This is a genomic window from Williamsia sp. 1138, from assembly GCF_002095435.2.
In the GTDB taxonomy this organism is placed as follows: domain Bacteria; phylum Actinomycetota; class Actinomycetes; order Mycobacteriales; family Mycobacteriaceae; genus Williamsia.
This window is the reverse complement of record NZ_MJEJ02000051.1, coordinates 1-56384: the sequence shown is the minus strand read 5'-3', so window position 1 is coordinate 56384 and position 56384 is coordinate 1. Positions and strand designations below refer to the sequence as shown.

Below are 56384 nucleotides of genomic sequence, written 5' to 3'. Positions count from 1 at the left end.
CCGATCCGGCGAACGCGCAATCAGCTGCGGTGATCTGGAGCGATGATTTCCTCGGCTATCGATGGGCGCCGACGCACCCGATGAACCCTATCCGGCTGGCACTGACGATGTCACTGTCGAAGTCGCTCGGGGTCCTCGACGGGGTGGCGTCGATTCCTCCGCTGGCAGTCGACGACAGGTTGCTGCAAACCGTGCACACCGCGGCGTACCTGGATGCGGTGCGCAGCGCGTCATCGGTCGATGACTATGTAGGCGGCTCCTCCCACGTCCTGGAACGGTTGTTCGGTCTGGGAAGTGTCGACAACCCGGTGTTCGAGGGGATGCACAGTGCTGCGGGCGTGCTCGTGGGAGGCACGATGGCCGCCGCCGCCGCCATCGCTTCCGGATCCGTGCGCCGCGCGGTCAACATCGGGGGCGGGATGCACCACGCGATGCCGGGCCATGCCGCCGGCTTCTGCATCTACAACGACTGTGCGGTCGCGATTCGCTGGCTGCTCGAGCAGGGGTACGACCGGATCGCCTACATCGACATCGACGCACATCACGGTGACGGCGTGCAGAAGGTGTTTGCGGGAGACCCACGTGTGCTGACGATCTCACTGCACCAGCATCCGGCGACGCTGTGGCCGGGCAGCGGCTGGCCCGAAGAAGTCGGTGAACAGGACGGGAGGGGGAGTGCGGTCAACATCGCGCTCATGCCCGAGACCTCGGACAAGTTGTGGCTGCGAGCATTCAACGCAATCGTGCCCGGTGTCGTCGAGAACTTCGGGCCCCAGATCATCGTCAGCCAATGCGGTGTCGACAGCCACTTCCAAGACCCGTTGACCGACCTGTCGCTGACGGTCGACGGGCAGCGGGCCGCCATCTATGCGATGCGCGACCTGGCCGACAAACATTCGGAGGGCAGGTGGCTCGCGGTAGGCGGCGGCGGGTACGGGATCATCAACGTCGTACCGCGCAGCTGGACCCACCTGATCTCCGCTGTCACCGGAGCCGATCTCGATCCTGACACCGTGATCGACGAGAGCTGGTGCGCCGCAGCGAAAGCCGAGGCCAGAATGCTCGACGAGACGCTACGTGCGGATCCGGTGGCAGTCATGACCGACGGCGGCCAGACCGATTACCTGCCCTGGGATGGTGATGGCGGTGGTCCACTGATGGACGGCACCACCGACGCCGCGCAGACCCGTACGGACGCCACGATCATGGCAACCCGGCGTGCTGTTTACCCATTGTGTGGTCTCGACCCGGAGGATCCCCGTGACTGACTTGCCAGAGCCGGACCGCAGCGACGCGGCAGAGTTGACGGTCGCCCCCGACAAGCGCGGACCGCACGATTTCCCGAGACATTGGATCGCGGATGTCCTCGCCAGTGACGGCGGCGTGGTGCACCTGCGGCCGATCGTGCCCGAGGACGCAGACGGACTGGTCCGATTCCACTCAGCGCTGTCCGAACGCACCAGATACCTGAGGTATTTCGGCCCATTCCCGCACATCCCGCCACGCGAGCTGGCCCGGATGACCACTGTCGACCACTACAGTCGTGTCGCGTTCGTCGGATTACTCGGCGGGGAGATCATCGCCATCGGTATCTACGAAGGCCTGGCCGCCGATGGCAAGGACGGCACGGCAGAGGTCGCGTTCGTGGTGGCGGACGAGCACCAGGGTCGCGGCCTCGGGCCGATTCTGCTCGAGCATCTCGCAGGTGCCGCCGCCGAATGCGGATTCGAGCGCTTCGAAGCAGAGGTACTGGCCGAGAACCCCAACATGGTGGCGGTCTTCCGCGATGCCGGATACCAGGTCCGCCGCAGCTTCGACGGCAGCACCATCCACGTGGAGTTCACGATCGATCCCTCCGAGGCGCTGCTCTCGGTACGCAACGCCCGCGAGCGCGGCTCGGAGGCCCGCAGTGTCGCGAACCTGCTCCGGCCGACCTCCGTCGCGGTCATCGGAGCCTCCGTCGACCGTTTGAAGGTCGGCAATGCCGTACTGGCGAACGTGATCGCCGGCGGCTTCACCGGCCCGGTGTTCCCGGTGAACTCCGAACACCGGGCAGTCCGCGGGATCCGCGCCTACTCGACGGTGCGCGACATTCCCGACCCCGTCGACCTCGCAATCGTCGCCGTCCCGGCCGATGCCGTCGAAGAAGTCCTCGACGACTGTCTGCACAAAGGCGTCAAGACCATGGTGGTGCTGTCCTCCGGGTTCGGGGACACGAGCGACTCGGGTCTCGAGTCGGAGCACCGACTGGTGGAATCGATCCGTGAACACGGCATGCGGCTGGTCGGGCCGAATGCCTTGGGAGTGGCCAACACAGATCCGGCGGTGTCCCTCAACGCCACCCTGGCGCCGCTGGTCCCGGGTCGCGGCACGGTCGGGTTCTTCTGCCAGTCCGGTGCGTTGGGTATCGCCATCCTCGACGCTGCAGCGCGTCGGCAGCTCGGGTTGTCGACATTCGTCTCCGCAGGCAACCGTGCCGACGTCTCCGGCAACGATCTGCTGCAGTACTGGGACACCGATCCGGACACCGAGGTCGTCTTGCTGTACCTCGAAAGTTTCGGCAATCCCAGGAAGTTCACGCGATTGGCGCGCAGGGTCGCCAGCGGTAAGCCGGTGGTCGCGGTGAAATCCGGGCGAGGCGCGGTGCCGCCCGCGATGGCCGCCGTCGATCACTCGCTCGACGACGAGAGCACCCGGGCGCTGCTCGCACAATCCGGGGTCATCCAGGTCGCGACGATCCCCCAGCTCTTCGACTGCGCGACGGTGTTCGCGTACCAGCCGCTTCCGCGCGGACCGCGTGTGAGCATCGTCGGCAATTCCACGGCGCTCGGCGTGCTCGCTCAGGAGGCAGGGAGCCACTTCGGGCTCGAGGTCGTCCAGCGGGTCGACCTGGGACCGAGCGCGTCGCCCGAGGCGTTCGAAGAGGCCGTGCGAACCGCAGCCGCCGATGAAGGCGTCGACGCCTTGATCGCGGTGTTCGTGCCACCGGTCGCCGTCAGTGTGGATCGGTACGCCCAGGCCTTGATGTCAGGTATGGCCGACTCCGACAAACCTGTCGTCACCACATTCCTGGCCGTCGAAGGTATTCCGCAGAACCTGTCGGTGCTGGGAGCGCGCGGCACCCCCGCACGAGGGTCGATACCGTCGTTCCCCGGGCCGGAGCGGGCCGCAGAAGCTCTCGGACATTCCTGGCAGTATGCCCAGTGGAAGTCCCGGCCGGCGTCGGAGGTGCGCAGGCCCGCCGACGCCGATCCCGACACCGCACGGCGTCTGGTCCGCGAGGCGGTCGCCGCGTCGGCGGGTGCGGTCACCGAACTCGACGACGATCGAACCGTTCAGATCCTGGCCTGCTACGGGATTCACATCGTCCCGTTCAAAGAGGTCAGCAGCGTCGACGAGGGTGTCGCGGCGGCAAACGAACTCGGGTATCCGGTGGCCATCAAGGCCTTCTCGCCGAGCTGGCGAGGCCGGGCGGACCGGGAAGGCGTGCGACTCGACCTACCCGATCAGCATTCGGTGGAGCTGGCCGTCGTCGAGCTGACCGAGGTCACCGGTGAGTCGCGGTTGCATGTGCAGCAGATGGCCCCGAAGGGGATCAGCACCGTGATCCGGGTCCGGGATGATCCTTCCTTCGGGTCCCTGATGTCGTTCGGTCTTGCCGGGGTCACCAGCGATCTCCTCGGTGATCGCGCCTATCGCGCGCTCCCGCTGACGGAAAATGATGCCGCGGACCTGATCGCAGCGCCGCGGTCGGCGCCCCTGCTCTCGGGTTACGGCGGGCAGGAACCGGTCGACAAAGACGCATTGATCGATCTGGTGACCCGTATCTCGGCACTGGTCGACGACATCCCGGAGGCACGCGACGTGGTCTGCGACCCCATTCACGCGACCCCGGGGGGCGTAGCGGTGCTCGCAGCGCGGATGCGTGTGGGCGCCGTGCCGACCAAACACGATTCGGGGCCTCGCCGTTTGGCTTGACGGTGCCCCCCCGGGTCGCGGGCCGGTCTCGCACGGTGCACACAACGCACCAGCCGCCACTGATGATTCAGTGGCGGCTGGGCCGGTGAGAGAGAAGTGCTGGGGAGATCAGCTGGCGTACGCGCGCAACCGCTCGGCGCGGTCGCCCTGACGCAGCTTGGACATGACCTCACGCTCGATCTGGCGTACTCGTTCGCGGGACAGACCGAACATGCGGCCGATCTGGTCCAGGGTGCGCGGCTGACCGTCGTCGAGTCCGAAGCGCAACCGGATCACCTGCTGCTCCCGCTCGTCGAGAGTGGCCAGGACCGTGCGGACGTCGGTGTGCAGAAGTCCTGCGATCACGGCGTTCTCGGCGGAGGTGGCCTCTGCATCTTCGATGAAGTCACCCAGTGGTGCCTCTTCGTCGCTGCCGACCGGCATGTCCAGGCTCACCGGGTCACGACTGTGATCGAGGAGGTCGGCGATCTTCTCGGCCGGGATGCCCGACTCCGAGGACAACTCGTCATCGGTGGCCTCACGCCCGAGCTGCTGGTGGAGCTCACGCTTGATCCGCGCCAGCTTGTTGACCTGCTCCACGAGGTGGACCGGAAGCCGGATCGTGCGGCTCTGATCTGCCATGCCGCGGGTGATCGCCTGACGGATCCACCAGGTGGCGTAGGTGGAGAACTTGAAGCCCTTGGCGTAGTCGAACTTCTCCATGGCCCGGATCAGGCCGAGGTTGCCCTCTTGGATCAGGTCGAGCAACGGCATCCCGCGGCCGGTGTAGCGCTTGGCCAGCGACACGACGAGCCGCAGGTTGGCCTCCAGCAGGTGCGAACGGGCCGACTCACCCTCCCGGATCAGCGTCGCGAGGTCGCGCTTCTTGACGGCCGACAGACGCTTCCGGGTGGCCAGGACGTGTTTGGCGTAGAGCCCGACCTCGATCTGCTTGGCCAGCTCCACTTCCTGCTCGGCGTTGAGAAGTGCGGTGCGGCCGATGCCGTTCAAGTACACGCGAACAAGGTCCGCGGCCGGGCTTTGCGCATCCAGGTCCTGTTCGGTCATCGCCGGACGGATGGTGGTGGGGCTGGACATGTCGGCCTCCTCAAGTGCGGTTGTCTTCACTTGGTTCAACGGAGGAGGCGGCCCAGATAGTTCCACGAAGGTTCCTCGGAGCCGACGCTGTGACCAGCACTTTTTGATTATCGATCTGAGAAGTTACTGAGAGTGCCCTGAGGTTTCCCGGCAGGATGCGGTCCATTCCGCCGGCAGTACGATTCCGTGGCGGATCAAACCCTCCACCAGCTGCCGCACCGCCGCCCTGTCGATCTGATCGTCGCCGGTTGCGACCGCGAGCAGTTCGGTGATCTCGCCGAGGGTCAACCCGTCCGGACGCAGGCCTGCGAGCAGCGCCTGGCCGAGGGTGTCGATCTCGTGACTCCACCGTGGACCGTCCGGACGGTGGATACGCATCACCACGTCCTGCCATCCGGTGTCGGGGTCCAGAGTCGCCACCCGTTCGAGGGCCGCGCCCTCGGTGACCGAGAATCGCTCGTTCGTCAGGTCATGGCTTCGCAACCACGCGGTGCGGCGGAGATAGTCGTCGGCTTCGGGCCCGATCGGATCGTCGAACGAGTGCCCGAGCTCCTCGGCGAGCAGGTCGGTCGGCTCGTCGGTGCGGCGCAGGAAGACGAACCCGAATCCGATGCCCGACACGCCGGACCGGTCGAGATGTCTGAGCCAGCGGTCGGCGAGTTCCGCGGATGCCGGGTCGCGGGGGTCGTGACCGGCGTCGCGCAGCCAGGTGCCCACGTACAAGGCGGGATCGGCAACATCGCGCTGCACGACCCATGCGTCGACCCCGTTGTCGGGGATCCACTGCGATATTCGCGTTCTCCAGTCGTCCCCGGTGACGACCCATGAGGCCAACATCGAGGCAGTGCCGCCTTCGGTGAGGAATTTCGGCGCAGTTCGGCACATGAGCTCGCTCGCGCCATCGAGGTCCAAGCCGGAGTCCCGGTACGTGTGCGTGACCTCCGGTGGACCGACGACAAAGGGTGGATTCGCGACGATCCGGTCGAACTTCTGGCCCCCGACGGGACCGAACCACGCGCCCTTGGACAAGGTGACCCGACCGGGGTCGATGCCGTTGATGGCGAACCCCGCTCGTGTCATCGCCAGGGAGCGATCGGTGATGTCGGTCGCCGTGATGTGGCCGGCGAAGTCTGCGGCGTGGATCGCCTGGACTCCGCAGCCGGTGCCGACGTCGAGTACGGATCCGACGGGATCCGACGCGGTGGCCTTCAGCAGGGACAACGATGCGTGCCCCACACCGAGTACGTGGTCCTCGGTGATCGCCCTGCGGCGCATCGTTCCGTCGAGGTCGGACAGTAGCCAACGGTTACCCGACCCGAGGTCCACCGGACGGACATCGATGGCCGCACAGAGCCCGGCGCCGTCGACCTCCAGGAGTCCGGCGGCGATCGCCCGGTCGATGTCCAGCGGCGACAGCGCGGACGACACCTGTGATCGGCTGCAGGTGTCACCGAGGAGCAGGAGCCGGATCAGGGTTCCGAGTGTGCCGCCGTCGGCGCACGCCCGCCGGACCGGTACCGGTTCGCCGCGGCCCAGCGCCCCGTGGGCCTCGTCGCCGAGCAGGTCGAGTACCCCATCCGCCGTATAGCCGGCCTGCCGAAATGCGGCTCGAAGGTCGTCCGCAAGGGTGTACAGATCGGCAGCTGAACCCGGAGCGCTCACTCCTCGCGTCTATCGAGACCGAAGAAGGCTCGCTTCTGGGTGAGCTGGTTTGCTCGCTCAGTGCCGTATTTGTAGTGAGGCACTTCGCCTTTGGCTCGCGGCGGCCGGTCGTTGGCGATCAACACCGCCACCCAGGGAATCGGGATCGACAGAATGATCACTCCGAGCGCCAGGAAACCGTTCTGTGTTGCCCCGTAGATGACCCCCGCGAGGACCAGTGCGGGGACACGGAACGCCATCAACGTCAGGTACTTGCGTACGCGGGCCCGGTGCTGTTCTTCCAGAGAGGTCTGAGCCTCGGTGATGAGAAAAGTCTCCGGCGCGTGTTCTTTCGGAGCCATGTTTTCCACTGTCCCACTTTCGTTGCCGGACGGCCACCTGCAGTTGGATCGGCCCCGACGTGGTCGGCGAACGGTCCACCGCGACCTACGCGTTGGCCCATCGCGGATTGTCGGGGCAGAATCGTTCCCATGGTGGATACGCAGACCCTCGACAAGCCCGAAGTCACTACCGACGAGACGACAGAGGACGACACCCCGAAGTTCTTCCACTACGTGAAGAAAGACAAGATCGTCGAGAGCGCGGTGATGGGCAACATCGTCGTCGCCCTGTGTGGAGAGACTTTCCCCGTCACCCGTTCGGCCAAACCGGGCTCACCCGTGTGCCCGAAGTGCAAGAAGATCTACTCGCGCATGAAGAAGGGCGAGTGATCGGTCCGGCGCTCAGCCCGGTGCGTTAGGCCCCGTAGCCGGGGTCTCTTTCTCCCGCGGCGCGGGAGTGGGCGTGGCCGGTGACGCTTCACTGCGTTTGATCGGCCCGGACGGCAGCCACGCTGGGACACCTTTGAGTTGATCGGTTATGTCGCTCGTCTGCTGGGAGACCCAATCGCGGACCTGATCGATCTTGGTCGGGTTCGCGGGCCACAGTTGCTGGGCGATCGCGTTGAATTCGGCGCCCACCACGATGGCGAAGCCGAGGAAGAACGTGAAGAGCAAGAAGGCGATCGGGGTGGCGAGTGCGCCGTAGCTGTATCCGGTCTGGGTGATCGTCGAGAGGTACCACCGCAGGATCGCACTCGCACACCAGAACACGAGGCCCGCGAGCAGCGCGCCGGGTACCAGTCGATGCCACGGGAGGGGCTTCGCCAGGGCGACGCGATAGAGGGTCGTCAATCCGGCGAGCAACAGCAACGCAACCGCGGGGAAGTATCCGTATTCGATGGCGACCGAACTGGCCGGGTGCCATGAGTCGGGTATCACCTCGCGGACATAGGCCGGCCCGAGCGCCACGAGGGGCAGCGTGAGGACGGCGAGAACCAGGAAACACACATAGAGCCACAACGCGAACAGCCTCTGCGTCACCGCGTGCCGGACGTTGTGCTGACCGTGGGCCACGACGATGGAGTCGACGAAACTCGACATCGCGGAGGACCCGGCCCACAGCGACAACACGAAGCCCAGCGAGACAACCTCGGCGCGCCCGCTGACGAGCACGTTGTCGACTGTGGGGGTGATGATCTCGTCGACCACATTCTGGCTGAAGGTGCGATCGGCAAAGCTGATGATCCGGTCCTGGATGATCTCCTCAGTGTTCGGCCCGAACCAATTCGCGACGTAACCGACGCAACCGAGAAGACCGAGAAGCAGCGGGGGCAATGACAGCGTCTGCCAGAACGCGGCCTGGGCCGACATCGCGAAGATCGAGTCGTCCCAGGATTTGGTGATGGTGCGCCACAACATCCAGGGCAGGCTTTTGAGTACGCGCGGCCGGTCGCCGGCACCTTCCTGTCGACGGGTGTCATCGACCTGCGACGGATTCTGCGTCGTGGGTTCGGGGGAGGGTTCGGTTGGCTGTGTGATGAGACCAGCATTACGGAAGATCGAGCGCGATGGGAGATGCCGCGCCGCCGACGCTGTGGGCTGATCGCGGTGCGGCGCGGTAACATTTTGCGGTGCCCCGGCGGGACGAGCGCAGTGCGCCGAATCGCCCGACGCAGTGGAGCACACGCCATCCGGGCAGACCGGTTGGCCCGATTGAAGAACCTCATCGCAAGTCAAGGAGTTGTGCCCTGTCGTGACCCGACCCTCTGCCCTCTCCGGATCTCAGGTCACCGAACCGGCCCCTCCGCCGGCCGCCTCGCCGCTGCGTACGTGGCAGCGGCGCGCCCTGACCAAGTACCTGTCCGCGGCACCCAAGGACTTTTTGGCGGTGGCGACGCCGGGCGCCGGCAAGACGACTTTCGGGCTGCGGATCGCGGCGGAGTTGCTCGCTGATCGCACGGTGGACCAGATCACTGTCGTCGCCCCTACCGAACACCTCAAGCACCAGTGGGCCGCCGCCGCTGCGCGCGCCGGCATCGCGCTGGACTCCCGGTTCAGCAATTCCGCGGGACAGACGAGCTCGGACTATCAGGGTGTGGTCGTGACCTATGCCCAGATCGCCACCCATCCGGCCCGGCACCGCGTGCGAACCGAAAATCGTCGAACGCTGGTCATCCTCGATGAGATCCATCACGGTGGCGATGCCAAGAGCTGGGGTGAAGCGATCCGTGAGGCCTTTTCCGACGCGACCCGGCGCCTGGCACTGACCGGAACCCCCTTCCGGTCCGACGACAGCCCCATCCCCTTCATCACCTACGAGCCGGAGGCCGGAGGCGGCAGCCGATCGGTCGCCGACTACGTCTACGGCTACTCCGACGCCCTGGCTGACGGCGTCGTGCGCCCGGTGGTCTTCCTCGCGTACTCCGGTGAGGCCAGTTGGCGGAACAACGCGGGCGAGGAGTTCACCGCCCGGCTCGGCGAACCGCTCTCGGCCGAACACACCGCGCGCGCGTGGCGTACCGCCCTCGACCCCCACGGCGACTGGATCCCCGCCGTGCTGCAGGCCGCCCACACCCGGCTGAGGCAGTTGCGTGGTTCGGGCATGCCCGACGCAGGCGGTCTGGTGATAGCGACGGATCAGACCGTGGCCCGGGATTACGCCGAATTGCTGCAGGCGATCACCGGCAAGATGCCCACGCTGGTGCTCTCGGATGATCCGAAATCGTCGAGCCGCATCGCGGAGTTCAGTGAGTCGCAGGACGAGTGGATGGTGGCAGTTCGGATGGTGTCCGAGGGCGTCGACGTCCCTCGTCTCGCCGTTGGCGTCTATGCCACCAGTGCGTCGACTCCGCTCTACTTCGCGCAGGCGATCGGTCGCTTCGTGCGGTCGCGTCGGCCTGGTGAGAACGCCAGCGTTTTTCTGCCGTCGGTCCCTGTGCTGCTGCAGTTGGCTGCGCAGCTGGAGGCCCAGCGCGACCACGTGCTCGGCAAACCGCACCGGGAGTCCGAAGGACTCGACGACGCGCTACTCAATGACGCGAACAAGCAGAAAGACGAGGACGGTGAAGACGAGCGGGGATTCGAGTCCCTCCATGCCGACGCCGAACTGGACCAGGTGATCTACGACGGGTCGTCCTTCGGCACCGCCACATTCTCCGGCAGCGACGAAGAGGCCGACTATCTGGGATTGCCCGGTCTGCTCGATGCCGACCAGGTCCGCGATCTCCTGCAACAACGCCAAGCGACCCAGATCGAGGCGCGCAGCGCGCAACCGACGCCCGCGCCGGTGGTGAAGAACGAACCGTCGGTGGGTAAGCAGCTCACCGCTCTGCGTCGTGAGTTGAACAGCCTGGTGGCGATGCATCACCATCGCACCGGAAAACCGCACGGCCAGGTGCACAACGACCTGCGGGAGCGGCTCGGCGGTCCTCCCACCGCCATGGCGACGGCGGATCAGTTGCAGGCCAGGATCGAGGCGTTGCGCAAGTGGCGGTGAGCGTGCCGCGCGCACACGTCCGGCCAGCGGGCCCGGATACAGCACCGCCGCGGCTCACGTGATGTGAGCCGCGGCGGCGTGACGGGAGTTCTTAGACCAGCTCTTCTTCGTTGGTGACCACGGTCGCACCCATGTCGATCAGGCGTGCTTCGTGCTCGTTGAAGTGGTGACGGCAAAACAGCAGCTCTCCACCTGTGGAGAGAACCGCGCGTACACGTGCCGCCGCACCGCAACGATCACAGCGGTCGGCAGTGGTCAGTGGCATGTGGATCGGGGGCGTGGTGATGGTGTCTGACATGTTTTCCTCCGTCCAGGGCCTGCGCTTACGCGGTCCCTTCGCGAGCTGATGTACCGGGGTGGTACATCCACTCTCACTCTTTCAGACGATTTGGCAATCGGCTTTGTTCCCGGGGGCCCTCCGGTGTGTCGTCACTCACCCGTAACAGCCGAACCACGATCTGCAACATTCGCCGGTTCACCGGTGTGAGACAGATCCCAGCGTGCGGCCGGGTGGGCGGGTGACGACGTGTGACCCACCTACAGTGTTGCAATGTCGCGCCGAGTCCAAACCCCGGGGGCGGCGCGTGGGCTCTCGACACTCTCCGCGCTCTTCGTGATCGGCGCCGTGTGCCAATACCTCGGGGCCTCGATCGCTGTTCCACTGTTCGGTCGATTCGATCCCGCCACGGTCGCCTGGTTGCGCGCGGCCGGCGCCGGTGTGGTGCTGCTGGCGGTGTGGTGGCCATTGGCGGCGCGCCGCTGGCCGCGGATCGGCGTCCGGTTCCCGCCTCGGCGACTGCTGACCGCTGCCGCGTTCGGACTCGTCACGCTGGGAATGAACATGGCCTTCTACACGGCCATCGATTCGATAGACCTGGGCGTGGCGGTCGCCATCGAGTTCCTGGGGCCGGTCGTCGTGGCGGCGGCGGGCTCACGCACTCTGTCGGACGGCTTCGCGGTGCTCGCCGTACTCGTGGGTGTGGTGTTGCTCAGCGGAGCCAGCGTGGAGGGGTCGCCTGAGGGTGTCTTGTTCGCGTTGCTCGCGGCGGCCCTCTGGGCGGCGTACATCGTGGTCGGCAAGGTGGTCGCGGGCGGATCGGTGCGCAGAGGTACGGAAGAAACCACCTCCGCATCGCCCGCGGCGGGCCGGAATGCGGCGCCCTGGCGTGACGGGATCGATGATCTGGCGATCGGGTTGACGGTGGCGGGCGCGCTCGCCGCACCTCTGGTCATCGGCCTGGGCGGGTCGGCGGGCACGGACTCGTTGTGGAGTTGGCGGATCGTGGCCATCGGGATCGGACTCGGCGTGCTCTCGAGCGCGATCCCATACCTGCTCGATCAGATCGTGTTGTCGAAGGTGGGCCGCTCGCAGTTCGCACTCCTGCTGGCCCTGCTCCCGGTGACGGCCGCAGTGGTCGGTGCGCTCGCTCTCGCCCAGATTCCGACGGTGCCCGAGCTGTGCGGCATGGCTCTGGTGATTGCGGCGATTGTGTTCACCGCGCGCACAACCGATATTGCCTCTGGCGCCGGCACCGGCTGATGCGGCAGGCTGATGGGGTGAGCGGCGACGTACATCTGGTCCATCTGTGCTCGATCTCCGACTGGCTCGAAGCCAGGACGTCCGGGTCGATCGAACCTGCCTCGCTGGGGGAGCAGGGTTTTGTGCATCTCTCGGATCGCAAACAGGTGCACATCCCGGCAAACCTGTTGTACCGCGACCAGGCCGATCTGGTGCTGCTCAGTATCGATCCGCTGCGGGTGGGCGCCGAGATCGTCTGGGAGGACGGCGACCCCCCGGATGCGGCAGGCACCCAGTTCCCGCATCTGTACGGCGCGTTGCCGACCAGTGCCGTCGTGGGGGTACAGCGGTACGACCTGGACGAGTCGGGGCGCTTTCCCCAACTTCATTAGTCCGACTCGCCGGGCCTGAAGGTCAACCCGTTCTCACGGGCCGCAATGGCTGCCTGCAGTCTCGATCGGAGCCCCAACTTGCTCAGCACCCGCGACACGTGGGTCTTGACGGTGGTCTCACCGATGAACAGTGCAGAGGCGATCTCGGCATTCGACAATCCTGCACCGAGGGTCGCCAGAACCTCGCGCTCCCGTTCGGTCAACTCTGAGATGTCTTGACGCTCAACAGGTCCCCGCTGCACATCGGCTGAACCGTCTGGCCGGTGCGCGAATTGGTCGATGACACGGCGGGTCACCTCAGGGGCAAGCGCGGCATCTCCACGCGACACCGCGGTGACCGCAGAGATCAACTCCGCCGCGCTCGCCGTCTTCAACATGAATCCAGAGGCCCCCGCTCGCAGTGCCGAGAAGATGTAGTCGTCGATGTCGAACGTGGTCAGGATCAGCACCCTGGAATCGCCTGCGGTGCAGATGCGGCCGGTCGCGTCGATGCCGTCGGTACCGGGCATCCGGATGTCCATCAGGACGACATCCGGTCTGTGTTCGGCGGTCATCCTGACCGCCTGATCACCGTCGGATGCCTCACCGATCACCTCGATGTCCCCGGACGTCTCGAGGAGCATTCGTAGCCCGGCTCGGATGGCTGCATGATCGTCCGCGATCAGGACCCGCGTAGTCATCGCGGCCCGGTGAGACCGGACGCGCGGTGGGGATCAGATCCTGGCAGGCGGTCGATGACCGGAGTCGGAAGCTCGGCGACGACGTTCCACCGTCGATCGGTGATGTCGACGTCGAGACTGCCGCCGACCGATCCGGCGCGAACCCGCATGTTCTCGATGCCGTGACCCACGATCTCCTCGGGGAGCACGACGTCTTCGTGGACAGCGTTGGCGATCGAGATCACCGCGGACGAAGCCTGCTGGCGCACCACGACTTCGACGTCCGCGCCCGGGCTGTGCGCAGCCGCGTTGGTGAGCGCCTGCTGGATGATCCGATAGGCCACGATCGTGCTCACCGGAGAGAGCCGGGTCGACTCGACGGTGATGTCGACACTCGACCCGCATGCCCGGGCCGCATCGGCGAGTCGTTCGATGTGATCCAGGGTCGCGGTGACCGGGGCGTCGAAGTCGTCAGGTCCTGACAACAGATCGATCATCGTCCGCATCTCACGCAGCGCCTCGACACTGGACGATCGTACGGAGCGCAGCACCGAGTCGCGGATTCCGGCATCGCGCGTCTCGAGTGCCGCGGCCGACTGCAGGGCGATTCCGGAGAGCTGGCCGGCGACCACATCGTGGAGATCTCGCGCGAGCCGCCGCCGTTCGGAAGCGATCGCGACCTCCTGGTCGCGCATCGCGAGGGCCTCGACAGCGCGAGCTCGATCACGTTCACTCTCTGCGGCGAGCTCGTGCTGTCTGATGGCGTGGCCGTACGAGGCCGGAGAGGCGATCAGGGCCGTGACGAGCAGCATGGCCAGCAGCGCCACCCGCCAATCGCCGGAACCGGTGAGAGCCACCGTGAGTACGATCGCAGCAACCAGCCAGTTGACCAGGAGCATGACCCGCCGCAGCCGCGCGGAGCCGTATCTGGCGACGGCATAGACCACATCGGAGTAGACGATCCACACCGCGATTGTCGGACCGCAGAACGCATCGAGCGCGAGAGCCGCGGTGGTGCCGGCGAACGCGACTGCGGGCCGGCTCGAACGCCAAGCCTGGAAGAAGCACGCCAGACCCAGGGTGAGGACCGGAAGCCACTGCGGCAGTGATGTGTTGAGAGCGGTGGGACCGAAGAAGTAGCGCAGATCGCCGATGTACAACACGAGGCCGGCGGCGAAGAATGCGACGGCGACGCCGAGATCTCGCCGCCGACCCGAATCGATCCGTACCAGTGCCATCGCACCTCCCGGTGACCATCACAGCACAACGTCGATCGGCCGTCGTCCTCATAAGTGATGACCCGATCTCACCCGGGTGGCCGATGTGGCGAGCAGCGGTTGCGGCACACACTCGACGACATGAACTCACCCATCTTCGCCCTGATCATCGGCTGCGAGATCGGATTCTGGGTGCTGGTCTTCGCCGGGCTGGCCACCCGCTACCTGCTGCACCGGCGCCGCGCCTCGACGGCCGTGCTCGCGCTCGTTCCCGCCCTGGATGTGCTCTTGCTCGTCGCGGTCGCACTGGACATCCATCGCGGCAGCGAGGTCGAAACGGTTCATCGGCTCGCCGGTATCTACCTCGGCGTCACCGTCGCATTCGGGCATTCCACGATCAAGTGGGCCGATCTCCGATGTGCACATTGGTTCGCCGACGGTCCACCGCCGCCTCGTCGTCCCAAGAATGGGCCGGCTGCATTTCGTCGCGAGTTGATGCTGTTCGGGCAATGGCTGTGCGCAGCGGCTGTTTCCGCTGTCGCGGTGATCGGACTGTCTCTCACCGTCGCGGACGGTGCGCAGGCCTCAGCGCTTCACGGTGTGTTCCCGACACTCGGCGTCATCACCGTCGTCTGGCTGCTCACAGGACCGGTGTGGGCCCTCTTCGACCTCGGGGAGAAGGAGCATCGGAAGATCACCCACCCGACATGACGTCCGGTGCGTCGCGGGCTCCGTCAGCAGTCGCAACAATCGCAGCAGTCGCAGCAGTCGCAGTCGCATCCTTTGCAGGCGCCCTGATGACGCTTGCCATTGCAGGGATTGGTGTGGTCGGCACAACATGCATACCCGGTGCAGTACACGCCCATCCACGGCAAGATGCGCCGGTGAAAAGGGGGTAGGGGAGGGCGCGGGGGCGGGCCGGGTGTGGTGAAGACAGCTTCTGTGCGGTGGCCGAAGACCTGGGTCATCGCACGCTCGAGCCCTCCGAGCAGAAGTACCCGAAGTAGCCGATCGTCGCGCAACACAAGCGTATCGGTGGCGGTGCGAATCGCCGAGATCAATCGCCTGCAGTCTTGCCGCGCCCTCTCAAGACTGGTCCCCGTCGCCGTCAGGGGATTGAAGTCACCTGTCTTGCAATCGCTTTCGATATCTTCGGCGGCGTCGAGCAGATGAGCGCAGCGACCGAAGTCGGAACCGATCTGCTCGAGCGCAGCTCGATTCTCCGGTGCGCCGGCCAGGTCTGCGGTCGCGGCGAACACCGCGGCCGCCGCCCGGGCGGCGCCGTCTGTGATCTCGTCGAGGCTCGCTCCACCGACTTCGACATCGGCTTGTCCCGCCAGATCGTCGAGTAACGCCCTGCCTCCGATGGCTGTCGTGACCTGGCCGTCGGCGAGCGCCTTGGCCCGAAGCCGTGGTTCCGCGAACCGGGCGCCGCGCGAGCGCAGCGCGGAAGGTGCCGCCAGGCCGGCCCTCTGCTCGGCCAGTACATCGGCAGCTTTCGCGGACGCGAGCGTGAGCGAGGTGGTGGCGCCGAGACGGACACTGAGTTCGGCCGGTGCGATGACCTGAGCGGTCCGCATCCCGCGCAGCGCGCAGGGACCCGCCGTCACCATGTTCGATGGCGATTGTCGTTGCGCATCAACGAGTATCGATACCACGATGGCGTCTGTATTGGTGGTGAGCCTGGCGAGCTGCCCGTGATCGTTGCGCAATGACAGACACACGCCGCACATGTGAGCGCGCCACTGCGCACCCAACTCCGAGTCGAGATGGGTGATACAGGGGCTCAGGACGCCGAACATGCAGACATACAAGCACAGCGCAGCGCGCCGAGCCTGGCAGAAAGCAGGATTTAACCCATTCGATCGATGAGAATACGGATCAGCATGCAGTGGGGCTCTTTCGTGGTGCCCGCGCACACAGGCGTCTCGAGAGGAAACACATGTCAACAGAGTTCACGGTCCCGGCAGATCGCGGCGTTCGGATCTCGGCGGTTCGCTGGGACCCCACGTCGGAAGCCGTCGGCGTGGTGGTGCTCGTGCACGGCATGGGTGAGCACATCGGGCGGTACGAGGAAACTGCCCAGGCGCTCATCGACGACGGGTATGTGGTCTTCGGTTACGACCACCGTGGCCATGGCCGATCACGGCTGTCCGGACGCGAACTCGGAGATCTGGGCCCGGGCGGTTGGGCTGGACTCGTCTCCGACATCGGGCGCGTCGTGGACACGGCACGCGGCGAGTTCCCGGACCTGCCGCTGATCCTTCTTGCGCACAGCATGGGGTCGTTCGCGACCCAGCAGTTCCTGCTCGACGGCGGGAGTGCGAAAGTCGATGCCGTGGTTCTCAGTGGTACTGCGGCCCTGGATGGGCTCGAACCGGCCCTGGACCTCGATGCCGAGCTGGACCTGTCGATGTTCAACGCGCCGTTCGCACCTGCCCGCACCGACTTCGACTGGCTCTCCAGGGACGAGAACATCGTGGACGCGTACGTTGCCGACCCGCTCTGTGGTTTCGGAATCGATCAGGAGTCGGGCCGCGACATGTTCGTCGCCGCCCGCCGGATCGCAGAGACCGCCGCGGTGGCGACCATCCGAGCCGATCTGCCGATTCTCATCGCTGTCGGCGATCGTGACCCGGTGAACGGAGGCGGGGGACTGGTCGATCTGCTGGCAGCCCATTTCCGCGCGGGAGGTCTCGACGACGTGACGGTCCGGGTGTTCAAAGACGCCCGCCACGAGATCCTCAACGAAACCAACCGCGGCGAGGTGCGCGACGACCTTCTCGACTGGATGGCCACCGCCGTCGACAAAGGTGCCGACGAGTAGTCGGCACCTTTGATCGATGTGTCCGGGGAGTGACTAGTCCAGGTAGTCGCGCAGGACCTGTGACCGCGACGGGTGGCGCAGTTTCGACATGGTCTTCGACTCGATCTGCCGGATGCGCTCGCGGGTGACCCCGTAGACCTGGCCGATCTCGTCCAGGGTGCGCGGTTGGCCATCGGTGAGCCCGAAGCGCAGACGCACGACGCCCGCCTCCCGCTCGGACAGCGTCTCCAGCACGGACTGCAGCTGATCCTGGAGCAGCGTGAACGACACGGCGTCCACCGCGACGACGGCCTCGGAATCCTCGATGAAGTCACCGAGCTGGCTGTCACCCTCATCACCGATCGTCTGATCGAGGGAGATCGGCTCGCGCGCGTATTGCTGGATCTCCAGCACCTTCTCCGGCGTGATGTCCATTTCCTTGGCGAGCTCTTCGGGAGTGGGTTCGCGACCCAGATCCTGGAGGAGCTCACGCTGGATACGGCCGAGCTTGTTGATGACCTCGACCATGTGTACCGGGATACGGATGGTGCGGGCCTGGTCGGCCATGGCGCGGGTGATGGCCTGACGAATCCACCAGGTCGCATAGGTCGAGAACTTGTAACCCTTGGTGTAGTCGAACTTCTCGACCGCGCGGATCAGACCGAGGTTGCCCTCCTGGATGAGGTCCAGGAACGCCATCCCGCGGCCCGTGTAGCGCTTGGCGAGCGAGACGACGAGACGCAGGTTGGCCTCGAGGAGGTGGTTCTTGGCACGACCACCGTCGCGGGAGATCCACGACAGATCGCGACGCTGCGCGACGGTGAGCTTCTCGCCCGCCTCGGTGATGCGACGCATGCGTTCCGTGGCGAACAGGCCGGCCTCGATCCGCTTCGCGAGTTCGACCTCCTCCTCGGCATTGAGCAGGGCGACCTTGCCGATCTGTTTCAGGTACGCGCGAACCGAATCGGCAGAAGCTGTGAGCTCGGCATCCTTCCGGGCCTGACGGAGCGCCTCGGATTCGTCCTCGTCCCAGACGAAGTCTCCGGATGCCTTGTCCGCTGCGGACGGCTCCTCGACGTCGTCGGCTTTCTTGCCTTTGGTCTTGCCCGCGGTGACGGCCGGACCGGCGGCGTCGGCCTCGTCCTCGACGACGACCACTGCGACGTCGTCCTCGGTCAACTCGTCCTCGGGTACATCGATCTCGTCGATCGAGGGTTCGTCGAGGCCGCCGTCGTCGACGATCTCGCCGTCGACCTTCTTGACCGGCCGCTTGGCGGCAGCCTTCTTTGCAGGAGCTTTCTTGGCGGGCGCCTTCTTGGCCGCCGCCTTCTTGGCGGCTGCTTTCTTGGCGGGTGCCTTGTGCGCCGACGCTGTCACCGACTCCGATTCCGACTGCTCGGTATCCGGTTCGGTTTGGCGGGTTTTCGTGGCTGCCACGTACGACCTTTCGGGCTATCTATCGTGACACCGCACCGGTGGTTTTCGTCGCGGTGACGGTGCCACGCCGAGTCTCACTCGGCGAAGCTGGGGGCTCTGAGGTGACCGGGGTGGCCGGCCTGGATGCCATTGTAACGGCACCTACGGGCGTAACCCTGCTTCCACTGCCATAGCCGCCCCGACAATGCCGGCTGTATTTAGCAAAGTTGCCGGTACGACAGGCGTCTTGTTGGTCAGATGCGGGATCCATTTGTGTGACTTTCGGCTGATTCCACCGCCGGCGATGAACACCTCCGGCCAGAACAGCGCTTCGTAGGCCGAGAGTACTTTCGACACCTCGACCGCCCACTTGGTGTACGACATGTCCTTGTCTTCTTTGACCTTGGACGACGCCTGGTGTTCGGCTTCCTTCCCGTCGACCTCCATGTGACCGAGTTCTGTGTTCGGGATGAGCGTGCCGCCGAACATGATCGCCGAGCCGATCCCGGTACCGAACGTCAGGAGCATCACCACGCCCTTGTAGTCCTTGCCCGCGCCGTAGCGGTCCTCGGCCATGCCTGCGGCGTCGGCGTCGTTGAGGACAGAGAGCTGCCGGTCTCCGAGTTGCTCTCCGAGCAGCTTGTAGACGTCGGTGCCGATCCACCCCTTGTCGATGTTCGCCGCCGTGCGGGCGACCCCGCCGGTGATCACGGCGGGCAGGGTGACACCGACAGGTCCCTTCCAGTCGAAGTGATCGACGACCTCGCGGATACCACCGGCCACGGCCTCGGGGGTCGCGGGCTGGGGGGTGAGGACCTTGAAACGTTCTCCGACGAGATCGCCGGTGACGAGGTCGACGATTCCGCCCTTGATCCCCGAGCCGCCGACGTCGATACCGAATCCCTGCTGTGCGATGTCGGGCAGGGACTCGGTGGAAACCCCGGATTCACTGGACACGTGGACAACTCCTCAGCTCGAAGTGACGGCAACCCCCGATGGGGGCGTCGTCATTCAGGCTAGTCAGCGGGTGCCCGTTCTGCGCGACGTCCGCCGGATCGGCGTGATCAACAGACAACAACCTCCTGCCACCCGCCCGACGGAGCACGGCTTGATACGGCCCCGGCGTAGGCGGGTCGACACCGCGCGGCGACGGGACGTGTGCTCACATGTACTGGTGTCCACCACAGATCCGGTAGAGCTGACCGCTGTCGCGGTGCGGGTTGCCGAGAAGGCAGCCGAACACGTTCGCACGCGACGGCCGGAGGTGTTCGGATCTGAGGTCGTGGAAGGGTCTGTGCCGCAGGCCGTGTCGACGAAGAGCACCGACACCGATCCCGTCACCATCGTCGACACGGAATCCGAGACGCTGCTGCGTGATCTGCTGGCAGAACTGCGGCCCGGTGATGCCGTCCTCGGGGAGGAGGAGGGTGGCTCGATCGCCGTCCCCGCGGGGGTGCGATGGGTCGTGGACCCGATCGATGGCACCGTCAACTTCCTCTACGGCATCCCGGCCTACTCGGTGTCGGTCGGCGCCCAGGTGGAGGGTCGTACCGTGGCCGGCGCGGTGGTCGACGTGGCGCGCGGGATCACCTATTCGGCAACGCGCGGTGGGGGTGCTTTCTCTGACGACGGTCGTGGTCCCGTGAGATTGTCCTGCAACGTCATCGACGACGTCGGGTTGGCCCTGGTCGCGACGGGTTTCGGGTACGCCTCGTCTCGCCGATCGGTCCAGGGTTCGATGATCGCCTCGCTGTTACCGCACATCCGCGACGTGAGGCGGATCGGATCGGCAGCCCTCGATCTCTGCATGGTCGCCAGCGGAGCCGTGGACGCGCATTACGAGCACGGCCTGAGCCCATGGGACTGGGCGGCGGGTTCGTTGATCGCCGAGGAGGCGGGCGCCGTGGTGCGGATACCTGCGGCCACCTCGCGCAGTACACAGGGAGACGTGACCCTGGCGATGGCACCGGGTATTGCGAGCGAGTTGACTGCCCTGCTCACGGGCCTGGGCGCGCTGGACCCCATCCCGGTCTGAACCCGGGGGCCTGCGTCGCGTCCGCGTCAGCAGGACGTTTCGTGAACTGCTGCGATGACGGCAGGGTCGGCGCCGGTGTCGGGGTCCTGGGGGTTGGCCGCCCGGAGGGTGTCGAGGACGGCCAGTGCGTCCTGATTCTGTTCGGATTCGCTGAAGTGTTCACCTATCGACAGGTCGACCCCGTTGCCGGGACGTCCGTCGTTGACGAGTTCGGTGCACGGGGCCGCGATCCACAATGCGGCCGCAGCGGCTTTACCGGCATCGCCGAAGCGGATCTGGCCGAAGCAGTCCAGATTCTGGTCGGGGTAGAGGGTGTCGTCGCCGTAGGCGGCTTCGGGGGCGGCCTGGAAGCCGAGAGACGTCAGATCATCGAGCACGGTCTGGGCCTTGCCCTGCTCGTCGGTGGCGTTCAGGACGCGGATCTGAAAACTGGCCAGGGCCGCCGGGGGTACCTGCAGCATCTCGTCCCGGCCTGCGGTGGTCCCGACCGCGGGGGCGCCGGAATCGGGCGCCGCTGAGGGCGCGGGAGGTGGCGGGCAGTCGGTGGGCGCAGCGGTGGCCTCGGAGGTCGACAGCGCGCTGATCCACACGAGTGCGGCGATGAGCGTGAGTACCACCGCGACGATGACCGCCGGCAGGTAGCGCCGGCGGCGGAAGGGCCGGCCGCGGTCATCGGTGGGATAGCCATAGGTGATCTGGGAAACCATGGGTTCTCGAGATGCCTTCCGCCGGAGATGTGCACGAGCGAGTCAACTGTAAACGCATGCCGCCCACCGCCGGCGCCAACCGGCGTCGGGTGGCCCTGGTGTCGCAGGGTTGACTCCATGTCGTGGTCTCGGTCCCGCCGGTCCGGGAATGTTCTCGCGCCCGTGTTGTTGTTGACTCTGAGAGGCAGCTGGGCTAGGCTTCGGCCGCCTCGGATTGGATAGCTTGAAATTCGGACTACCGATCAACTGTGGCGAAAATCACAAAATCCATGCCCGACAGTGCAACGAATAGCCCTCGATGGGTCGTTGTCCCAAGGGCATTGTCGCGGACTTTGCAAAAGGGGAAGTGCGCGGCCTGTTGGGACTTTTGGAACCCGCTCACATCGGGAACCCGAAGTCGCAGGTGCTTCTACATAAGGCGGAATTATGGCAACTGATTACGATGCGCCGCGGCGCACCGAATCCGACGAGGTCTCAGAGGACTCCCTCGAAGAGCTCAAGGCGCGACGAAGTGAGGCGCAGGCGGCCTCGGTTGACGTGGACGAAGGCGACACCGCCGAATCGTTCGAACTCCCGGGCGCTGATCTGTCGGGCGAGGAACTGTCGGTGCGGGTGATCCCCAAGCAGGCCGACGAGTTCACTTGCACCAGTTGCTTCCTCGTTTATCACCGCAGCCGTCTGGCGACGGAGAACGGGAACTCCCGGATCTGCGTCGACTGCGCCTGATCGCACGGTGAATGAGGTGAATCGTCCGGTGGACTGATTCACCTCGCGCCGCGTGGGGGCGCGGCGGCAAGAAAACTATCGGCCCGAAGCCTCGGTGGCCGCGTCTGGCAAGCCCAGCGCGGCCACCAGCTTTTCCGGGTGACGGGTGCTGACCAACCAGTACGGAGTCGGGTCGTCGGGATCGTCGAGCACCAGCAACACCATCGTCTTCACCCAGAACTTGTGGACGAGAAATGCCGCCGGATCCAGCTGTCGTCCCATGGCCGCGCTCTTGGCGCTGGCCGGGATGACCGCCGCCCGGGCGATCATCGCGATCGGCAGATGCGCCTTGTGCGCGAACAACTCGTCACCGGACACCCACACCCGCGTTCTGCCCATCGACCACAGGAGCCAGATCACCAACGGGGTGAGAACGGCATACGCGATCCAGCTCAGCGTGCTCTCGTGTAGCGAGAGCTGAATCTCGTAGCCGAGGATCCCGGTGACCACGACAGCGCCGAGCCACCACCAGAGCGGTACGTGAAGGCGTTCGTCGAAATGGCCCGCGGCAGCAGTCGCCGGGGAGCCGGACGAGTCTCCGGCGGGGTCGGGTGATGGCAGAGGTGGCACGGCGCCAGCGTAGTCTTCCGGTGTGGCAACCGACCGTGGCAGCACCCCCGCCGATGTATCGACCGTGTCTTTACGGCGTCTCGACAAAGGGATCGCGGTGCCCACCCGTGCACACCCCGGCGATGCCGGTGTCGATCTGTCCAGTGCAGTCGACCTCGTACTCGAACCGGGTGAGCGACAGCTGGTTCCGACCGGGATCGCCATCGCGCTACCGGTCGGGACGGTGGGGTTGATCCACCCCCGCTCCGGACTCGCCGCGCGTGCAGGTCTGTCGATCGTGAACACCCCGGGCACGGTCGATGCGGGATACCGCGGGGAGATAAAGGTCTGTTTGATCAATCTCGACCGGCACACCCCGATCTCGATCAGTCGGGGTGACCGCATCGCGCAGCTGTTGGTGCAACGGGTCGAATTGCCGGAGATCGTCGAAGTCGACGAGTTGGACGACACGAGCCGAGGGGCCGGCGGGTACGGGTCCAGCGGTGGACACGCAATACTGGGCGCATTGGCGCCGGAGGGTAGTTGAGAGATGGCACGTGAGCGCGGTCGAGGCCGCAGAGGCGGCAGGGGTGCGCCGAGCGCGCCGGCAGAGTCCGAACCCCAGGTGATCGGAAGCGGCCAGGGACCCTACGACATCGGAGACCTGGCGCCCGAATCCCGTTTCGAGAACTCCCACCTCGACCTCGGGTCGGTACTCGTCCCCGTCGTCGAGGGCGGCCAGGTGACGGTGGAGATGTCCGCGGACCATCAGCCGCAATCGGTCTTTCTCGTCACTCCCCATGGACGCATCACCGTCGCAGCTTTCGCGGCGCCCAAATCGAGCGGGCAGTGGCGTGAGGTCGTCCTCGAGCTGACCGAATCACTGCAGACCGAAGGTGCCGAGACCGCAATCGAGACCGGATTCTGGGGCCGTGAGGTCGTGGCCACCGTGCCCGGCGGTGTCCACCGGTTCATCGGCGTCGACGGCTCGCGGTGGATGATCCGCGCCGTGGCCAGTGCGCCGACAGCAGGGGCGGAAGCGCTGGCGAAGGTGGCACGCGCGGTGGTCAGTGAGACGGTCGTCCGCCGCGGCGACGACCCACATCCGCCACGGACTCCGTTGCCGATCGTCTTGCCCCCTGTGCTCGCTGAGCAGGTCGCCGCAGCTCAGCAGGAGATGGCCGATTCGGGCCAGATGGCCGCGTCGGCCGCACCGGCACCGAATGACAGTGGGGCGCAGGCCCAGTCAGCGCAGGCCACCGTTCGGGTCCAGGGCACGCCGCCGCCGGCTCCAGCGCCCGATCCTCAGCCTGACCCGGAACCAGCAGAGAAGAAGACAGGGCCCGTCTCGAGCGGATCGGCCATGCAGCAGCTGCGAAACCGTCCGCAACGCTAGCGGTGTTGCGCGCGGTCGTGTGACGGGTCGAGAGATCGCCAGCCATCCAGCGCCCGGCGGCCGAGGATCGAAGGATCGGCGCCGAGCTCGGCCAAGGTGATGTCGGCGAGCGTCGCGATCGGGGCGTGCGCCCGCCACACCTCTGCGACCCCATGAGGGTGGACCGGATCATCGGTGGCGGCGGTGATCGCAAGCGGCACCCGCAGTCGCGAGAGCGTCTCCGCCGTCGGGGCGTGATAGTTCGAGGCCTCGGCGAGCACTGACCCGAGCTGATCGCCGATGGCACGCCACGATCTGGCCAATTCCGCGCCGAGCCATGGGGGACTGCCCGCCCGCATCTGCGAAATCGTCTCGTCGAGCCCGTGCCGGCGTAGGAGATTGAGGGTCAGGTGCGCGCTGTGTGCCGCCGGTGCGGTTGCGGGATCGCCCACCCATGGGGGTAGGGCGGCCAACACGCCCGTACAGCGCTGCGGATTGTCGATCGCCCACTGCACGGCCACGCAGGCTCCGAGAGACACCCCAGCGGCCACGATCGTGCCCCACCTCGACGCCGCGTCGTCGAGGGCACGGCGATAGCCGCTGATCAGACCATCGCCGTCCGGATCCACCGCGATGACTCTGAAGTCGGCATTCGCGAACGCCCTGGCAGCGAAATCGGCATCCGAGCCCGTTCCTGGCAGAGCTACGATCACCCGTTCGCCGCCGCGGCGGGTCGGAGATGACGGCTGGTGTTGCTGCATGGAATGATCTTGCATCGCGGGTGGAAGTCGGGTGGACAGAGGTCTACTCTGGCGTGAGCACAGACCCGTGACAACTACTAGCCCGAGCGATCGGGAAGGTGCGTAGCGCAATGACCGCAGGCGGATACCTCAAACGCCTCACCCGCAGGCTGACCGAGGATCTCGAGCAGCTCGACGCCGAGACCATCTCGCAGCAGTCTCAGCAGACCGGTGCCCAGCGCGCCTGCGACTGTTCAGCCGGAGACGAGGTCACCATGCACGGTGAGCTGCGTTCCGTGCAGACTTGTTCGAAGAGCATGAAGACGGGAATCGTCGCCGAGTTCTTCGACGGCACCGACGTCGTCACCCTCAAGTTCATCGGACGCAACCGCATCCCCGGTATCGAACCCGGCCGGACCTTGACGGTTCGTGGCCGGATCGGCGAGCACGACGGTCACAAGATCATGTTCAATCCGTACTACGAGTTGCTCGGCGAGAGCTGAGTTGGTCTTGAGAGCTCAGCAGGGAGCGGATCCGCAGTCGTCTGGCGATGGCGGTCCCGAGCTACCCGGCGATGGTCGCGGGCCAGCCGAGAGTGAGCCCGAAGCACTCACGGTGATGGAGCAGTTGGGCGGGGTCTCGGGCCTCATCTATTCGTCGGTTCCGATCGTGGTGTTCGTACCCGCGAACTCACTGTGGAATCTCACGGTCGCGATCTACGCCGCACTCGGCGTGGCATTGCTCATATTTGTCGTCCGGCTGATTCGGCGCGAACCCATCCAACCGGCCATCTCGGGTGTGATCGGTGTCGGGGTGTGCGCGTTCATCGCATACCGCACAGGGGATGCCAAAGGATTCTTCCTTTTCGGGATCTGGACCACTCTGCTGTACGCGGGGGTGTTCGTCCTGTCGATCCTGGTGCGGTGGCCGCTGGTCGGGGTCATCTGGAATGCGCTGAACGGCAACGGAACAGCCTGGCGTAAGCATCGACGCACCCTGCTTGCCTATGACATCGCCACCGCGATCTGGGCTGTGCTGTTCGGGGTCCGCTATCTGGTGCAGTCGTTTCTCTACGACCACGATCAGACCGGCGCCCTCGCAGTGGCGCGTATCGCCATGGGCTGGCCGCTGACCGCGGTCGCCGTGGTGGCCACGGTATTACTCGTCCGCTGGGCTCAGAAGAACGAGGACAGCGGCGAGACCGGCCCGGTGGGGGATCAGGCCGACCCTGCAGGCGACATCATCACGCCGGAGCCGCCGGCTCGATGATCGCTGCCCGCAATTGGGCCTCGGCCTCTGCGGGCACGATGAAGATCAACTCGTCCCCACCCTCGACGGCGTCGTCGGGTACCGGGACGATCACCCTTCCTCCGCGCAGAATCGTCACGAGCGCGGCATCCCTGGGCAACTTCAGCTTGCGGACGGGCTTGCCTGCCAGCGGAGTGTTGTCAGGGAGGGTCATCTCCACCAGGTTGGCCTGACCCTGGCGGAAGGTCATCAACCGCACGAGATCGCCGACCGACACCGCCTCCTCGACGAGCGACGCAAGCATTCGCGGGGTCGAGACGGCGACATCGACGCCCCAGTCCTCGTCGAACAACCACTCGTTACGCGGATCGTTGACCCGGGCGACGACCCTGGCGACCGCGAACTCGGTCTTCGCCAGCAGACTGACGACGAGATTCGCCTTGTCGTCGCCCGTCGCCGCGATGACAACGTTGAACTTGTGCAGCTGTACCCGCTCGAGATTGTCGAGTTCGCAGGCGTCGCCGCTGACCCACCGGGCACCGGGTACCGATTCCTCGTCGATGTGGTCCAGATTGCGCTCGAGCAGCAGGACGTCGTGAGAGTTGGCGATCAGCTCGCGAGCGATCGAACGTCCCACCGCACCGGCACCGGCTATGGCGACCTTCATGATGTTCTCCTACGTTCTGCGGTGGTCAATCGGACTCGGGCGCAACACCGGCGGCGACCGAGCGGACCTTTTCTAGATTGTCGACGAGTGCCGCGACAAAAACCTGGTCATCCTGTTGCAGAACCGCTTTGGGACCGGGAAGCAAGGGGAGTCCGAGCCGGTTGATGAAGCTCACCCGAGAACCGGTGTTCTCCTGGAAGAGGGTCACGGACGTTCCCACCCAGGATTCGTGGACGGTCAGCCGGACGATCGCGACCTCGCCCGACGGTTCCGTCCAGGCGACCTCATCGGCATCGGCCTCGCCGAGCGCGGAGATGAACCGGTCGGTCGTCCAAGGGACGGTCGCGACCGTCGGGATGCCCAGTCGCTCGTAGACTGCCGCACGCTTGGCGTCGTAGATCCGCGCCACGACCTTGGGGACGTGAAAGGTTTCTCGAGCCACCCGCGCCGCGATGATGTTCGAGTTGTCACCGGACGACACCGCGGCGAACGCGTCTGCGCCCTCGATTCCCGCGCGGCGCAGCACCTCTTGGTCGAATCCGACACCCTTGACGGTGGTGCCGCCGAAGTCGTCGGGTAGTCGGCGAAAGGCGGTCGGATCCCGGTCGATGACCGCGACGGCATGGCCTGCGGCCTGCAATTTCAAGGCCAGGTTCGCGCCGACGCGGCCACATCCCATCACCACCACACGCATGAGAACTCCTCGCTGAAATCATCCGGGTCGGCCGTCAGGTCGAGCTCCGCTCCGCTGCGTCTCGGCACTCTGGTCGAGCTCCGCTCCGCTGCGTCTCGGCACTCTGGTGAACGCTACCGCCACCCACGTAGCTATACGGCACGGCAGGCCCTATTGTTTGCCTGGTGTCAAAGGTGTCCAAGGCCTCTACGGCGACAAAACGACTGCTTCTGGGCAGGCCGTTCCGCAGTGACACCCTCGGTCATACGTTGCTGCCGAAGAGGATCGCGCTCCCGGTGTTCGCCTCGGATGCGATGTCGTCGGTTGCCTACGCGCCGCAGGAGATCTTTCTCGTCCTGTCGGTGGCCGGTTTGTCCGCTTACACGTACACGCCCTGGATCGGTCTCGCCGTCGCGCTGGTGATGGTGGTCGTGGTGGCCAGCTACCGACAGAACGTGCATGCCTACCCTTCGGGTGGTGGCGATTACGAGGTTGCCACCACCAACCTCGGGCCTACCGCCGGTCTGACGGTGGGAAGCGCCCTGCTCGTGGACTACGTGCTGACCGTGGCGGTGTCGATCGCGTCGGCGGCGGAGAACATCGGTTCAGCCGTGCCGTTCGTGCAGACCCACAAGGTGCTCTTCTGCGTGTTCGCCATCGTCCTGCTCACCTCCATCAATCTGCGAGGACTGCGCGAATCCGGGACCGCGTTCGCCATTCCCACCTACGCCTTCATCGTCGGCATGGTCGCGATGCTGGTCTGGGGGTTCCTCCGGGTGTACGTATTCGGCGACGACATCCACTCAGAAACAGCGGGTTATGAGATCAAGGCGGAGCAGGATCACCTGATCGGGATCGCCTTCGTGTTCCTGATTGCGCGCGCCTTCTCTTCCGGATGCGCGGCCCTGACCGGGGTCGAGGCGATCAGCAACGGCGTACCTGCGTTTCAGAAGCCCAAATCGCGGAACGCGGCGACGACGCTGTTGCTCCTGGGCTCGATCTCGATCGTGTTGTTGATGGGCATCATCCTGCTGGCCAAGGAAATCGGCGTGAAATATGTGTCGAACCCGGCCAAGGACCTGATCGGGGCGCCGGAGGGATACGAGCAGAAGTCGCTGATCGCCCAGATCGCCCACGCGGTGTTCGGCGGGTTCACCCCCGGCTTCTACTTCGTGACCGTGGTCACCGCACTGATCCTCGTCCTGGCCGCGAACACCGCTTTCAACGGGTTCCCGGTGCTGGGTTCGGTGCTCGCCCAAGATCGTTACCTGCCACGACAGTTGCACACCCGCGGTGACCGTCTGGCCTTCTCGAACGGAATCCTGTTCCTGGCGGCCGCGGCGATCGCCTTCATCGTTGCCTTCGGCGCCGAGGTCACCGCGCTGATCCAGCTCTACATCGTCGGGGTCTTCGTGTCGTTCACCCTGAGTCAGATCGGGATGGTGAAGCACTGGACTCGGCATCTGAAGACCGAACGCGATCCGAGCGCGCGAGCACGAATGGTCCGGTCCCGCATCATCAACACCATCGGCCTGCTCATGACCGGATCGGTGTTGATCATCGTCCTGATCACCAAGTTCCTTGCGGGGGCGTGGATCGCGATCGTCGCAATGGTCGCCATCTTCGGGCTTATGAAACTCATTCACCGCCACTACGCATCGGTGCAGGCAGAGCTGGACAACTCCGATTACGAGGCAGTACTGCCGAGTCGTACCCATTCGATCGTGCTGGTCTCGACCCTGCATCTGCCGAGTCGGCGTGCGCTCGCCTTTGCCCGCGCGACACGTCCTGACAAGCTCGAAGCGGTGACGGTGAATGTCGATGATCGCGACACCCGAAAGCTCGTGGCGCAATGGGAAGATAGTGACATCACGGTGCCGTTGAAAGTGATCGCGTCGCCGTATCGAGAGGTCACCCGGCCCGTCATCGACTACGTCCGCCGGTTGCGCCGCGAATCGCCGCGTGACGTGGTGACGGTGTTCATCCCCGAATACGTGGTCGGGCATTGGTGGGAGCAGATCCTGCACAACCAATCCGCGTTGCGACTCAAAGGTCGACTGCTGTTCGAACCAGGGGTGATGGTGACGTCGGTACCGTGGCAGTTGAGTTCGTCTGATCGACGCAAACGCGACCGCACCTACATCGCCCCGGGAGACACCCGCCGTGGTGTGGGAACGCTTCCCGGCGAACGAAATGATCCGCAGTGACCGAGACGCCAGCATCCCGCCCGAAAACGACCGAAAACAGTTGGTTCGGCACCGAATTCGAGCTCGTCACCGAGCGGCTCGGTCACGGTGGCGTGTGCGTCGGACGCCACGACGGCAGAGTCGTGTTCGTCCGCCATGCCCTACCGGGTGAGCGGCTGCGGGTGCGGGTGTCGGAGGACCGGGGCAAGGGCTTCGTCCGCGCCGAGATCACCGAGATCGTGGAGGCATCAGGACATCGCATCGAAGCGGCCTGTCCGGCCGGGGCGCCAGGCGGTGGTGCGGGATGCTGCGATCTATCTCACACGACGGGATCCCATGCCCGCGAGCTGAAGTCGGGCGTGCTCAGCGAGCTGCTGAGTCGGATGGGTGGGGTGCAGTGGGAGGGCGAGGTCCGTTCGCTGGACCCTGCCGCCGGGGACGAACCAGAAACCGGGTGGCGGGTCCGGGAACGCCTGGTCGTCGACAGCGCTGGTGTCGCGGGAATGCATGCCTTTCAATCGCATTCGGTGATCCGCCGGCTCGATTGCGCGCAGCCGCTGCCGGGTTTGCTCGATGGCATCGAACTCCTCGAAGGCCTGCAACCCGGGGCGGACCTGGTGGTCACCGCGGGAGACGACGGGGTCCGGCACATCGCCTCGATCGCCGGCCTCGCCCCGGCCGGCGACGTGCGCCGGGCGCGCCGCACCCGAACACCGTCCGGGGGTAGGCGAAAGGTCCAGCGCGACCGCGCCCAGCGTTCTGCCGCTCGCGACGAGGCGATACTCGCGGGGGGACCCACCGTGCGGCGCACCGTCGCCGGACGGAGTTGGGAGTTGCCCATCACCGGCTTCTGGCAGGCGCACCGTTTCGCGGCCGCCGGGTACGGCACCGCAGTGCGAACGCTGCTGCGAGACGCGGGCCTACCGCGATCTGTGGTCGTGTGGGACCTGTACGGAGGCGCGGGAGTGCTGGCCGGTGCCGCGATCGACGAGAACGACGAGGCGCGAGGGACCGCTCGGGTCCACATCGTCGAGGCGGACGCCGCCGCGGTTGCCGCGGCACAACAAACGTTTGCCGATGATCATCGGGTGCAGGTGCACCGCGGGAATGTGGCAACCTCGCTCGGCGCTCTGCCTGCGCCGGACGTGGTGATCCTCGACCCACCGCGAGCGGGCGCCGGCCGGGCGGTCGTGGAGCAGGTGGTCGCCGCGGCCCCGTCCTACGTCATCGCGGTCGGGTGTGATCCGGCGACATTCGCACGTGACCTGAGCGACTACATCCGTGGTGGGTACGAGGTGGTCACACTTCTCGGCTACGACGCATTCCCGCTGACTCACCACCTGGAGGCGATCGCACTGCTGCGCCCATCCTCCGCTCCGGCTCCGGGTCCGTAGACTGGGTAGCCACGCGTCCGCCGCAGCCCGGCGGGTGCACCGCGGCAGACCGGTAGTTCGTCGGCGTCGCCGCCCACCTGAGAGGACACCAGAGAGATGAGCGTGCTGGATTCGGTCGATTCGCCATCCGATCTGCGCGAGTTGACCCTCCCGCAGATGCACGAGCTGGCCCAGGAGATCCGCGATTTCCTGATCGCCAAGGTCTCGGCGACCGGCGGACATCTGGGACCCAATCTCGGCGTGGTCGAACTCACCCTTGCCCTGCACCGGGTCTTCGATTCGCCGAACGACGCACTCCTCTTCGACACCGGCCACCAGTGCTACGTGCACAAGATCGTCACCGGCCGCAAAGGAGGATTCGACACCCTCCGCCAGCGCGACGGCCTGACCGGGTACCAGGAACGCGCAGAGAGCGAGCACGACTGGGTCGAGTCCTCGCACGCCTCGGCCGCTTTGTCTTATGCGGATGGGCTGGCCAAGGCATTCGAACTGGCGGGCGAGAGCCGGCACGTCGTCCCGGTGGTCGGCGACGGCGCGCTGACCGGAGGAATGTGCTGGGAAGCGCTCAACAACATCGCGGGCGGAGATCGCCCCATGGTCATCGTCGTCAACGACAACGGCCGCTCGTACGCGCCGACCATCGGTGGTTTCGCGCGGCACCTCTCGGGACTGCGACTGCAGCCTGGCTACGAGCGCGTTCTCGACGAGGGGCGGCGCGCGGTCCTCAAGATGCCGTTGTTCGGTGCGCTGGCGTATTCGGCACTGCACGGTCTCAAGACCGGGATCAAAGATGCGCTCGCCCCGCAGGCGATGTTCACCGATCTGGGCATCAAATACGTCGGACCCGTCGACGGACACGATCAGGAGGCGCTGGAGAAGGCGCTGCAGCGGGCGAAGTCCTTCGGGGGATCGGTCATCGTGCACACCGTCACCCGAAAGGGGATGGGTTACCACCACGCCGAGAACGATGTCGCCGATCAGATGCACTCGACCGGCATCATCGATCCGGCCACCGGCAAATCGACGAGTGTGCCCGCGCCGGATTGGACGTCGGTGTTCTCCGCCGCGCTGATCGAGGCCGGTAGCCGCCGCAAAGACGTCGTCGCGATCACCGCGGCGATGCCGGGTCCGACGGGTCTCGCACCGTTCGGAGAACGCTTCCCCGACCGCATGTTCGACGTCGGGATCGCCGAACAGCACGCACTCACCTCGGCCGCCGGTCTGGCGCTGGGCGGACTCCATCCTGTTGTCGCCATCTACTCCACCTTTCTCAACCGCGCCTTCGATCAATTGCTGATGGACGTGGCGCTGCTGCGGCAACCCGTCACGCTGGTCCTGGACCGTGCAGGAGTCACCGGACCGGATGGTCCCAGCCACAACGGGATGTGGGATCTCTCACTCATGTCGATCGTGCCCGGCATGCGAGTGGCTGCCCCGCGGGATTCGGTGCGACTGCGAGAAGAGCTCGCCGAGGCCCTCGACGTGAACGACGGACCCACCGCGCTTCGCTTCCCGAAGGGTGCGGTACCTGAGGACATCCGCGCCATCGAACGGCTCGGCGACGGCACAGATGTTCTCGCGGCACCGTCTCGCGGGGACGACTGCGATGTTCTGATCGTCGCTGTCGGTCCGTTCGCCTCGCTTGCCATCGACACCGCTGCACGCCTTGCCCAGCAGGGGATCGGGGCCACGGTCGTCGACCCACGATGGGTGTTGCCGGTGCCGGAATCCATTGTCGAATTGGCCGCCACCCACCGACTCGTGGTCACCGTGGAAGACGGTGGAGTCCACGGCGGCGTGGGTTCGTCGGTGTCGGAGAAGCTGCGCAGCGCCGGGGTGTCCACACCCGTGCGCGACGTGGGTATCGCACAGGAGTTCCTCTCACCCGCTTCGCGCAATCAGATACTCGATCAGCTGGGTCTCACCGCCCAGGACGTCGCTCGGGCGATCACGGCCATGGTGTCGGGGATGCAGCCGCCGCTGTCGTCGTCAGATGAGAGCGATCTCGTTCGCGGAGAAAACAATTCGCGACAGGCCTCGGATCAGCAGGCGCTTCCCGAGTAGCCGACCGGATCGTGCTCAGTCGGTCGCCGGCACAACTGCGAGGGCGTCGGCGATCACCGGTGAGGTCAGGTGGATCTGCCACGGCCGTGCGCCACCGACCGCCAGTCGGGTGGCGACGGCCTCCGGCGTGGCAGATGGCACGTCGTCCCAGCACAGTTGACGAACCAGCTCGGGCTGCAGCAGATTCTCCACCGGCGTGTTCACCTCTTCGGCGAGCGCTGTCAGCGCCGCGCGTACCGCGGTCAGCCGCGCAGCGGCCTCAGGCGACTTGGCTTCCCAGCGATTGACCTGGGGCAGCCCGGTACTCGGTGGTCGCCGGGGCGGCAGTTCGGAGTCCGGGAGTCGTCGCGCCGCTTCGAGTGCCGACATCCATCGACCGGCCTGCCGGCGTTGGCGTGGACCGCCGAAGACGGGCAACTTGTACAGCTCATCCAGCGTTTTCGGATCCGCGACCGCAGCGGCGACGATTGCCGAGTCCGGCAGGATCCGGCCCGGTGCCACGTCGCGTCGACGTGCCACGTCCTCACGCGCAATCCATAACTGCTGCACGGCGGCCAAGGTTCGAGTGGACTTGATGGTGTGGATTTTCGATACCCGCCGCCACCGATCCGGACGCGGCGCGGGCTCGGGCCTGGCAAGCACGGCAGCGAATTCCTCCGCGGCCCATGTCTCTTTCCCCGCCTCGACCAGCGCAGCCTGGACTGCATCACGGAGCTCGATGAGAACCTCGACGTCGAGGGCCGCGTAATTCAGCCAATCGGCCGGGAGTGGACGTCGCGACCAGTCCGCGGCACCGTGGCCCTTGACCAGGCCGAGCCCGAGGAAATGCTCCACCATCGCAGCGAGGTTGACCTTGGGGATCCCGAGCAGCCTGCCCGCCAATTCGGTGTCGTAGAGCGCAGCACAGCGGAAGTTCAGCTCGCGTAGGCACGGCAGGTCCTGGTCCGCGGCGTGCAGGATCCACTCGGGACCGTCGAGGGCGGCTGCAATCGGTCCGAGGGCGTCAGGATGATCGATCGGGTCGATGAGCATCGTTCCACTGCCCGCGCGCCGGATCTGGACGAGGTAGGCGCGTCCGGAATACCGGAAGCCTGACGCCCGCTCGGTGTCGAGCGCGATCGGCCCGGTGCCGGCAGCCAGCGATCGCCCGGCCTCGGCGAACTCATCTGGCGTGGTCAGCACCGGTGGCACGCCGTCGGCCGGTTCGGTCAATGGGGTCGGTGGGGGACCCTCGTCGACCGAAGGCGCCTCGGCACCCGTGGGAATTGCCTCGTCGTCGGAAACCGGTGGCGGCTCGATTGATTCGGTCATACCGCTGGGTTCACGCTTCGGCGAACCCGAGCCGCGTGACCCCGGACGGGGGCAGGCCCGCGGCCAGGGAGAGCACTTCACAGAACGCCTCCACATGGCCGTTCAACTCATCGGTGGTCGATGTCCACGAAGCCCGCAGTTCCAGCTGATGCGCTCGCGGTGGTCCGGAGATGTCGCCGTATCGGACCGACGTCGTCGACGTGACGGTCCCTCCGAGCGCAGTGATCTCCACGTGCTCGGACTTCTCGAGGGATTCGGTCAACCAGCTCCAGGCCACCTCGGGCAACAGTGGGTCGGCGGCCAACACGGCTTCGACCTCGGCCTGGATGAATGCCACCAGGCGCATGGTTCCGTTCCAGGCCTCGTGGCCGTCGGGGTCGTAGAGCAGGATCAGGCGGCCGAAGGCGGTACCGTCGGAATCGGTGGCCACGTCGTCGCCTTCGGGCTGGGTCACCTCGGCGCCGACGGCATAGCTGTAAGGCGCCAGACGCTGCGGGGGACGAATGCTGCCGAGCTCGATCTCAGACCGGACCCTGGCCGCGTGCATCGATTCGATGGCGCTGCGAAAGACCGCAGGCTCGGTCGACGCTCCGGAAGTGGTCACTGTTCGACCGTAGGGCCCCGCCACGCCGACGCTGCGGAGGCGCGCCGTACCCGACCTACGTCGCAGCAGGCGGTGGGCCGTGGAGGCGGGGGGCGTGCTCATGGCAGCATGTCGGGTGATGACTCAACAACATGCCCGCGCCCTCTCGCCGCTGGTCGCGGCCGCCCGCGGGCAGCGCCCCGACCGTCGCCCCGTGTGGTTCATGCGGCAGGCGGGCCGCTCGTTGCCGGAATACCGCGAGATCCGCGTGGGACGCGGGATGCTCGAGTCGTGTTTCGATCCCGACCTCGTCTGCGAGATCACGCTTCAGCCGGTCCGCAGACACGGCGTCGATGCGGCGATCCTCTTCTCCGATATCGTCGTCCCGCTCAAGGCAGCGGGTGTCGACCTGGACATCGTGTCGGGTGTCGGACCGGTGATCGCCGAGCCCATCCGAACCAGAGAAGACATCCGCAGGCTCCCGCTGCTCACCCCGGAGGCCGTGGGTGCGGTGTCGAGAGCCGTGACACTGCTCAAAGCCGAGCTCGGGGATACGGCGCTGATCGGCTTTGCGGGCGCGCCGTTCACCTTGGCGTCGTATCTCGTGGAGGGCGGCCCGAGCCGTAACTACGAGAACACCAAAGCGCTGATGTACTCCGATCCCGCCGTGTGGCATGAACTGGTCGGCAAGCTCGCCGACATCACGATCGCGTTCCTGAAGGTGCAGCTCGACGCCGGTGTCGACGCGTTCCAGCTGTTCGATTCCTGGGCCGGCGCCCTCTCCGTTGCCGACTACAACACGTTCGCGCGCCCCCACTCGGCTCGGGTCTTCGCCGAATTGGCGGCTTACGACGTCCCCCGCATCCACTTCGGGGTCGGGACAGGGGAGTTGCTTCACGACATGGGCACCGCCGGCGCCGATGTGGTCGGCGTCGACTGGCGCATCCCGCTGGACGAGGCCGCTCGTCGGGTCGGACCCGGGAAAGCCCTCCAGGGAAATCTGGATCCGGCCACCCTTTTCGCTCCGTGGGAGGTGGTCGAGCGTGAGGTGCGCAGGATCGCCGCCGAAGCCGACCGGGCGCTCGACGCCGGTGCGATCGGGCACATCTTCAACCTCGGCCACGGAGTCTTGCCCCCCACCGATCCGACGGTGCTGACCAGGGTGGTGGAGTTGGTGCACTCCCTGTGAACCCTCGGGTGGCGGTTCTCGGCGGCGGGATCTCCGGTCTGGTCGCGGCGTACCGGCTACGCCGGCTGCTCAGCGCCTCGGTGGACATCGACATATTCGAGAGGTCCGACCACGTCGGCGGCACCCTGCACTCGGTCGAGGTCGGGGGAATCCGTCTCGACGTCGGGGCTGAAGCGTTTTTGGTGCGACGCCCCGAAGCCACGGCGCTGGTACACGAACTGGGGTTGACCCACCTGCTCGTCCACCCGGGAACGCTGGGACCGAACATCTTGTCGGGTGCGAGTTTGCATCCGGTGGCGCGGCCGACCCTCATGGGCATACCCGGTGACCCGGACACCGTCGCCCACCTCGCGGAGGCCGACGACCTGCGCCTGATGGCACGCGAACCCGCCCGCGCGCTGAAGTGGCGGTCCGGTCAGGACATCTCGATCGGCGAACTCGTCGGTGACCGCTTCGGGCGGTCGGTGGTCGAACGCAGCGTGGATCCGATGCTGTCGGGTGTGTACTCGGCGCGTTCAGACGATCTGGGGCTGCGGGCGGTGATGCCTGGTTTGGCGGCGCGCCTCGACGCGGGTGCACCTGATCTGACCTCCGCCGTCACCTCGTTGTTGGGGGCCGCGACGGGATCGGGCCCGGTGTTCGGTGCGTTGCTCGGTGGATATCCGGTGCTGGTGGACGAACTGCTACGGCAAAGCGCACCCATTGTGCATGTGGGTACCTCGGTCGGGGAGGTCCGTCGAACTCCCCGCGGCTGGGCGGTCGATGGTGAACCCTTCGACGGGGTGGTGTGCGCGCTGCCCGCGCCTGTGACCGCAGAGATCTTCGCCTCGGTGGAGGAGATCGCGCAGCCGCTGGCCGGGATCGACGTATCTGGTTCTGCGGTCGTCGCGATGGCGCTGGACAGCGGCGTCGAGTTACCTCAACTGTCGGGTGTCCTCGTGGCCGGGGACGAAACCTCGGTCCGCGCAAAAGCATTCACGTTCAGTTCTCGCAAGTGGAACCACCTCGCCGGCGACGGCGGGGTCGTCCGGGCATCGTTCGGCCGATACGGCGCGAGCGTGAGCGGTATCGACGATCGACAGTTGATCGATTGGGCCTCAACTGATCTGGGTGTGGTGATGGCGCTGGCGGGACAAGAGCAGACGCCTGTCCCGGTCCGAGCCGCGGTGGTGCAGCGCTGGCCCGGAGGCATCCCGCGCTATGCCCCCGGACATACAGGCCTCGTTTCCCAGATCGATCGAGATCGGCCCGCCCGGCTCGTGTTGGCCGGCGCCACCTACAGCGGTGTCGGGGTACCTGCCTGCATCGGGCGTGCTGATGCCGTCGCGCGCGTACTCGTCACCGATCTCGCCGGGGGCTGACGTAGCTCCACCTGCACGCAGGTGGGGCCTGCTGCGGGTGGCAGTATGAAATACATGACCCGCCTGGATTACGCCGAACTCAACGCCACCGTCCGCTATCTGATGTTCTCCGTGTTCTCGGTTCGCCCAGGAGAACTGGGCGAAGACCGCTCGGCCGCCGTCGCCGACGCCGAGCAGTTCTTCGGAACCCTGGCCGACAAGGGTGTGGTGGTGCGCGGGATCTATGACGTCTCGGGCCTGCGCGCCGACGCCGACTTCATGATCTGGTGGCACTCCGAAGAAGTCGAGCAGATCCAGGCCGCATACGCCGATTTCCGCCGCACCACCGTTCTGGGCAAAGTGAGCACCGCGGTCTGGAGCAACGTTGCGCTGCACCGGCCTGCGGAGTTCAACAAGAGTCACATCCCGGCGTTTCTCGCGGGTGAGGAAGCCGGGAAATACATCTGCGTGTACCCGTTCGTGCGCTCCTACGAGTGGTACCTGCTACCCGACGCCGAGCGCCGCCAGATGCTCGCGGACCATGGCAAGCAGGCCCGCGGTTACAAGGATGTGCGTGCCAACACGGTCTCGTCGTTCGCGTTGGGCGACTACGAGTGGTTGCTGGCGTTCGAAGCACCCGAACTGCACCGGATCGTCGATCTGATGCGCGACCTGAGGGCCACCGAGGCCCGGATGCACGTGCGCGAGGAAACCCCGTTCTTCACCGGACCCCGCGTGGAGATCGACCAGCTGCTCAACGCTCTGCCGTGAGCTATACCCCGGCCGGCGCTGCCGGTCGGGTGGAGCTGCCGCCGACCTCGATCTGATCGGTTTTGCGCAGGTCGAGGTAGCGGAACAGCAACACGCAGAAGACCGAGATCATCAGGAGCGACCAGCCCCAGGTGACCTTGTTGTACTCGACCGCGCGGCCGAAGGCCTCCCATCGGTCGGAATAGAAGGCATCGAACGTGAAGCACCCGTACACACCCAGCCAGGCCGGCCAGTTGCGCATCGCCGATCCCCGCAGCAGCACGGTCATCAGCAGCGGGAAAAGCAGCATCGAGTAGTAGCCCTGCCCCAGGGAGCCGACCAGCCACGAGGTGCACAGCAGCACCCCTGATGAGGTGGTGAGCCACAGCAATTCGTCGGTCTTGCGGTAGTGGCGGTACAGGAACCAGAGGCTGAACGCGGCCATCAGGACGAATGCGATCCGCAGCAGTACCACCAGCCACGTCTGTACGCCGAAGTAGGCGCCGTTGCCGACGATCGAGCTGTTGTAGTAGTCCCTTGCCTCGAACAGGTAGGGCGCGGTGCGTTTGATGAACGATCCGGGATCGGCTGACAACGGCCACGCCATCGCCGTCAGCAGGATGGGTACGCCGATGGCTCCGACGAACACCTTCCACTGCCGGTTGAGCAGCGGCAGCAGGAGCAGGACTGCGAGCACCGGCTTGACGGCGAATGTGATGCCCAGCGGGACACCGGCCCACAGGTCCTTGCGCTTGAGTGCCAGCATCATGAATGCCAGTTCGCCCAGCAGCACGAACGAATTGAAGTTCACGAAGATCAGGGTGTGTGCGACCGTCTCCGACAGGAAGAAGACGAAGAGCACGATCGGCATCACGGGGGAACGCAGTGAGTACCCGAACATCCGGGTGACCAGGTAGGCGCACAGGACCAAGACCATGACCGAGGCGAAGATGAACAGCCAGCGCGCCCGCTCGGGGTCGAGGTAACCCAGGGGAGCCATCAACATCGTGCCCGACGGCGGGTATAGGTAATGCGGATCGACGGTGTTGTAGTTCTCCGTGTACACCGGCTCGCTGCGAAGGAAGGCCAGCGCCGCGCGGTACACCGGTGAGAAGTCGTCGGTCCGATCCCCGTTCACCCCGAGGATCACCGAGCGCTGGAACACCATCAGTATCGCGACCGGCCAGAGCACCAGGGACACGATTCGGCCGATATCCACCTGAGGAAACAGGACACGGTCGGCAACGGACAGTCGCGTCGGGTTCACCGGTTCGGGCGGGTTGGTGTCATTGTTCGGCACTGCCGAACCGTACTACGGACGGGCGGATCGTCGGTGTCCGACACCGCGAGATCCGGACATCCGAGACGTCGGTCAGGCCGGGCACGCACCCTGAGCGGGTGGCTCCGCGGAGCGGCTGTAGGCGATGGCGGCTTCGCCCGCACAGTCCGAATGCGCCAGCACGGAGTAACCGAGGCCCTCCCAGGTGAGTGTCGAGAAGGTCGCCCCTGCGCCGATCAGGGCGCCGTTGATGCCGTCGGTGGCGACAGGTCCGGTGATCGGGTCTCCGGCGCCGCGAAACATCAACACCGGAACCGGGAGCTCCCCGAGCGTCGGAGGCTGGTCCCCGGACGGGAATCCGTTGCATCGCAACAGCCCGAGTGCCGAGTTGGAGCCTGTCAGCGGGTACTGCTTGCTCCATTCGTCGAGCAGGCCCGCGATCTGGTTCTGGCCGACCGGTTCGGTGGTGTCATTGCATCTCGACAGCAGTTGCCCGTCGCTGCCGCGCAGTTCGCGAGCCTGTGCGATCGCGGCGCGCAGTGGGCCCACGACGCCGGCCTCGGCGGAGGCGAGCAGGTCCGCAGCGGCGGTGATGACGGCCGTTCTGTCTCCAGGGGTCACTGCGATCGTGGTTGTGAGGGCCAACAGTATGTCGGTGTCGGACAGACCGTCGACGTCTCCGGCACGAGCCCGTTCGAGGAGACCGGCGATGGCGGCGGAGGGATCGGCGCCCAAGGAACAACTCAGCGCCCGACACTGGTCTGCGAATGTCCGTAGCGCCGCGTTGGTGCCGTCTGCCGTCTGTTGCGCAGTGACCTGAGCGCTGACGCGGTAGGGGGCGGGGGTGTCGAGGATCAGGCGGCCGAGATGGTCGGTGTAGAGCCCCGCGTATGCCAGCGCGACGCCGGCGCCTTCACCGACACCGATGACCGCGACATGCTCGACGCCCCAGATTTCGCGCAAGGCCTCGATGTCCGCGGCAGCGTTGTCGGCGGTGAACTGCACCTGGTGTGGGCTGAGCGTCTCGGTACAGCCGTCGGACGCGGACGTACCGGCGGCGGCGAGACGTTGCTCGCGCGCCGGGTTGTCGGGTGATGTGGTGCTGAAGCCGTTTGCCAGCAGTGTGCTTCGTTCCAGGTTGGTCATGCAGTCCAGCGGGGTTGAATCGCCGGTTCCGCGCCGGTCGATCGCGACCACGGGGTGTGCATCGAGCAGGTTGGCGCCACCGCCTTGTGCCAGGGACACCAGCGTTCTCGCCGAAGCGATGTCGGTGCCCGAGGTCAGGATGAGTGGGGCGGCGTCAGGGGGCGTGTCCGCGGTTCTGGCGCGCATCACCGAGACGGTCACCGTGTCGATGCTCTGCGTGCCGGGTGTCACCGAGGTGTCGAACGTCGCACAGTCGAGTGCGGTGCCTGCGGGCAGCGCCGCAGTCCCGAACCGCTGCCGGGTGTCTGAGGCGCAGTCGGACCAATCCAGATCGCTGGTGGGGGCAGTCAGGGTCGGCGGCGGCGGTGCGGTGGACGGTGCGGGGCCGCCGCCGTTGCCGTCATCGATGACGAGATCGGGCCCTGGGTCCGGCCCGGCGGAGCAACCGGTGACGACAGCGACCGCGAGAAGCATGGCTACGGACGCTCGGCGGGGCGAGACCGGGAATCGGCGAGCAGATACCGGCGACCGATGTCCGGAGGGCACGGAAGATTCTCGACGCATACCGGCGATGGGCATACCGGCGAGGGTACTGGCGGGTTGCCTCAGCGCTGATCGCGCACCCACCGCACGTACAGGTAATCGTCGTCGTCGCCGAGGACGTGCAGGCGTCGCATGGGGAGGCCTGAGCCGTCACCTGCGGTCATGTGTTTGCCTGCGCCGGGGGTCAGCAACGGACTCACCGTGACGCACAGTTCGTCGAGGAGGTCAGCTGCGACAAGCGATCCCAGCAGCGACGGGCCGCCCTCGCAGAGCACCCGCCAGGCACCGATGGCTGCGAGATGCCGGGTGACCGCGGCCGGATCGACGTGTTCGTCGCCGCAGTCGATGAGTTGTGCACCGGCGTCGATCAGCCGCGACCTGGTATCAGCAGGCGCGCTGGCACAGGTCGCGACGATCGTCTCGGGATCGGCGAGGAGCGGGTCGTCGGTGGGAATGGCCAGAGAACTGCTGAGCAACACCAGTTTCGCCGTCGGTGCCTGACCCGTTCGCAGTCGCAGGTCTGCAAGCCCCTCGTGCGGCTGAACCGTCCCGTACCCTTCGGCGAACGCCGTCCGGGCACCGACGACAACGGCGTCGGACAGCGCTCGGAGCACCATGAACAGTTGCTTGTCGCCCGGACCGCCGAGGCCACCTGACCGGCCGTCGACGGTGGCCACCCCGTCGATCGAACCGACCATGTTCGCACGCATGACTACACCGGTCGGCGGGAGCGATGGGTAGGCGTAGAGCTCCGCCAGATCCGTGTCGGTCAAAGACGTCGAGGCGTCGCCGGTTGTGAGCTGAGTCGCTTTATTCAGTGGGTGCACAGAGCCATTCTGATCGCGTCGTTAGGCTCTGCGCATGCCAGCACGTCTGAGTGACCGCACGCCGCAGGTCGCACCCGAGGCCCTGATCGGTGAGATGGTCCCGCCATCGATGTTCGACGAGGTCAGTTTCGACTCGTACATACCCGACCCGAACGAGCCGAGCCAAGCAGAAGCTGTCACGGCCGCACGCAACTTCGTCGATCGTGCCAAGAAGATCAAAGGCGGCAAGAAAGGCCTGTTCAGCAGGAAATCTGCGTCCACCGCAGGACTCGGCCTGTACCTCGACGGTGGTTTCGGCGTCGGCAAGACCCACCTGCTCGCGTCCATCTATCACGCGATGCCGGGACCCAAGGCGTTCGCCACGTTCGTCGAGGTGACCCACGTGGTGGGTGCGCTGGGATTCGCCAACGCACTCGAGAGGCTGTCGAACCATTCTGTGCTGTGCATCGACGAGTTCGAACTCGACGATCCGGGCGACACGATGCTGGTGTCGCGGTTGCTCACCGAACTCTCCGCGAAGGGCGTCTCGATCGTGGCGACGTCGAACACTCTGCCCGGCCAGCTCGGGGAGGGTCGCTTTGCGGCGCAGGACTTCCTGCGTGAGATCAAGAAACTGTCTGCAGTCTTCGAGGCCATCCGCGTCGACGGTCCCGACTACCGGCATCGAGACCTGCCGCCTGCACCTGATCCGCACACCGACGCCGAACTCGAGGCACTGGCGGAGAGCACCCCGGGTGCGACGCTCGACAACTTCGACGATCTCTGCGCGCACCTGGCCAAACTCCATCCGTCCAAGTACAAAGCACTCGTCGAAGGCGTCACGTTGGCCTGTGTGGAGGGCGTACACCCGGCAGCAGACCAGACCGTCGCCCTGCGCATCGTTGTGCTCGCCGACCGGCTGTACGACGCGGGTACACCCCTGATGGTGTCCGGCTCCAAGCTCGATGAGATCTTCACCGAAGAAATGCTCTCCGGCGGATATCGGAAGAAGTATCTGCGCGCGACGTCTCGACTGCTGGCGCTGTCGAGGTTCGCCGAGAAAAGCTAGGGCAGGGGGTCGTGGGTCAGATGGCAGGCGGGCGCGCGAGCACGAAGTCGCTGCACCGCTTGCCGTTGACCACGAACGACTTCCGGCCCACGACGGCGAAACCCATCTTCTGATAAAAGCGCTGGGCACGAACGTTCTGCTCGTTCACCCCGAGCCACACCAGCGCGCTCCCGTGTGTACGTCCGTGTGAGAGCGCGGCGTCCATCAGTCGGGCAGAGACGGTGCGACCGTGGAAGCGCGGTAGGACGTACATTTTCGAGATCATCGTCAGCGGTCGAGCGGTGATCGCCTCGCGCACATCAGGGTCGGTCGGTTCGCCGTCGACGAGGAGCGCATAACCCACGATCGAATCGGATGCGGGATCGACGGCCTTGAGGACATGGCTGTCCTGGCCGGCGAGGTGTGAGCGGAAGTGGTCCGCGGAGAGATTGGCGGCGACGAAGTGCGCAGCGTCCGCAGCAGAGAGTTCAGGCGGACATGCGAGAGGAAAGGTGAGGGCCGCAACGGCGGCGAGTTCGTCGGCGTCCGCCGGATCGGTCGTCGGTGCCACTGCGACTGCAGCTGCGACGCCTGAGGCCGGGATTTCGTTCGGGGCGCCCGCGCAGGAGCGGTCCGGGTCAGACAGAAGCCAGCACCTGATCGGCGCCCGTGATGCGACGGGCAGCGTGATGGAGGGCGTCTTCGCGCTCGACGAGGTCGGCGTGCCTGCGGGTGATCGGCAGCAGTTCGAGCAGGACCTGACTTCCGCTGATCGCATAGTCGTGGGTGCTCACCCAACCGAGGGTGAAGCGGAGCGCGTCGCGGTCGTGGCTGTCGTTCATGTGCATTCCTGAGGTGGGTACCGGGATCGGGTGACACTTGGTGCTCGGGACATGAGAAAGACCCGGGTTCGCCGGGTCATTTCTGTCGTGAGCTGGTGCGCGATACAGGGATTGAACCTGTGACCTCTTCCGTGTCAGGGAAGCGCTCTCCCGCTGAGCTAATCGCGCGAGACTGTGTTTAATTGTCGAAGCTGAACTCGTGGAGGCGGCGACGGGAATCGAACCCGTGTGCACGGCTTTGCAGGCCGTTGCCTCACCACTCGGCCACACCGCCACAGTGAAAAATCTTTCTCCGAGCGGATGACGGGATTCGAACCCGCGACCCTCACCTTGGCAAGGTGATGCGCTACCAGCTGCGCCACATCCGCACGCTGCCAGATTGTTGCTCTCTGGCTGCGGTGGTGAACATTATCGGACGTACCGGCAAAGCAACAAATCCGCTGGTCACAGACCTGACTGCCGACACGTTCGGCGCCGCGGGCGCGACGGCGTCGGGTTCGGTGGACCACCTGCCGGTGATTTGGATTCGGGCGGGGTGAGCGTGTTAATGTCTTTCGGTCGCAGACCCCCGGTTATACGGGTCTCATGCGCGGTCCCGTGGCTCAGTGGAAGAGCGTCCCGTTCACACCGGGAAGGTCGCTGGTTCGATCCCAGCCGGGACCACAGCAAGCATGGATAGGCCAGAGGCCCTCGTCGCATCACGCGCGAGGGCCCTTTTGCTCTCGTGAGCATCAGGTGTTCACCGTGGTGATCGTGGATTCCCGTGTCGTAGGTACCCGTACAGCGCCGCCCGGTATCCGCGGGTATAGCTCGGTTCGTCCGCTGTCAGATCAGGTTCGGCTGCCATCGTCAGCGTCGCAAAATGGTGCGCCCAGGGTGTCGGCATCGACTCCAGTCGGGTGAGCGCGTCGTCGAAACCGTGCTGGAACGGGTCGGGGTCGAGCGCGACGTCCAATTCCGGATCTATGAGCGGAAACGAGGTCGGTAGGCGGGTCGCGACACCGTATTGGGTGACGATGTCGAGTTCGGGGAGGTCGGGTTCGATGGTTGTCACCGCACCGACCTCCGTTCTGCCAGGGATCGATAGAGCGTCGCTCGGCTGACCCCCAGTCGGGTGGCGATCGTGGGGACCGAGTCGCCGCGGGCGCGCATGCGTTCGGCCAACGCCACTTGATCGTCGTCCAGTGCGCGCGGTCGACCGACCGCGGTGCTGTCCGGACGGGGATGCGTGGCCCTCGACTGCCTCACCGGCCGGTTCTCGTCGTCCAACTCGGCCAGCGAGGCGAGCACGCCGACGATCATCCCGCCTGCCACCTCGGTCGAGTCGACACCTTCGTCGAGCGAGCGAATACCGATGTGGCGTCGGGCAAGTTCCCTCGCGGTGACGAACACTTCGTCGATGGTGCGCCCGAGCCGGTCGATACCGACCACAACGGTTACGTCGCCGGCTCGCGCGTAGTCGAGCAGGGCGGACAGACCCGGGCGTGCGGTGGTGAGGTCGGCGATGTTGTCGCTGTAGATCCGATTCGGCTCGACACCCCCATCGGTCAACTCGTCGATCTGGGACTCGAGGCTGCGGCGCCCGGCACCTGCGCGGGCGTATCCCAGCAACATGCCGGGGCTCGCGGTGGTCGTACCTGTTTGCATGCCCGTCACCGTATCGCAAAACTATTGAGATTTCGGTTCAGATGTCGGCGTGTACGGAAAGTTTTGCGACATCGACATCGGCAACTCGACGACCTAACGCTAACCAAAATGGGGCAATTGGCACGGTGTGATTGCTCGCTATATCGAGACGGTAGTTATGAGAGTGTCGCAATATTCGAGGGCGGGTCGCGCCAGGATCATCCGTGGCGAAGCGCCCATTCGACAAGAGGTGTGCCCGACCTCCAGTCCGCGCGTACGCGATCGACGAGTGCCGGACTGTGGATGAAGTCTTCGAATCCGTAGTCCCGTGAAGCTGTGAGGGTTTTGTGGCGTAGTAGCGCAATTCGTGGATGGTCTTTGTCCCACCCGCGGGGTGCGGTCTTGAGGACACTGCCACCGATCTCCCACCCGTCCACCTGTAGGGCGTCGATGAGTTCCTCGAGTGCGGGTCCGTGGAGATCGTGGTCGACCGCCGCACGCAGGTTCGCCAGTCGCTCCGGTGTGGCTTCGTAAAAGCCGACGGCGACCTTTACTCCGGGTGCGCCGACTTGCACGTAGTAACCGGTGGCCGGTCCGACGGCGATGAACGCTCCCTGATGTGTCTTGTACGGGGTCTTGTCCTTCGCGAACCGGACGTCGCGGTAGGGGCGGAACACCTTGGGCTGACCGAACTCGCTGCCCAGCGCCTCGACGAGCTGGTTCATCGGGCCTGCCACGGCACGGCGGTACGTCTCCTTGTGTGCTTCCCAGAAGGCTTTGGAGTTGTCCTGCTCCAAGTCGTCATAGAAGTCCAGCGCGGCCTCGGGGAATCCCTGAAAACTCATCGCCAGATCGTACGTTCGAGGCGGATCGGGGTGGTTCCGCTTGCCTCGGCAGGCCCGAAGAGGCTACTAATGGAATCCGGATGAGAATAATATTCTCCCTGTAGGAGATGCATGTATTTGCAGGTCGACCGAGGTTAGGACATTCACGCCCATGTTGCTGGAGCTGACGGACGATCAGGAGTTCTTTAGGGACAACACCGCAAAATTTCTTCGCGAGCAGGTACCGCCCGCCGAACTTCGCCGCCTTCGTGTCGAATCGAGGGGATTCGGCGCCGACTACTGGCGGCGAGGTGCGGAACTGGGCTGGACGAGCCTGCTGGCGCCCGAGGACCAGGGTGGCGGGATCATCGGCGACTCGGGTCTCGAGGATCTGTCGTTGATCGCCCACGAGTTCGGCCGGCATGCTGCGCCCGGTCCGCTGATACCGACAAACGTGGTGATCGCCCTGCTGAGCAAGTACCCGCTGGACGACCGCGCCGAGTTGGTGCAGTCGCTCATTGCCGGGACATCGACGGCGGCATGGTGTGTGAGCGAACCGAATCCGAGGTCGACCGCTGCTGCACCTGCCGTCGAGATCGAGATCGACGGGGCGCACGTCATCGTGCGCGGTACCAAACGTCCGGTCGAGGCGGCTGGGACGGCGGACGTCCTGTTGGTCGCCGGGCGGACGGGGGACGGCTTGTCTCAGGTTCTCGTTCCGCGAGATACCGATGGGGTGCGGGTGAACTCGCTGACATCGATTGATCTCACCCGTCGCTACGGCGTCGTGGAGTTCGACGACGTGCGTCTGCCCGCCACCGCTCTGGTCGGGCATCCGGCGCAGGCCGGCGACGACGTGACCCACGCCCAGGACATCGCGATCGTGATCAGCTGCGCCGAGTCGGTGGGCGCTCTGCAAGCGGCGTTCGAGATGACCCTGGATTGGGCATTCGACCGGTATTCGTTCGGACGTCCGCTCGCCTCCTATCAGGAACTGAAGCACCGTGTCGCGGACATGAAAGCGTGGCTCGAGGCGAGTCACGCGATCACCGACAAGGCCACCGCATCAGTCGCCCGCCACTCGGCCGACGCCGCGGAACTGGTCAGCGCGGCCAAGGCCTACGTCGGTGGCTACGGCGGGGACCTGATGCAGGACTGCGTGCAGATCCATGGCGGCATCGGGGTCACCTTCGAGCACGATCTGCACCTGTTCGCGCGCCGGGTCGCGGCGAACAGATCGAACTACGGGACACCCGCAGAGCATCGGCAGAAACTCGCCGACATCGTCGAGCGCGAGGAGACCAGCGCATGAGCACACAACAGGTAGCTGTACACACCGCAGAATCGGACCCTGCGGAATCGGTCGCGAGCTTCCGGGCACGGGCGCGCACATGGATCAGGGCCAACCTCGAGCGCGCCGATCCCGCCGCTCATGTCGGCGTCCTCAGGAACGAAGGTGCCGACGAGGACGAACTCGCCCACGTCGAGCACGAGCGCACGCTGCAACGGAGGCTGTTCGACGCCGGGTTCGCCGGCGTCTGCATCCCGCCCGAGTACGGCGGTAAAGGGTTGACCAGGGCCCATCAGCAGGCGCTGAACGAGGAGATGACGGGTTACGAATACCCGGCCCGGTTGCAGTCGCCGACCTTCGCCCCCTGCGTCGGTGTCCTGATGGATTTCGGGACCGAAGAGCAGAAGATGCGACACATTCCGGCCATCCTGCGTGGGGAGGAGATCTGGATGCAGTTCCTCTCCGAACCCAGCGGTGGCTCCGACGTGGCCGGGGCGCTGACGACCGCCGTCCGCGACGGCGACGAATGGATTCTCAACGGGTCGAAGATCTGGACGACGGGCGCGTGGTGGTCGGACTGGGCATTGTGCCTGGCCCGGACGAATTGGGATGTGCCCAAGCATCGCGGATTGACGGTGTTCATGCTTCCGCTGAAGGCGGCGGGGATCGAAGTCCACCGCATCGAGATGCTCAGCGGGTCCAGGGAGTTCTGTCAGGAGTACCTCACCGATGTCAGGGTTCCCGACTCCGATCGTGTCGGCGAGGTCGACGACGGTTGGAAAGTCGGCACCAGGTGGATGTTCCACGAGCGGATGGCGTCCAACTCGCCGTACACAACCCTTCCGGGGGGCGGCTCACGTGGTGGATCCCGTGTATCGGAGCTGTTCGAGGTCGCCCGTGATGCGGGCCGCCTCGACGACCCGATCAGTCGTGATCTCCTCGGCGAGGCGCGGATGCTCGACGTCGTCAAGGCGGCGCTCGGTGAGCGAATCGGTCGCGGCATCGCCTCGAGGGCGATCTCCGATCAGTCGGCGAGCATCGCCCGATTGGTGTCGGGCCTGGCCGCCACTCGCACCACGTCCATCAGCTACGAGTTCACCGAGGCCTCGGGCGCGGCATGGGATTCCGCAGATGGCGCAGTCGTCGAGCGTGGCACCGACTACCTGATGCAGCAGGTGTCGTGTATCGCGGGCGGCACGACCGAGATGGCGCGTAACGCGATCAGCGAGCGCGTTCTGGGCATGCCACGCGAGCACACGCACGACGTGGGGCTCGCGTTCCGGGACGTCCCGAAGAACAGGTCGGCGACCTAGCCTGGTTGTGTATTCCGTACTCTGTCAGGGAGAGTTCGTGATCGCTCAACTTCGGACGAAGGATCGTTGCAGTGCCTGAAGAAGCCGGTGTCGACGTCGAGCGCGAACGCCCGGCCTCGGGCATCCTCGCTGCAATCTCCAACAAGCGCAACGAAATTCGCGACAAGAAAAAGCTCAATCTGACTTATCGCTGCGTGGTGGGGGTAGTCGGGGCGGCAGTGATGATCGGCGGGATCGTGCTGATCCCGTACCCGGGCCCCGGGTGGCTGATCGTCTTCGCCGGACTGGGCATACTGGCGTCTGAGTTCGAGTGGGCACACCGGCTCCTGAAGTTCGCCCGCGGAAAATACGACTTGTGGATGGACTGGGTCAAAGAGCAGCACTGGAGCGTGCAGGCGCTGCTGGGCCTTCTCACCTGCGCAGTCGTCCTCGCGACGCTGTGGTTGCTGGGCGCCCTGGGCCTGGTTGGCGGGTGGGTCGGGATCGACTGGTCTTGGCTACAGAGCCCGATTTTGTAGAAAGCGGACATGCCGCGGCACCACCGGACGTGGGACGCGCATCCGACCGGCACTAACATCATGGACTGATGAGCCAGCTCGGCCGATCCGGTCGTAGTGGTCTGATGTCGACAGGAGCTTTCCAGGTGTCCGAGAACCCAGTTGTCTTGCCCGCTGCCACGATCACGGTGGCGGCCGGGACCACCGCGGGCGCGGCGCTACGCGAAAGCGGGCATCCGAACAAGGGCCCGGAAGCGATCGTCGTGGTCCGTGACGCCGGAGGCGCACTCCGGGATCTGTCCTGGTCACCAGCCGAGGACGCGATCGTAGAACCCGTCGCCGCCGACACCGAGGACGGCCGCAGCGTCATCAGGCACTCCGCGGCCCATGTGCTGGCCCAGGCCGTGCAGGAACTCGATCCGACGGCGAAGTTGGGGATCGGCCCTCCCATCGAGAACGGCTTCTACTACGACTTCGATGTCGATCAGCCGTTCACACCGGAAAATCTGACCGCGCTCGAGAAGAAGATGAAGCAGATCATCAAGTCCGGTCAGCGCTTCTCGCGGCGGGTGTACGGCACGGTCGACGAGGCGAAAGCCGAGTTGGCGGGCGAGCCGTACAAACTGGAGCTGGTCGACGACAAGGGTTCGGCGGACGATCCCGAGGTGATGGAGGTTGGCGGCGGTGAGCTCACCGCCTACGACAACCTCAATCCGCGCACAGGCGAACGGATCTGGGGCGATCTGTGCCGTGGACCGCATGTGCCGACGACGAAATACATCACCGCGTTCAAGCTGACCCGTAGTTCCGCCGCGTATTGGCGCGGCAACCAGGACAACGCCGACCTACAGCGGATCTACGGCACCGCGTGGGAATCGGCCGAGGCGATGGACGCCTACCTCGAACTCCTCGCCGAGGCTGAACGACGGGATCATCGGAAGCTGGGTGCCGAACTCGATCTGTTCAGCTTCCCCGATGCACTCGGATCGGGCCTGCCGGTGTTCCACCCCAAGGGTGGGATCATCCGCAAGGAGCTCGAAGACTATTCGCGTCGCCGCCACATCGATGAGGGGTACGAGTTCGTGAACACCCCCCACATCACCAAGGGCAATCTGTACGAGATCTCCGGCCACCTCGACTGGTACAAGGACGGCATGTTCCCGGCGATGCATCTCGACGCCGAACTGGACGAGGACGGCGCCGTACGCAAACCAGGTCAGGACTACTACCTGAAGCCGATGAACTGCCCGATGCACAACCTGATCTTCAACGCCCGTGGGCGTTCGTACCGCGAGCTGCCGTTGCGGCTGTTCGAGTTCGGGTCGGTGTACCGCTACGAGAAGTCGGGTGTCATCCACGGGCTCACCCGGGTGCGCGGTATGACACAGGACGACGCCCACATCTACTGCACCAAAGAGCAGATGCGCGGCGAGCTGACGACAACTCTCAACTTTGTGCTGGGCCTGCTCAAGGACTACGGGCTCGATGACTTCTATCTCGAGTTGTCGACCCGGGATCCGAAGAAGTCCGTCGGATCCGACGAGATCTGGGATGAGGCAACGGCCACCCTGGCCGAGGTCGGCGAGGCGTCGGGACTCAGATTGGTCCCGGATCCGGGTGGGGCCGCTTTTTACGGACCCAAGATCTCGGTGCAGGTCAAAGACGCCCTCGGCCGCAGCTGGCAGATGTCGACCATTCAGCTGGACTTCAACCTGCCGGAGCGGTTCGAGATGGAGTACACCGGCCCCGACGGATCCAAGCATCGGCCGGTTATGATCCACCGGGCGCTCTTCGGATCGATTGAACGCTTCTTCGGAGTTCTGACCGAGCACTATGCAGGCGCGTTCCCGGTCTGGCTCTCACCGGTGCAGGTGGTGGGTATCCCCGTCGCCGACGCCTTTGTCCCGCACCTGGAAACCGTTGTGTCACAACTGCGGGATCGGGGACTGCGCGCGGAGGTCGACGCCTCCGACGATCGGATGCAGAAGAAGATCCGGAACCACACCACGGGTAAGGTGCCCTTCATGTTGCTGGCGGGGGAGCGCGACGTGGAAGCGGACGCGGTGAGCTTCCGGTTCCGTGACGGCACCCAGGTCAACGGGGTGCCGGTCGCAGAGGCGGTGACGCTGATCGCCGACTGGTCGGCCGCGCGGCGCAACGAATCCCCGACCGCCGACCTGATCGAAGCGATTCGCCAGGTTCCCGCGGGTGGGGAGGCCCCGTGACCTCGGCCGACGGCCCCGGGATCCTCCGCGACGAGGGGCCCGGCGATCCCGATCGGTTGCAGCGATTGTGGAGCCCGCATCGGATGTCGTACATCACGGCGGCCCCACTGTCCGGTGACGAGTCGTCGTCGGCCAAGTCGGTGCACCCTTTCCTCGACATCCCGACGATGTCGGACGAGGCGGGCCTGATCGTCGCGCGCGGCGAATCGGTGTATGCCGTGCTCAACCTGTACCCGTACAACCCGGGCCACATGATGATCGTGCCCTACCGACAGGTGGCCGACCTCGAGGATCTCACCGAGGCCGAGAGCCGTGAACTGATGGTGTTCACGCAGAAGACGATCCGGGCGATCAAGTCGGTCTCCAACCCCGATGCGTTCAACGTCGGACTCAATCTGGGTGCCGCAGCAGGCGGGTCGCTCGCGGAGCACCTGCACCAGCACGTCGTCCCGCGGTGGGGCGGCGACGCCAACTTCATCACCGTTGTCGGTGAGACGAAGGTGATGCCCCAGTTGCTTCGCGACACCCGAGGTCTGCTCGCACAGGCCTGGTTGAGGCTGGAGGGTTGATGAGAGGCGCTGGGTTGACGGAGAGCATGCTGGTTCCATGTTGAGTGTGCTGGGCCGGGCGTCGGTGTCAAAGGTCACGCTTCCCCTGGGGAGGGCGTTGATCAAGACCGGACTCACGCCTGATGCCATGACGATGATCGGGACCACAGCGACGATCGCCGCCGCGGTGACGCTGTTCCCGATGGGGTACTTGTTCGTCGGCACCCTCGTGATCTGGTTGTTCGTGATGTTCGACATGCTCGACGGCGCCATGGCCAGGGCACGCGGAGGTGGCACCAAGTTCGGCGCCGTCCTCGACTCCACCTGTGACCGGCTCGCCGACGGAGCGATCTTCGCAGGGCTCGGCTGGTGGTGCCTCGTGGAGGAACCGAGTAAGCAACTGTTCGTCGCCACGATGATCTGCCTGGTCACCTCTCAGGTGATCTCGTATGCGAAGGCGCGTGCCGAGGCCAGTGGGCTCAACGGCGACGGCGGACTCATCGAACGTCCTGATCGCCTGATCATCGTGCTGGTGGGCACGGGCCTGACCGGCCTCGGTCTGTCGTGGGCGATCCACATCGCGATGTGGCTGTTGGCGGTCGGCAGCGTGATCACCGTGTTCCAACGCATGTGGTCGGTGTACAAATCGCCCGGTGCCACCGATCTGCAACCCATTGCCGCCCCGACTGCTGTCGCGGACGAGGACGGACCCACCGCGTGAGTTCGGTGGGCGAACGGCTGGCGGATGCCGGCTACGCGGCCGGGTGGTCTCTGGTGCGCCTGCTCCCGGAGTCGATCGCGCGGGCCGCGTTCGATCGAGCCGGTGACTTCGTCGGCGGCCGGAACGGCGGGCCCCCACAGCTCCGCAAGAACTTGGCCCGCGTATTGGGCTGTGCGCCCGACGAGGTGCCGGAATCGTTGATGCGTGAGTCGATGCGGTCCTATGCGCGGTACTGGCGTGAGGCGTTCCGGCTCCCGACCATGGATTTTGCGCTTGCTGCGTCGCGGGTCGACCTCCCGGCGCCCGATCATCGTCTCCTCGACGATGCACTGGCCAGGGGCAAGGGTGTGGTCCTGGCGCTTCCTCACAGTGGGAACTGGGACATGGCCGGGGTGTGGCTCGTGCAGAACGTCGGCACCTTCTCGACCGTCGCGGAACGACTGTCTCCAGAGTCGCTGTTCGAACGGTTCGTCCGCTACCGCGAGTCCCTGGGTTTCGAGATCTTCGCGCTCAGCGGGGGTGAGCAACCGCCCTACGGTCAGCTGGCCAACCGGCTTCGATCAGGTGGCGTCGTCTGCCTGTTGGGGGAGCGGGACCTCGCCGAACACGGAGTGCCTGTCACATTCTTCGGCGAGCCGACCCGGATGCCTGCCGGGCCGGCGAAACTGGCGATCGACACCGGGGCTGCCCTCATCGCGGTTCATCACTGGTTCACCGGCCCGGACACATCGCGGTTTCGCCTGTCGGGACCGCTCGACACCTCCGGTGGGGTCGCCGCGGCCACGCAGTTGCTGGCGAACGAGTTCGAGTCGAACATCGCGGCCCACCCGCAGGACTGGCACATGTTGCAGCCACTCTGGCAGGCCGATTGGTCCGACGCGCGACGACGCCGCATCGACGGCGAGGCCACGCGATGAAGATCGGCATGATCTGTCCCTACTCGTTCGACGTTCCCGGGGGCGTGCAGGCCCACGTCATGGAGCTCGCGCAGGTTTTCATCAACCGCGGTCACACGGTGAGTGTCCTGGCGCCGTCCGGAAAGGACACCGAACTCCCGGAGTACGTGGTGTCGGTGGGTGAAGCGCTGGCCTTCCCGTACAACGGGTCGGTGGCACGGCTGAATTTCAGCCCCAAAGCCTATGCGCGACTGCGTCGGTGGATCAGGGACGAGAAGTTCGACATCCTTCACGTCCACGAGCCCAACTCGCCGAGTATCTCGATGATGTCGCTGATGGTGGCGCAGGGCCCGATCGTGACGACCTTCCATGCCGCGACCACGAAGTCGTTGCTGCTCAGTGTCTTTCAAGGAATCTTGCGCCCGTACCACGAACGGATCGCCGGCAAGATCGCGGTGTCCGAGTTGGCCCGGCGGTGGCAGATGGAATCCCTCGGGTCTGACGCCGTCGAGATCCCGAACGGTGTCCATACGCAGTCGTTCGCGAACGCCGAACCGTTCGAGGGGTACCCGCATCCCGGCCGGACCGTCCTGTTCCTCGGCCGCTATGACGAACCCCGCAAGGGCATGGACGTGTTACTCGACGCGCTTCCCGCAGTGGTGGCTCGATACCCCGACCTGAGAGTGCTGGTCGTCGGCGGGGGACATGAGCGCACGCTGCGCGGGAAAGCCGGCGAGCTCGCCGATCACATGGTCTTCCTCGGCCAGGTGGATGACGAGGTCAAGGCCCGGGCCCTGCGCTCGGCCGACGTCTACTGCGCGCCCAATCTGGGGGGCGAGAGTTTCGGCATCGTCCTCGTGGAGGCCATGGCAGCCGGAGCGGCAGTGGTCGCGAGCAAGCTCGACGCGTTCCGGCGGGTCCTCGACGACGGCCGGGCCGGAGTCCTCGTCGATGTGGGCGACTCCGACGAGCTGGCGTACGGGATCATCGCCGCCCTCGGCGACGACGAGAGTCGCGCCGCGATGGTCGATCGGGCGCGGGTGCGCGCCACCCGGTACGACTGGTCGCAGGTCGCCGATCAGATCCTGCGGGTCTACGACACCGTGACGGTGGGCGCAGGCAAAGTCATCGTCTCCGACTGACCCCCGACCGACACCCCCCCAGCCAGCCCCGAGACAGCATCGCCGCCCGTAAAGGGGTGACTGCCCGAAAGGACTTCATGACCGTCTCCGCCCTGACCGTCCTCATCCTGGGCATCATCACGGTGGTGGTCCTTCTCGGCCTCGGTTGGGCCTACAAGACGGCAAACCGGCTCGATCGCCTGCATGTACGGGTGGACCTCGCCTGGCAGGCGCTCGACGCGGCACTGGCTCGGCGAGCCGTGGTGGCGAGGTCGATCGGTGCCGGCCTCGGCGGGGAGGGTCGTGAGCTGATCCTTGCGGCCGACCGGGCAGAGGGCGCCGCCAGAGCAGACCGCGAACGGGCAGAAAATGTCGTTTCCGCCGCCCTGGCGCAGATCGACAGCGCCTCCTTGCGTTCTCAGTTGGTCACCGAACTCGCAGATGCCGAGACGCGGGTGATGATCGCCCGCAGATTCCACAACGATGCGGTCAGGGACACCCTTGCCCTGCGAGGCAGACGCCCCGTCCGATGGCTCCACCTGGGTGGCACCGCCCCGACGCCGCTGTACTTCGAGATCGTGGAGCGGGCAGCCGTCTGAACAGCTCGGACAGCCCTCACCCCGCTCTGCGGGACCGCGCAGCGACAGGACCCTGGCAGAAAGCCTAGACTGGAAGCTCAGCAATCGACCCGACTTGTAGGAGCAGTAGACGTGAGCAGTGCCCCAGACCTTGGTTCATCGGTGAAGCCGGAGACGTCCGGTACCGGAACCGCGCGTGTCAAGCGTGGGATGGCCGAGATGCTCAAGGGTGGGGTGATCATGGATGTCGTCACCGCGGAGCAGGCGACGATCGCCGAGGATGCGGGTGCTGTTGCGGTGATGGCTCTGGAGCGGGTTCCGGCCGATATTCGTGCCCAGGGTGGTGTGTCGCGGATGAGTGATCCGGACATGATCGATTCGATCATCTCTGCGGTGTCGATTCCGGTGATGGCCAAGGCGCGGATCGGGCATTTCGTCGAGGCGCAGATCTTGCAGAGCCTGGGTGTGGACTACGTCGATGAGTCCGAGGTGTTGACTCCGGCTGATTACGCCAACCATATTGACAAGTGGCAGTTCACGGTGCCGTTCGTGTGTGGTGCGACGAATCTGGGTGAGGCTTTGCGGCGTCTGACCGAGGGTGCGGGGATGATCCGTTCCAAGGGGGAGGCCGGTACCGGTGATGTGTCCAATGCCACGACCCATATGCGCAAGATCCGCGACGAGATCCGTCGGTTGACGTCGTTGCCGAAGGATGAGTTGTTCGTGGCCGCGAAGGAGTTGCAGGCGCCGTATGAGTTGGTGGTCGAGGTGGCCGAGAGCGGCAAGTTGCCGGTGACGTTGTTCACTGCCGGTGGTATCGCGACGCCGGCTGATGCGGCGATGATGATGCAGCTCGGTGCTGAGGGTGTGTTTGTCGGGTCGGGGATCTTCAAGTCCGGCAATCCCGCGGAGCGGGCGGTTGCGATCGTGCAGGCGACCACGTTCTATGACGATCCCGATGT

At 65.7% G+C, this 56384-nt stretch carries 56 protein-coding genes, 4 tRNA genes and 1 pseudogene (1 of these 61 running past the window's edge); 33 read left to right on the top strand and 28 right to left on the bottom strand.

Annotated features, from left to right (window positions below; translation table 11 throughout):
• Together BH683_RS22425 and BH683_RS22420 are read left to right on the top strand one after the other, a co-directional pair.
• A protein-coding gene (locus BH683_RS22425; protein ID WP_084838503.1) for an acetoin utilization protein AcuC crosses the window boundary here: on the top strand, nucleotides 1-1268 show its 3' portion. Its footprint begins 13 nt before the window's first position; only the last 1268 of its 1281 coding nucleotides appear in the window; the start codon falls outside the window, past its left edge; the stop codon is at nucleotides 1266-1268.
• 1 nt (nucleotide 1269) lies between these two features.
• Nucleotides 1270-3978 (top strand): bifunctional GNAT family N-acetyltransferase/acetate--CoA ligase family protein, encoded by a 2709-nt coding sequence (locus BH683_RS22420; protein WP_246833546.1) that lies wholly within the window; start codon nucleotides 1270-1272, stop codon nucleotides 3976-3978.
• Between the two features lie 108 nt (nucleotides 3979-4086).
• On the opposite strand, the gene BH683_RS22415 is transcribed toward BH683_RS22420, so the two are convergent.
• The 3 genes from BH683_RS22415 to BH683_RS22405 form a co-directional block, all read right to left on the bottom strand.
• Entirely contained in the window at nucleotides 4087-5055 is a 969-nt protein-coding gene (locus tag BH683_RS22415; protein ID WP_084838688.1) for a sigma-70 family RNA polymerase sigma factor, read from the bottom strand.
• A gap of 123 nt (nucleotides 5056-5178) precedes the next feature.
• The gene (locus BH683_RS22410; protein ID WP_084838501.1) at nucleotides 5179-6717 is read right to left on the bottom strand and encodes a methyltransferase; all 1539 of its coding nucleotides are present in this window, start codon (nucleotides 6715-6717) and stop codon (nucleotides 5179-5181) included.
• Nucleotides 6714-7058, bottom strand: coding sequence for a DUF3099 domain-containing protein (locus BH683_RS22405; protein ID WP_084838500.1), 345 nt, complete (start codon nucleotides 7056-7058; stop codon nucleotides 6714-6716). Before BH683_RS22405 ends, BH683_RS22410 begins: the two co-directional genes overlap by 4 nt.
• A gap of 132 nt (nucleotides 7059-7190) precedes the next feature.
• Here BH683_RS22405 and BH683_RS22400 point away from each other — a divergent pair, with 132 nt between their 5' ends.
• Entirely contained in the window at nucleotides 7191-7427 is a 237-nt protein-coding gene (locus BH683_RS22400) for a DUF3039 domain-containing protein (RefSeq protein WP_084838687.1), read from the top strand.
• Nucleotides 7428-7439: 12 nt separating this feature from the next.
• Here the strand turns inward: BH683_RS22400 and BH683_RS22395 are convergent, their stop codons facing one another.
• The gene (locus BH683_RS22395) at nucleotides 7440-8576 is read right to left on the bottom strand and encodes a YihY/virulence factor BrkB family protein (RefSeq protein WP_094647686.1); all 1137 of its coding nucleotides are present in this window, start codon (nucleotides 8574-8576) and stop codon (nucleotides 7440-7442) included.
• A gap of 283 nt (nucleotides 8577-8859) precedes the next feature.
• Here BH683_RS22395 and BH683_RS22390 point away from each other — a divergent pair, with 283 nt between their 5' ends.
• A complete protein-coding gene (locus BH683_RS22390) occupies nucleotides 8860-10533 on the top strand; it encodes a DEAD/DEAH box helicase (RefSeq protein ID WP_246833545.1) in 1674 nt (557 codons plus the stop codon).
• 91 nt (nucleotides 10534-10624) lie between these two features.
• Here BH683_RS22390 and BH683_RS22385 read toward each other — a convergent pair whose 3' ends face one another.
• Nucleotides 10625-10831: a hypothetical protein gene (locus BH683_RS22385; protein WP_084838497.1), complete on the bottom strand. Its 207-nt coding sequence runs from the start codon at nucleotides 10829-10831 to the stop codon at nucleotides 10625-10627.
• Between the two features lie 252 nt (nucleotides 10832-11083).
• Here BH683_RS22385 and BH683_RS22380 point away from each other — a divergent pair, with 252 nt between their 5' ends.
• Together BH683_RS22380 and BH683_RS22375 are read left to right on the top strand one after the other, a co-directional pair.
• A complete protein-coding gene (locus BH683_RS22380; protein ID WP_084838496.1) occupies nucleotides 11084-12073 on the top strand; it encodes an EamA family transporter in 990 nt (329 codons plus the stop codon).
• Between the two features lie 17 nt (nucleotides 12074-12090).
• A complete protein-coding gene (locus tag BH683_RS22375) occupies nucleotides 12091-12444 on the top strand; it encodes a DUF952 domain-containing protein (protein WP_094647684.1) in 354 nt (117 codons plus the stop codon).
• Here the strand turns inward: BH683_RS22375 and BH683_RS22370 are convergent.
• Together BH683_RS22370 and BH683_RS22365 are read right to left on the bottom strand one after the other, a co-directional pair.
• Nucleotides 12441-13124, bottom strand: a complete 684-nt coding sequence (locus BH683_RS22370; protein ID WP_084838494.1) for a response regulator transcription factor — start codon at nucleotides 13122-13124, stop codon at nucleotides 12441-12443. The two genes, BH683_RS22375 and BH683_RS22370, sit on opposite strands and share 4 nt — an antisense overlap.
• Nucleotides 13121-14341 carry a histidine kinase gene (locus BH683_RS22365; protein ID WP_084838493.1) on the bottom strand — a complete coding sequence of 407 codons (1221 nt, stop codon included), beginning with the start codon at nucleotides 14339-14341 and terminating at the stop codon, nucleotides 13121-13123. The genes BH683_RS22370 and BH683_RS22365 overlap by 4 nt, the downstream gene beginning before the upstream one ends.
• 120 nt (nucleotides 14342-14461) lie before the next feature.
• Between BH683_RS22365 and BH683_RS22360 the strand changes: the two genes are divergently transcribed.
• Complete coding sequence (locus BH683_RS22360; RefSeq protein WP_084838686.1) at nucleotides 14462-15031, top strand: hypothetical protein; 570 nt, start codon at nucleotides 14462-14464, stop codon at nucleotides 15029-15031.
• A gap of 23 nt (nucleotides 15032-15054) precedes the next feature.
• Here BH683_RS22360 and BH683_RS22355 read toward each other — a convergent pair whose 3' ends face one another.
• Nucleotides 15055-16122 carry a DUF5685 family protein gene (locus BH683_RS22355; RefSeq protein ID WP_084838492.1) on the bottom strand — a complete coding sequence of 356 codons (1068 nt, stop codon included), beginning with the start codon at nucleotides 16120-16122 and terminating at the stop codon, nucleotides 15055-15057.
• Nucleotides 16123-16262: 140 nt separating this feature from the next.
• Between BH683_RS22355 and BH683_RS22350 the strand changes: the two genes are divergently transcribed.
• Nucleotides 16263-17147 carry an alpha/beta hydrolase gene (locus BH683_RS22350; protein ID WP_084838491.1) on the top strand — a complete coding sequence of 295 codons (885 nt, stop codon included), beginning with the start codon at nucleotides 16263-16265 and terminating at the stop codon, nucleotides 17145-17147.
• A gap of 33 nt (nucleotides 17148-17180) precedes the next feature.
• Here BH683_RS22350 and BH683_RS22345 read toward each other — a convergent pair whose 3' ends face one another.
• Together BH683_RS22345 and ppgK are read right to left on the bottom strand one after the other, a co-directional pair.
• A complete protein-coding gene (locus BH683_RS22345) occupies nucleotides 17181-18563 on the bottom strand; it encodes an RNA polymerase sigma factor (RefSeq protein WP_084838490.1) in 1383 nt (460 codons plus the stop codon).
• Between the two features lie 141 nt (nucleotides 18564-18704).
• Complete coding sequence (ppgK, locus tag BH683_RS22340) at nucleotides 18705-19499, bottom strand: polyphosphate--glucose phosphotransferase (protein WP_084838489.1); 795 nt, start codon at nucleotides 19497-19499, stop codon at nucleotides 18705-18707.
• A gap of 217 nt (nucleotides 19500-19716) precedes the next feature.
• Between ppgK and BH683_RS22335 the strand changes: the two genes are divergently transcribed.
• Nucleotides 19717-20577, top strand: a complete 861-nt coding sequence (locus BH683_RS22335; protein ID WP_210405256.1) for an inositol monophosphatase family protein — start codon at nucleotides 19717-19719, stop codon at nucleotides 20575-20577.
• Between the two features lie 26 nt (nucleotides 20578-20603).
• Here BH683_RS22335 and cei read toward each other — a convergent pair whose 3' ends face one another.
• Entirely contained in the window at nucleotides 20604-21284 is a 681-nt protein-coding gene (cei, locus tag BH683_RS22330; RefSeq protein WP_084838488.1) for an envelope integrity protein Cei, read from the bottom strand.
• Nucleotides 21285-21710: 426 nt separating this feature from the next.
• On the opposite strand from cei, the gene BH683_RS22325 reads away from it, so the two are divergent.
• Nucleotides 21711-22010 carry a DUF4193 domain-containing protein gene (locus BH683_RS22325; protein WP_020107433.1) on the top strand — a complete coding sequence of 100 codons (300 nt, stop codon included), beginning with the start codon at nucleotides 21711-21713 and terminating at the stop codon, nucleotides 22008-22010.
• Nucleotides 22011-22085: 75 nt separating this feature from the next.
• Here BH683_RS22325 and BH683_RS22320 read toward each other — a convergent pair whose 3' ends face one another.
• The gene (locus BH683_RS22320; protein WP_246833526.1) at nucleotides 22086-22619 is read right to left on the bottom strand and encodes a DUF3093 domain-containing protein; all 534 of its coding nucleotides are present in this window, start codon (nucleotides 22617-22619) and stop codon (nucleotides 22086-22088) included.
• A gap of 22 nt (nucleotides 22620-22641) precedes the next feature.
• Between BH683_RS22320 and dut the strand changes: the two genes are divergently transcribed.
• On the top strand, nucleotides 22642-23145 hold the full coding sequence (dut, locus tag BH683_RS22315; RefSeq protein ID WP_094647680.1) for a dUTP diphosphatase: 504 nt from the start codon (nucleotides 22642-22644) through the stop codon (nucleotides 23143-23145).
• Between the two features lie 3 nt (nucleotides 23146-23148).
• Complete coding sequence (locus BH683_RS22310; protein WP_084838485.1) at nucleotides 23149-23994, top strand: DUF3710 domain-containing protein; 846 nt, start codon at nucleotides 23149-23151, stop codon at nucleotides 23992-23994.
• Here the strand turns inward: BH683_RS22310 and BH683_RS22305 are convergent.
• Nucleotides 23991-24734, bottom strand: a complete 744-nt coding sequence (locus tag BH683_RS22305; RefSeq protein WP_084838684.1) for an alpha/beta hydrolase — start codon at nucleotides 24732-24734, stop codon at nucleotides 23991-23993. The two genes, BH683_RS22310 and BH683_RS22305, sit on opposite strands and share 4 nt — an antisense overlap.
• Nucleotides 24735-24844: 110 nt before the next feature.
• Between BH683_RS22305 and BH683_RS22300 the strand changes: the two genes are divergently transcribed.
• Nucleotides 24845-25216: an OB-fold nucleic acid binding domain-containing protein gene (locus BH683_RS22300; protein WP_084838484.1), complete on the top strand. Its 372-nt coding sequence runs from the start codon at nucleotides 24845-24847 to the stop codon at nucleotides 25214-25216.
• Between the two features lie 115 nt (nucleotides 25217-25331).
• Entirely contained in the window at nucleotides 25332-25982 is a 651-nt protein-coding gene (locus BH683_RS22295) for a DUF3159 domain-containing protein (RefSeq protein WP_084838483.1), read from the top strand.
• On the opposite strand, the gene BH683_RS22290 is transcribed toward BH683_RS22295, so the two are convergent.
• Together BH683_RS22290 and BH683_RS22285 are read right to left on the bottom strand one after the other, a co-directional pair.
• Nucleotides 25957-26628 carry a TrkA family potassium uptake protein gene (locus BH683_RS22290; protein WP_084838482.1) on the bottom strand — a complete coding sequence of 224 codons (672 nt, stop codon included), beginning with the start codon at nucleotides 26626-26628 and terminating at the stop codon, nucleotides 25957-25959. The two genes, BH683_RS22295 and BH683_RS22290, sit on opposite strands and share 26 nt — an antisense overlap.
• Nucleotides 26629-26653: 25 nt before the next feature.
• Nucleotides 26654-27322 (bottom strand): TrkA family potassium uptake protein, encoded by a 669-nt coding sequence (locus BH683_RS22285; protein WP_084838481.1) that lies wholly within the window; start codon nucleotides 27320-27322, stop codon nucleotides 26654-26656.
• Between the two features lie 164 nt (nucleotides 27323-27486).
• Between BH683_RS22285 and BH683_RS22280 the strand changes: the two genes are divergently transcribed.
• The 3 genes from BH683_RS22280 to dxs all read left to right on the top strand — a co-directional run bounded on the left by BH683_RS22280 (nucleotide 27487) and on the right by dxs (nucleotide 32945).
• Nucleotides 27487-29508 carry an APC family permease gene (locus tag BH683_RS22280; RefSeq protein ID WP_084838480.1) on the top strand — a complete coding sequence of 674 codons (2022 nt, stop codon included), beginning with the start codon at nucleotides 27487-27489 and terminating at the stop codon, nucleotides 29506-29508.
• On the top strand, nucleotides 29505-30881 hold the full coding sequence (locus BH683_RS22275; protein ID WP_084838479.1) for a TRAM domain-containing protein: 1377 nt from the start codon (nucleotides 29505-29507) through the stop codon (nucleotides 30879-30881). Before BH683_RS22280 ends, BH683_RS22275 begins: the two co-directional genes overlap by 4 nt.
• 96 nt (nucleotides 30882-30977) lie before the next feature.
• Complete coding sequence (gene dxs / locus BH683_RS22270) at nucleotides 30978-32945, top strand: 1-deoxy-D-xylulose-5-phosphate synthase (RefSeq protein ID WP_084838478.1); 1968 nt, start codon at nucleotides 30978-30980, stop codon at nucleotides 32943-32945.
• A gap of 15 nt (nucleotides 32946-32960) precedes the next feature.
• On the opposite strand, the gene BH683_RS22265 is transcribed toward dxs, so the two are convergent.
• Both BH683_RS22265 and BH683_RS22260 read right to left on the bottom strand, forming a co-directional pair.
• Nucleotides 32961-34256, bottom strand: a complete 1296-nt coding sequence (locus BH683_RS22265; protein ID WP_084838477.1) for a ribonuclease D — start codon at nucleotides 34254-34256, stop codon at nucleotides 32961-32963.
• Nucleotides 34257-34266: 10 nt separating this feature from the next.
• Nucleotides 34267-34860 (bottom strand): DUF3000 domain-containing protein, encoded by a 594-nt coding sequence (locus BH683_RS22260; RefSeq protein WP_084838476.1) that lies wholly within the window; start codon nucleotides 34858-34860, stop codon nucleotides 34267-34269.
• Between the two features lie 118 nt (nucleotides 34861-34978).
• Between BH683_RS22260 and hemE the strand changes: the two genes are divergently transcribed.
• The 3 genes from hemE to hemQ are packed head-to-tail and all read left to right on the top strand — an operon-like array spanning nucleotide 34979 to nucleotide 38139.
• On the top strand, nucleotides 34979-36028 hold the full coding sequence (gene hemE, locus BH683_RS22255; RefSeq protein ID WP_084838683.1) for a uroporphyrinogen decarboxylase: 1050 nt from the start codon (nucleotides 34979-34981) through the stop codon (nucleotides 36026-36028).
• A complete protein-coding gene (locus BH683_RS22250) occupies nucleotides 36025-37389 on the top strand; it encodes an FAD-dependent oxidoreductase (RefSeq protein ID WP_084838475.1) in 1365 nt (454 codons plus the stop codon). The genes hemE and BH683_RS22250 overlap by 4 nt, the downstream gene beginning before the upstream one ends.
• Before the next feature lie 54 nt (nucleotides 37390-37443).
• Nucleotides 37444-38139, top strand: coding sequence for a hydrogen peroxide-dependent heme synthase (gene hemQ / locus BH683_RS22245; RefSeq protein ID WP_084838682.1), 696 nt, complete (start codon nucleotides 37444-37446; stop codon nucleotides 38137-38139).
• A gap of 1 nt (nucleotide 38140) precedes the next feature.
• On the opposite strand, the gene BH683_RS22240 is transcribed toward hemQ, so the two are convergent.
• From BH683_RS22240 to BH683_RS22230, 3 genes are all read right to left on the bottom strand, one after another.
• The gene (locus BH683_RS22240; protein ID WP_084838681.1) at nucleotides 38141-39370 is read right to left on the bottom strand and encodes a glycosyltransferase family 87 protein; all 1230 of its coding nucleotides are present in this window, start codon (nucleotides 39368-39370) and stop codon (nucleotides 38141-38143) included.
• Between the two features lie 120 nt (nucleotides 39371-39490).
• Nucleotides 39491-41017, bottom strand: a complete 1527-nt coding sequence (locus BH683_RS22235) for an alpha/beta hydrolase (protein WP_084838474.1) — start codon at nucleotides 41015-41017, stop codon at nucleotides 39491-39493.
• 131 nt (nucleotides 41018-41148) lie between these two features.
• Nucleotides 41149-41913 (bottom strand): dihydrofolate reductase family protein, encoded by a 765-nt coding sequence (locus BH683_RS22230; protein ID WP_084838473.1) that lies wholly within the window; start codon nucleotides 41911-41913, stop codon nucleotides 41149-41151.
• 34 nt (nucleotides 41914-41947) lie between these two features.
• On the opposite strand from BH683_RS22230, the gene zapE reads away from it, so the two are divergent.
• A complete protein-coding gene (zapE, locus tag BH683_RS22225; RefSeq protein ID WP_084838472.1) occupies nucleotides 41948-42961 on the top strand; it encodes a cell division protein ZapE in 1014 nt (337 codons plus the stop codon).
• 16 nt (nucleotides 42962-42977) lie between these two features.
• Here the strand turns inward: zapE and BH683_RS22220 are convergent, their stop codons facing one another.
• The 5 genes from BH683_RS22220 to BH683_RS22205 all read right to left on the bottom strand — a co-directional run bounded on the left by BH683_RS22220 (nucleotide 42978) and on the right by BH683_RS22205 (nucleotide 44150).
• Entirely contained in the window at nucleotides 42978-43511 is a 534-nt protein-coding gene (locus tag BH683_RS22220) for a GNAT family N-acetyltransferase (protein WP_246833525.1), read from the bottom strand.
• Between the two features lie 67 nt (nucleotides 43512-43578).
• Nucleotides 43579-43782 carry a hypothetical protein gene (locus BH683_RS29070; RefSeq protein WP_246833524.1) on the bottom strand — a complete coding sequence of 68 codons (204 nt, stop codon included), beginning with the start codon at nucleotides 43780-43782 and terminating at the stop codon, nucleotides 43579-43581.
• A 93-nt stretch (nucleotides 43783-43875) separates the two neighbouring features.
• A tRNA-Val gene (locus BH683_RS22215) sits at nucleotides 43876-43950 on the bottom strand.
• Between the two features lie 32 nt (nucleotides 43951-43982).
• Nucleotides 43983-44056, bottom strand: a tRNA-Cys gene (locus BH683_RS22210).
• A gap of 21 nt (nucleotides 44057-44077) precedes the next feature.
• Nucleotides 44078-44150: transfer RNA gene (locus tag BH683_RS22205), tRNA-Gly, on the bottom strand.
• Here BH683_RS22205 and BH683_RS22200 point away from each other — a divergent pair.
• Together BH683_RS22200 and BH683_RS22195 are read left to right on the top strand one after the other, a co-directional pair.
• Nucleotides 44121-44321: a hypothetical protein gene (locus tag BH683_RS22200; protein WP_143696113.1), complete on the top strand. Its 201-nt coding sequence runs from the start codon at nucleotides 44121-44123 to the stop codon at nucleotides 44319-44321. The genes BH683_RS22205 and BH683_RS22200 overlap by 30 nt on opposite strands.
• A gap of 52 nt (nucleotides 44322-44373) precedes the next feature.
• A tRNA-Val gene (locus tag BH683_RS22195) sits at nucleotides 44374-44445 on the top strand.
• A gap of 76 nt (nucleotides 44446-44521) precedes the next feature.
• On the opposite strand, the gene BH683_RS22190 is transcribed toward BH683_RS22195, so the two are convergent.
• The 3 genes from BH683_RS22190 to BH683_RS22180 form a co-directional block, all read right to left on the bottom strand.
• A complete protein-coding gene (locus tag BH683_RS22190) occupies nucleotides 44522-44836 on the bottom strand; it encodes a hypothetical protein (RefSeq protein WP_084838469.1) in 315 nt (104 codons plus the stop codon).
• Nucleotides 44833-45396 carry a recombinase family protein gene (locus BH683_RS22185; protein ID WP_084838680.1) on the bottom strand — a complete coding sequence of 188 codons (564 nt, stop codon included), beginning with the start codon at nucleotides 45394-45396 and terminating at the stop codon, nucleotides 44833-44835. Before BH683_RS22185 ends, BH683_RS22190 begins: the two co-directional genes overlap by 4 nt.
• Before the next feature lie 230 nt (nucleotides 45397-45626).
• A complete protein-coding gene (locus BH683_RS22180; protein ID WP_084838468.1) occupies nucleotides 45627-46253 on the bottom strand; it encodes a DUF2461 domain-containing protein in 627 nt (208 codons plus the stop codon).
• A gap of 151 nt (nucleotides 46254-46404) precedes the next feature.
• Here BH683_RS22180 and BH683_RS22175 point away from each other — a divergent pair, with 151 nt between their 5' ends.
• From BH683_RS22175 to pdxS, 10 genes and pseudogenes are all read left to right on the top strand, one after another.
• Complete coding sequence (locus BH683_RS22175) at nucleotides 46405-47544, top strand: acyl-CoA dehydrogenase family protein (RefSeq protein ID WP_084838467.1); 1140 nt, start codon at nucleotides 46405-46407, stop codon at nucleotides 47542-47544.
• On the top strand, nucleotides 47541-48836 hold the full coding sequence (locus BH683_RS22170) for an acyl-CoA dehydrogenase family protein (RefSeq protein ID WP_084838466.1): 1296 nt from the start codon (nucleotides 47541-47543) through the stop codon (nucleotides 48834-48836). The genes BH683_RS22175 and BH683_RS22170 overlap by 4 nt, the downstream gene beginning before the upstream one ends.
• A gap of 134 nt (nucleotides 48837-48970) precedes the next feature.
• On the top strand, nucleotides 48971-49354 hold the full coding sequence (locus BH683_RS22165; protein WP_246833543.1) for a TIGR02611 family protein: 384 nt from the start codon (nucleotides 48971-48973) through the stop codon (nucleotides 49352-49354).
• Nucleotides 49355-49458: 104 nt separating this feature from the next.
• Nucleotides 49459-51558: a threonine--tRNA ligase gene (gene thrS, locus BH683_RS22160; RefSeq protein ID WP_094647663.1), complete on the top strand. Its 2100-nt coding sequence runs from the start codon at nucleotides 49459-49461 to the stop codon at nucleotides 51556-51558.
• On the top strand, nucleotides 51555-52127 hold the full coding sequence (locus BH683_RS22155; protein WP_084838465.1) for an HIT domain-containing protein: 573 nt from the start codon (nucleotides 51555-51557) through the stop codon (nucleotides 52125-52127). The genes thrS and BH683_RS22155 overlap by 4 nt, the downstream gene beginning before the upstream one ends.
• Nucleotides 52128-52164: 37 nt before the next feature.
• A complete protein-coding gene (pgsA, locus tag BH683_RS22150) occupies nucleotides 52165-52827 on the top strand; it encodes a phosphatidylinositol phosphate synthase (protein ID WP_084838464.1) in 663 nt (220 codons plus the stop codon).
• Nucleotides 52824-53744 carry a phosphatidylinositol mannoside acyltransferase gene (locus BH683_RS22145; RefSeq protein ID WP_084838463.1) on the top strand — a complete coding sequence of 307 codons (921 nt, stop codon included), beginning with the start codon at nucleotides 52824-52826 and terminating at the stop codon, nucleotides 53742-53744. Before pgsA ends, BH683_RS22145 begins: the two co-directional genes overlap by 4 nt.
• Nucleotides 53741-54865, top strand: coding sequence for a glycosyltransferase family 4 protein (locus BH683_RS22140; protein ID WP_084838462.1), 1125 nt, complete (start codon nucleotides 53741-53743; stop codon nucleotides 54863-54865). The genes BH683_RS22145 and BH683_RS22140 overlap by 4 nt, the downstream gene beginning before the upstream one ends.
• Before the next feature lie 77 nt (nucleotides 54866-54942).
• Nucleotides 54943-55431 (top strand): annotated as a pseudogene (locus BH683_RS22135) (exopolyphosphatase); the annotation flags it as partial.
• 201 nt (nucleotides 55432-55632) lie between these two features.
• Nucleotides 55633-56384 (top strand): pyridoxal 5'-phosphate synthase lyase subunit PdxS (pdxS, locus tag BH683_RS22130; protein WP_246833542.1); only part of this gene is annotated, 752 nt, incomplete at its 3' end.

What these genes read in the sequence shown, in the direction of transcription:
- BH683_RS22415 (WP_084838688.1), bottom strand. Translation starts at nt 5,055, where the DNA reads ATGTCCAGCCCCACCACCATCCGTCCGGCGATGACCGAACAGGACCTG.
- BH683_RS22405 (WP_084838500.1), bottom strand. Translation starts at nt 7,058, where the DNA reads ATGGCTCCGAAAGAACACGCGCCGGAGACTTTTCTCATCACCGAGGCT.
- BH683_RS22385 (WP_084838497.1), bottom strand. Translation starts at nt 10,831, where the DNA reads ATGTCAGACACCATCACCACGCCCCCGATCCACATGCCACTGACCACT.
- BH683_RS22380 (WP_084838496.1), top strand. Translation starts at nt 11,084, where the DNA reads ATGTCGCGCCGAGTCCAAACCCCGGGGGCGGCGCGTGGGCTCTCGACA.
- BH683_RS22370 (WP_084838494.1), bottom strand. Translation starts at nt 13,124, where the DNA reads ATGACTACGCGGGTCCTGATCGCGGACGATCATGCAGCCATCCGAGCC.
- BH683_RS22365 (WP_084838493.1), bottom strand. Translation starts at nt 14,341, where the DNA reads ATGGCACTGGTACGGATCGATTCGGGTCGGCGGCGAGATCTCGGCGTC.
- BH683_RS22360 (WP_084838686.1), top strand. Translation starts at nt 14,462, where the DNA reads ATGAACTCACCCATCTTCGCCCTGATCATCGGCTGCGAGATCGGATTC.
- BH683_RS22355 (WP_084838492.1), bottom strand. Translation starts at nt 16,122, where the DNA reads ATGTTCGGCGTCCTGAGCCCCTGTATCACCCATCTCGACTCGGAGTTG.
- BH683_RS22350 (WP_084838491.1), top strand. Translation starts at nt 16,263, where the DNA reads ATGTCAACAGAGTTCACGGTCCCGGCAGATCGCGGCGTTCGGATCTCG.
- cei (WP_084838488.1), bottom strand. Translation starts at nt 21,284, where the DNA reads ATGGTTTCCCAGATCACCTATGGCTATCCCACCGATGACCGCGGCCGG.
- BH683_RS22325 (WP_020107433.1), top strand. Translation starts at nt 21,711, where the DNA reads ATGGCAACTGATTACGATGCGCCGCGGCGCACCGAATCCGACGAGGTC.
- BH683_RS22310 (WP_084838485.1), top strand. Translation starts at nt 23,149, where the DNA reads ATGGCACGTGAGCGCGGTCGAGGCCGCAGAGGCGGCAGGGGTGCGCCG.
- BH683_RS22305 (WP_084838684.1), bottom strand. Translation starts at nt 24,734, where the DNA reads ATGCAGCAACACCAGCCGTCATCTCCGACCCGCCGCGGCGGCGAACGG.
- BH683_RS22300 (WP_084838484.1), top strand. Translation starts at nt 24,845, where the DNA reads ATGACCGCAGGCGGATACCTCAAACGCCTCACCCGCAGGCTGACCGAG.
- BH683_RS22295 (WP_084838483.1), top strand. Translation starts at nt 25,332, where the DNA reads ATGGAGCAGTTGGGCGGGGTCTCGGGCCTCATCTATTCGTCGGTTCCG.
- BH683_RS22290 (WP_084838482.1), bottom strand. Translation starts at nt 26,628, where the DNA reads ATGAAGGTCGCCATAGCCGGTGCCGGTGCGGTGGGACGTTCGATCGCT.
- BH683_RS22285 (WP_084838481.1), bottom strand. Translation starts at nt 27,322, where the DNA reads ATGCGTGTGGTGGTGATGGGATGTGGCCGCGTCGGCGCGAACCTGGCC.
- dxs (WP_084838478.1), top strand. Translation starts at nt 30,978, where the DNA reads ATGAGCGTGCTGGATTCGGTCGATTCGCCATCCGATCTGCGCGAGTTG.
- BH683_RS22265 (WP_084838477.1), bottom strand. Translation starts at nt 34,256, where the DNA reads ATGACCGAATCAATCGAGCCGCCACCGGTTTCCGACGACGAGGCAATT.
- hemE (WP_084838683.1), top strand. Translation starts at nt 34,979, where the DNA reads ATGACTCAACAACATGCCCGCGCCCTCTCGCCGCTGGTCGCGGCCGCC.
- hemQ (WP_084838682.1), top strand. Translation starts at nt 37,444, where the DNA reads ATGACCCGCCTGGATTACGCCGAACTCAACGCCACCGTCCGCTATCTG.
- BH683_RS22235 (WP_084838474.1), bottom strand. Translation starts at nt 41,017, where the DNA reads ATGCTTCTCGCGGTCGCTGTCGTCACCGGTTGCTCCGCCGGGCCGGAC.
- zapE (WP_084838472.1), top strand. Translation starts at nt 41,948, where the DNA reads ATGCCAGCACGTCTGAGTGACCGCACGCCGCAGGTCGCACCCGAGGCC.
- BH683_RS29070 (WP_246833524.1), bottom strand. Translation starts at nt 43,782, where the DNA reads ATGAACGACAGCCACGACCGCGACGCGCTCCGCTTCACCCTCGGTTGG.
- BH683_RS22185 (WP_084838680.1), bottom strand. Translation starts at nt 45,396, where the DNA reads ATGTTGCTGGGATACGCCCGCGCAGGTGCCGGGCGCCGCAGCCTCGAG.
- BH683_RS22180 (WP_084838468.1), bottom strand. Translation starts at nt 46,253, where the DNA reads ATGAGTTTTCAGGGATTCCCCGAGGCCGCGCTGGACTTCTATGACGAC.
- BH683_RS22175 (WP_084838467.1), top strand. Translation starts at nt 46,405, where the DNA reads ATGTTGCTGGAGCTGACGGACGATCAGGAGTTCTTTAGGGACAACACC.
- BH683_RS22170 (WP_084838466.1), top strand. Translation starts at nt 47,541, where the DNA reads ATGAGCACACAACAGGTAGCTGTACACACCGCAGAATCGGACCCTGCG.
- thrS (WP_094647663.1), top strand. Translation starts at nt 49,459, where the DNA reads ATGTCGACAGGAGCTTTCCAGGTGTCCGAGAACCCAGTTGTCTTGCCC.
- pgsA (WP_084838464.1), top strand. Translation starts at nt 52,165, where the DNA reads ATGTTGAGTGTGCTGGGCCGGGCGTCGGTGTCAAAGGTCACGCTTCCC.
- BH683_RS22140 (WP_084838462.1), top strand. Translation starts at nt 53,741, where the DNA reads ATGAAGATCGGCATGATCTGTCCCTACTCGTTCGACGTTCCCGGGGGC.